Origin of the sequence: Ancylomarina salipaludis, assembly GCF_004122035.1 — a bacterium.
GTDB lineage: Bacteria > Bacteroidota > Bacteroidia > Bacteroidales > Marinifilaceae > Ancylomarina > Ancylomarina salipaludis.
On sequence record NZ_SAXA01000021.1, the window covers coordinates 1 to 49,355 of the forward strand.

The window sequence follows — 49,355 nt, forward strand, 5'->3', positions numbered from 1 at the left end:
GTATCTATAGCAATGGGGTTCCACCTCTTCCCATCCCGAACAGAGAAGTTAAGCCCATTAGCGCCGATGGTACTGCCAAGTGGTGGGAGAGTAGGTCGATGCCAACTTTTAAGCGTCTTATTCCAAAAGGAGTAAGACGCTTTTTTTAGCTAACACAAATCTCGAATTGAGTTCGGTTCTTTTTGAGAATATAAAATATAAATCAACCCTGGTGTTGATGACAATTTCAGGTATCTATAGCAATAGGGTTCCACCTCTTCCCATCCCGAACAGAGAAGTTAAGCCTATTAGCGCCGATGGTACTGCCGGAAGGTGGGAGAGTAGGTCGATGCCAATTTTTAAGCGTCTTATTCCATAATGGAGTAAGACGCTTTTTTTATGCACTTATTTCTGAGGATTGACCTTTTATCAAAAGAAAGGCACTAAATCGAATGAATGAAGTAGTGCCTGATATGATTGTGCTAAGTTTATTGGGCTTATAAACTGAAGAAATAGCTGAATACCTTCTGAATATAAACATTGTCTTTTACTCCAGCGGTTTCGCGTACCGAATGCATCGCAAACATTGGGTTTCCTATATCTACTGTGCGGATATCGATTTGTCCCGTTGAAACATTACCTAGAGTACTGCCTCCAACAAGATCCGAACGGTTTACAAACTTTTGATATGGCACCTCGGCATTCTTACAAAGTGTTTCGAAAACTGTTCCCGAATCGCCATCAGTGGTGTATTTCTGATTTGCATGAATTTTGATCACAGGTCCTTTGTTGATGAATGGACGGTTGCTTGGATCGTGTTTCTCCGAAATATTTGGATGCACAGCATGGGCCATATCCGCAGAGATCATGAAAGAATTATAAATCGCTCTTTGAAAATCTTCCATATTTTTTCCCAGCTTGTAAACGATGCGCTGTAAGAGGTGACGCAATACAGGAGATCCGGCGCCTTGTTTGGTTTCGCTACCCACTTCTTCGTTGTCGAAGATAGCCAGCAGTTTTGTTTTTTTACTGTTTGTTGATGCCAGTAAGGCTTTCAGACCTGCATAAGCCATGGCTAGATCATCTAACTTTGGAGATGAGATAAATTCCTCGTTTAATCCAAAGATACTTCCTTTTTCAACTTCGTATAAGGTCACATCAAAATCAATAATCGATTGTGCATCTATTTTTAATTCATCAGCAATTAAATTGATCAGGCAATTATCTTTTTCCATCTCATCGGTAATCATCGCAAGCAGAGGCAGCATATCTTTTTGCTTGTTTAGAGCAACCCCTTCGTTCACTTCACGATTTAGATGAATCGCCAGATTTGGGATGACCATTAGTGGACGGTCGATTTTTACAAACAGCTGTTCCGGATTTAGCGGATCGTTTGATTCTACGCAAACACGACCTGCAATTGATAAGGGACGATCCATCCAGGTACTCAGGATTGGCGCTCCATAAACTTCGGTATTCAATTTAATGTAATTGTCTTCAACGGTGATTTCCGGATTGGGTTTGATCTTAAATCCCGGTGCATCGCTGTGTGCGCAGATCAACTGAAAACCTTCCTCTTCAATTTCGCCTTCTCCAATGGTGAAGGCGAAAATAGCTGAGCCATTTTTCCCGGTAAAGTATTTGCCGCCTTTATTGATTGACCATTCTTCGCGAAGATCCAATTCCTCGAAACCTGCTTCGGTTAATTCTTCTCTAATATTATTAACGGCATGGTATGTACTCGGGCTGCGATGTATGAAATCGATCAGTTCCTGAGCTTGTTGTTTTTCCTGATTCATAATATTGGTTTATTGGTATAAGTGTTAAGGATTTCTGTTTGTTCTATTTGAAATTCAAAACTAAATCAATTATTACAAATAATAAACTGTTTTGCTTTTAATCTGACTGGGTTTATTCAGAGCTTTATTTTCGACTGTCGTTAGGCTCATTAAATGCGAATAGCGCCTTATTCTCTAGAATAAGACGCTATTAAGCTTATTGATCATATCAGTTTACCTTCGGTTTAGTCTTCCTTAAGGTCTTTATGACGCAGATCAGTACCATCCTGGTAATAAATTGAAGCTTCAGCAATATTTGTCGCATTATCAGCAATACGTTCGATGCTGTTTAAAATGCTGCCAAAATTGAGAATATTGGTCACATCCTGGAGGGCTACGTTAGGCGGCGTGCTTTTTCGAAGCATACGACTGATCAGTTTTCGTTGCATATCATCAACGACTTCATCATTTTTAATCGTCCAGATTGCTGTTTCATGGTCTTCATTTTCGAAAGAATCCAAAGCTTTTCTCACCATAATCAAACTCATGTCATACATACTATGTATCGATTCTTTTTGATTTTCGGGCAACTGCTTTGGGTTTAATTCCTTGAAGAAATGCAGAATATTATTCAGTTGATCTCCAATTCGCTCCATATCACCTAACATTCTTAAGTAGGAGATAAGCTGACGGAGTTCACTGGCCATGGGTTGTTGCAGACCGATTGTTTGAATGATATTATGGCTCATTTTTAATTCAAGCTGATCCAAACTCTTTTCATTTTTTGAAAATTGCTCAAGGGCTTTTTCCGATATTGTTTCCAACCCTTCCAGAATGACATCCTCCAATGTATCGAATTGTTGATAGAGGATCGATTTCATCTTATGGAAATCTTTATTGATGCCTTCGAATTTTTTATCTTTTTTTATCGACATGATTGATTGTTTTAATGTTGATGTTTTTTTTAAGGACTGATAAATCAACCGAATTTACCTGTCAGGTAAGCTTCGGTACGCTCATCCTTTGGTGTTGTAAACATATTTTTGGTTTTACCATATTCTACCAATTCTCCAATATACATAAACATTGAGTAATCTGAAATACGGGCAGCCTGTGCCATATTGTGTGTGACTAAAACAATGGTATATTTCTTTTTAAGTTCGACAAGCAAGTCTTCTATTTTGGCAGTGGCGATTGGGTCCAATGCTGAAGTGGGTTCATCCAATAGAATCACCTCAGGGGCATAGGCCAATGCTCTTGCAATACACAAGCGTTGTTGCTGACCACCGGATAGAAAAGTTCCTCTTTTGTGCAGGGCATCTTTGGTTTCGTCCCAAAGCCCTACTTCGCGTAATGATTTTTCAACAATCTGATCTTTTTCCGATCGCTTTAGTTTAATTCCGTTTAAGATATAGGCGGCAATTACATTGTCGTAAATACTCATGGTTGGAAACGGGTTGGGGCGTTGAAAAACCATCCCAATTTTTCGTCTTAACTCAATCGGATTAATTTTATAAATATCTTCACCATCAAGGGTGATTGAACCTTTGTGATGCGTATCAGGATAAAGTTCGTGCATTCGGTTGATAGCCCTTAATAAGGTACTTTTACCACACCCCGAAGGGCCCATGATAGCTGTGATTTTATTTTTTTGAATGCCTGCAGAAACCTTATCAATCGAATACTTATCGCCTCCGTATGAAACTGAAAGCTGATCGATGTTTAGAAGTGGCGAATCAATTTTGATGATTCGGTCGTTCTTTGTATTTAGTATTGTACTTTCCATTTTTTGACAATTGCTTTAGCTCCAAGATTTAAAAGAAAAATTATAAGTAGTAAAATTAAAGAGGCCCCCCATATCAAATCGATCAGGTTGGGATCGTTATAAAACTCCCAAACAAGTAAAGGGATGGCACTACTGGGTTGTGTGATATCCAAATTAATTGCCGAGCTACCCAAAGCGGTCAGCATAAGTGGCGCTGTTTCCCCTGCAATACGTGATATTCCGAGTATAATTCCGGTACTAATACCACTCATTCCGGTAGGTAGTAATACTTTAAATATGGTTCGGTGATAGGGTACACCCAATGACAAGGCCGCTTCCTTTAAGGTGGACGGGATCATCTTAAGAGTTTCTTCAGTCGATCGGATAATTGAAGGGAGCATCATGATTGACAGAGCAACGCTACCGGCCAGAGCTGAGAAACCTGAGGTTACGGGTTTCACAATCCAGATGTAGGCTATAACCCCCAATACAATAGATGGGATTCCTTGTAGCATATCCACAACCAATCGAACAGCATTCGCCATTTTTCCTTTGCTTGTTTCCGATAAATAAATACCACAAATTAAACCCAGAGGAATGGCGATAAGCGATGCGAGTCCCACTATAATGAGTGTTCCCACAATACCGTTTGCAATACCACCCGGAATAATTTCGTGATTGGCCTTGGCCATCATGGCTTGCATGGTGTCCGGGGCAACTTCAATGAAAAAATTTAAGCGGATTTGTTTGTATCCTTTTTTCACGAGTTGAAAAAGAATGGATAACAAAGGCAGAGCCGAAACAAAAGCCAGGGTCATCATGACAATACTAAATAGTTTATCGTTGAAGATTCGCCATTTGAGTTTTTGTTTCGATATTGAATTTGAACTATTCATGTGTTTTAAGCTGTAATTTTTTTCATAATCATCTTGCCTGCCAGGTTAAGGATACCTGTAATGATAAAGAGTAAGAGTCCCATTGCCACAAGTGAGGTATACTTTAGCCCTTCGGCTTCGCCAAACTGGTTTGCAATTAAACTGGCCATGGTGTTTCCCAGATCGAACAGATTGCTTGGAATTTGATTGGAGTTTCCAATCAGCATGGTTACGGCCATTGTTTCGCCAATAGCCCGCCCAAAGGCCAGAATGTATCCGGCAAAAATTCCTGATCCGGCATTGGGGATAATCACATTTTTCACCACTTCGAAACGGGTTGCTCCCAGGGAGTATGCCGCTTCTTTTAAATTAGCAGGCACCATATTGATTACTTCAGCACTCAGCGACGAGGCATAAGGAATAATCATGATGGCCAATACCAGCGATGATGTGAAAATACCAAAGCCTTGCGCATTTAATCCCAGTTCGACAATCCAGGGCTTGATGGTGTAAAAACCCCACAAACCATAAACAACCGATGGAATACCTGCAAGCAGGTCAATCATCGATTTTAGGATGGAAGCCATTCGACCTTCTTTAAAATATTCGCCAAGGAATAAGGCGATTGAAAAGGCAAAAGGAAACGTCATGATTAAGGCCAGTACCGATGTAAGGATTGTGCCAATAATAAAGGGAAGCGCCCCGTAACTTTCCCGTCCTTCTGTAGGATTCCAGTTCGAAGAGAAAATAAATTTGAAGCCAAATTCTTTGAAAGTAGGTATTGAACCCATAATTAAGGTGGCTACTATTCCGATAGCCATCATTAGGATTAGGATACCTCCCGATTTTAAAAAATATTGAAATAGTTTTTCACTTTTCATTTGCGATGCTGTCAATCAGTTGAAATACAGAAAGGTCTTTTGTTATCAAGACCCATAATCAACTGATGGTTGATATTCTCTAAGCCTGTTGCTTTGAGATAAGAAAAGAGTGCCTGAGCAAAGTGTTTTGTGAACCTTACAATAGAAAAACATAGATCTCTGCCCAGGCACCCCGATAAGGTTTGTGTTTTATAATCCGCGACCGTTATAGGTAATCACATCTAAAATTCTGTTGGCTTTTAATACTGCCTTTTCAGGTAGAGGTGCATAGTGCACTTTGCTTGTTTGCAATTGTGCTTCCTGTCCAATCACCCATTTCAAAAGCTGTTTGGTTTGCATTGCCTGATCTTTGCTTCGTCCGTTGTAAGCCTGTTCTTTGTATAGGATCAACCAGGTGAAACTTGAAATAGGGTAACCTTGCTCGGCTGTTGTGTTGGTTAATGTTACTCGTGTATCATCAGGAATGTCGCCAGCTGCCGAAGCACTTACTGATTCTACTGAAGGCTTAATAAAGTTACCAGCCTGATTTTGAATACTAGCCATTGGAATACCTTGAGCAAATGCATATTCTGATCCGATATACCCGATAGCTCCTTCAGTTGCACTGATTGTTCCGGCTACACCAGGATTTCCTTTTGCTGCAATACCAACAGGCCACTGAAGTGCTTTGCCTGCTCCGATTTTTTCTTTCCATTCAGAGCTTACTTTGCTCATATAATCACTAAAGATGAAAGTGGTTCCACTTCCGTCTGAACGGTATACCACTGTAATAGCCAGGTCAGGAAGATTAACGCCCGGATTAACCTGAGCAATTTTAGCATCGTTCCACTTGGTTATTTTTCCCATAAAAATACCTTCCATCAACTCAGGAGTGAATTTCAATTCGGGTTTTCCAGGGATGTTGTAAGCCGCAACTACAGCTCCCAAACATGAAGGGATATGCAAAACATCGCCAGGCATTTCAGAAAGTTTTTTATCTGATAAGAAAGCATCAGTTGCTCCAAAATCAACGATTTTATCTTTCAAGCTGCGAATACCTCCGCCTGAGCCAATTCCACCGTAAGTTACCAAAAGGCCTTTCGATTTTGTGTAGGCTTTAAAAATGGTGTTGTAAAATGGTTGTGGAAATGTGGCTCCGGCTCCTGTAATAGCCTTTGCTTTTCCTGCTTCAGCATTTTTTTTCCCTGAGTTGCCACATGATGTTATCAGGGCAAGTGAAATGATCGCTACTAGTAGTACTTGAATCTTTTTCATTCTATTATTTTTTTATATAGTTGTTCGTTTCGTATTCGATTTTGAGTTTCAGATTTTTGTTTATTAATTGTTATGACCTCAAAATCATATTGCAAGTTTACGACTGTAGCATTAAGTCAGTTTAAAACGAATATTAATAAAACATTAGAATTACACCCATCAATGTTAAGATAAGGTTTCGAAATGGGGTTTTTAGTCCCTGAAATTCATGATTATTTCACAGATTATCAGACTTATTGGTTTCTCTGTTTTATAAAGGAGAAGTGTCCGTTTTTACAAGGAGAGATGGTTTGTAAATTATTTATGAGTGCTGATAAAACCCGGACTTGCAACAAAAATTCGCCATAGGTCAGGCTTTGACTATTGGCAAGCTGCAAATGAACCGATCCTACGGGCACGAAGCCTTTGCAAGCTGCAAACGAGCCGATCCCACGGGCGCGAAGCCCTTGCAGGCTGCAAACGACACAATCCCACGGGCACGAAGTATTTGCAAGCTGCAAACGAGACGATCCCACGGGCACGAAGCTCTTGCAAGCTGCAAATGAGCCGATCCCATGGGCACGAAGCCTTTGCAAGCTACAAACGAGACGATCCCACGGGCACGAAGCCTTTGCAAGCTGCAAACGACACAATCCCACGGGCGCGAAGCTCTTGCAAGCTGCAAGTGAGCCGATCCCATGGGCACGAAGCTCTTGCAAGCTGCAAATGAAACAATCTCCTGGTGCATGTCATGCTCTGACTATAGGGAAGCTGTAAATGTCAGGGTATGACTGGGGGTGACTCATCGTATTTATTATTCCCGAGAATCAGATTCACTTCAACGCCTTTTACCCTTAAATTCCCTAAAGGGAAGTCGTTGAAACTCGGTCTTTCTTCAAGGACTGTGACAAACTGCAAATGAGACAATCCCTTTGTGCATGTCATGCTCTGACTATAGGCAAGCTGTAAATGTCAGGGTATGACTGGGGGTGACTTATTGTATTTATTATTCCCGAGAATCTGAGATACTTCAACGCCTTTTACCCTTAAATTCCCTAAAGGGAAGTCGTTGAAACTCGGTCTCTCTTTAAGGACTGTGGCAAACTGCAAATGAAACAATCTCCTGGTGCATGTCATGCTCTGACTATAGGCAAGCTGTAAATGTCAGGGTATGACTGGGGGTGAGTCATCGTATTTATTATTCCCGAGAATCAGATTCATTTCAACGCCTTTTACCCTTAAATTCCCTAAAGGGAAGCCGTTGAAATTGGGTCTCTCGTTAAGGACTGTGGTAAACTGCAAATGAGACAACACGATGACAATTTATTTCTCCTCCTTGTTTAAGGAGGAGTACCCGAGTGCGCGAGGGGGAGGCGGTTTGTGAAATCCAGCAAATCTAAATTGAAGGGAGCCAGAAAGAATTTGAGATACTTCAACGCCTTTTACCCTTAAATTCCCTAAAGGGAAGTCGTTGAAATTCAGTTTTTCTTTAGGGAGATTGGTCAAATAGCATTTTAGGCCACCGGACTTGCTTTGAGGAAATGACCATTCTGAACTTGACAAACTTGACAGGATGAATCCCGGTTTGGATTTTCTACCTTGGTGTGGTCACAATGAAAGTGATATAACATTAAGATTGATATTATATATATGTTATGGGCAATTTTAATAAGAATTATGAATCGAAATCTTGCAATAACGACGAATCGTAAGTATAATAGTTACGCTTGTTTGAAACGTTGATTTTCAGAATGCTATCTACATTAACCAAATGAATTATGAAAAACATATTATTTTTAATTTTACTATGCTTAGGACTCAATGGATTTTCTCAGGAATGTGAAGAGTTAAAGACACAATTAACAAAACTAAACAAACACAAAGAAGTATTAGAGAAAGATTTAGCTGAGACCAATTCAAAAGTTAAAGAAATTGAACTAAGAATAGAACAAATCGGTCTTCAATCCATTAATGCAAATAAGTTTGTATGCAATTCAACAACTACTACTATTTCAAGATTTAAGTCAACACCTGAATTAAATGGACAAGTTATAGAATTAATCCCTAAAAAGAAGGTTGTAAAAGTATTAGAATATGTTGGTGACAGTTATTGGAAAATCTCATATAACGATCAAATAGGATATCTTAATGATGTATTGATAAAAGAGACTAGTGAGATGGTTTTAGTAAAAAAAACATCTAAGCGACAAGTAAAACCTTTCAAAACGAAGAATACTAAATCATATTCAACAGGTGGATCAAGTTATAGAACCATCCATACGGGTCCAAGAGGAGGTAGATATTACATAAATTCCAATGGGAATAAAACATACATAAAAAGGAAGTAACAAAACAGCCCATAACATACGCTATATCCTTAGGCGGGTAGCGTGTTTTCGAAGGTTTTGTGCTTTTAATGAGCAACGGTAAGGTAACCATTTTAGAATTGTTATAGTTAAATGTACTCCTAAAATGGCTACTTTTCCTTTTTATAAAATTTAAACCATCAATCAACTAAGGTGCCTACGTTACATAGCGCCATTAGTTCAAACGAAGTGCGGTGAATTATTTGAGGATCTGGCAATAGTTCGTATCATTATTATTTTCACAAATTCCGGAGCGTTTATAGCATGGGTGATTGGGCTGTCGTTTCTTACAATACAAAAACATTATTTTAAAATGAAAAGAATACAATTATTTGGCTTTATAGCTTTAAGCCTTCTTATTTTCTCTTGTGCCCTTCCCAAGTATTCCATAGTTTATGAGTCTCCCAAGGGATTGGATTTGAGAACAGGCAAATGGTTAGTGAATTCGGTAGGTAATCGTTTGTCATTAGCAGACAAGCATTATTATGGAGATAGGATCGTGCAGGGATTTCAGAAAATGGGAGTTGACTCAATTGACCTTGTAGGTAATGTTTGGTTCGACTATATCACTCCGGATCGGTTTCAGTTTGAGATTTCGGAAGAGACTTTGCAGTTATTACAAAAGACTACAGACTACGATTTTATTCTTAATGTGAAAGCTTCAATAATTAAAGATGAAGTCAGTTCATTAATGTTGTTACCTCCGGATAAAAAGAGCTCTAGTACATCTGAGCTTATAATCGTAGTTTATGATATTAATAGCGGTCAAAAAATCTACCATCAAAGGATAGTGGGAACAATAGCTGTATCGGAAACGGATAACGATGTTAGATTTGCTAAATCGGCAGCTGGTTTATTAAATGGTGCTCTTAACCGAGGCTTGAAAGAGATTGAAGAATATGCTGCAGTAAACAAATAATTTATTGAAACCCTGTTTACCGGAGTGTGTAAAGGGGCATTGAAGCATCAAACGAAGAACGGCAAGCCACATGTTTTAGAATTAAGCTCAATTCTAAAACAGCGCACTTGCCGTCTTACACTCATGAAAGGTAAGTTTGCTGTGGCACGGGTCAGGACCGTGCCATCAGTTTTGATATTATTTTTTCACAAACTTTTGAGGTTTGATCATTCTTTCAGGTTGTAGCAATTCGTCCAACATTTCTTTGGTTAATAGGTTTTTCTCCAAAACCAAATCGTAAACGCTGCGGTTATCTGCAAGGGCTTCCTTTGCCAAAGCTGAAGAAGCTTCGTAACCCAAAGTTGGGTTCAGAGCAGTTACAATACCGATACTATTTAGTACCATCGCACGGCAAACTTCCTCGTTGGCAGTAATACCAGTGATACATTTGTCTTTTAGCACGTCCATTGCTTTTTCAAGCATTTCCATTGATTCCAAAATGGATCTTACCAATACAGGCTCCATCACATTCAGTTGTAATTGTCCGGCTTCAGCAGCAAAAGTTACGGTTAAATCGTTACCAATCACTTTGAAAGCAACCTGGTTAACCACCTCTGGAATAACAGGGTTTACTTTACCCGGCATGATTGAAGAACCTGGCTGCATTTTAGGCAGGTTGATTTCATTCAATCCACAACGTGGACCTGCAGACATCAAACGAAGGTCGTTACAAATTTTAGATAATTTGATAGCCAAACGTTTCAAAGCTGAAGAGTACATCACGTATGAACCGGTGTCAGGCGTTGCCTCAATCAGGTTACCTGCCAATACAATATCCAGGTTGGTAATTTGTTGCAAGTGTCTTACTACTTTTTCAGAGTATTCAGGCTCAGAGTTGATACCTGTTCCGATAGCAGTAGCACCCATGTTCACTTCGCGGAACAATTGTGCATTTTGATTCAAACGTGCAATTTCTTCTTCAAGGTTGACTGCATAGGCTTCGAATTCTTGTCCCAGTGTCATTGGTACCGCATCCTGTAGTTGCGTACGACCCATTTTAATAACGTGAGCAAATTCTTTACCCTTAGCACGGAAAGATTCAACCAGGTTTTTCAACACCTCAACAAGACGTGTGTTGTGATTGATTAATGCAATCTTGATAGCAGTAGGATAAGCATCGTTTGTTGATTGCGAAAGGTTGATATGGTTGTTTGGGTGACAGTGTTCGTATTCTCCTTTTTCGAATCCCATTAATTCCAACGCACGGTTGGCAATTACTTCGTTGGCATTCATATTGGTTGATGTACCCGCACCCCCCTGAATCATGTCAACAGGAAACTGGTCGTAATATTCGCCGGAAAGCACTTCTTCACCCGCTTGTACGATAACTTTAGTTAGTTCGTCAGAAAGCAATCCCAATTCGTTGTTTGCTTTTGCCGAAGCCATTTTTACCATTGCCAAAGCATCAATAAACAGGGGATAGAAGCTAAGTTTTACACCACAGATATCAAAGTTCTCAACGGCACGGAGGGTTTGAATACCATAATATGCATCAGCTGGTACCTCTTTGTAACCCAATAGATCGTGTTCTTGTCTTGTTTTCATCGAAGAAATTCCTTTAATTATTATTTAATCTATCTGATTGCTTTATCCTTTGTTATTCTGTCCCTTTTAAATTGATCCATCACAAAGTTGTGAATGGGATTGTTGAGGAGGCTTTTATTTGTAAGAATTCTTAAGCTCAGATTTGCTGTTTTATTTCGGTTCAAAAATAGATTAAGTCACAATATGCCGTACCAAAAGTGATATGCTGTTCGACTTAAAATAAAACTCATTATCGCCTGTTTAGGGGTGAAATATTTCACTACTCAATTATGAGGACTTTGTTTATGAGTCATATAAAAAAGAGGGCTGTCTGATAAAACAGAGCCCCCTCTTTGATTATTTGAAATTCCAAGCATTTAAAATGCAAGGGGCATTATCGTTAAAATGTGTTCAGATAGCAACATTTAAATAAGCCATATCGACAAATGTCTAGTACATTTTAAGTCTGTAAACCATACCAATTGAGAAACGGTTTGTGTACTGATCTTTAAGACCCATGTTTTCAGTCAGGCTACTGTCGTAATCGAAATAGCGACCTGTGTATGTGAAGAAGATTTTTAAGCCTTCAGCAATTGGGTGATATTCCAAACCAGTCATGTAACCGTATGATGTACGGAACTCGTCGTTTAGGTTGGCATCGGTGTTGCCATTGTTGGTTGCAGTTTCGTACATTCCTTTTACAAACATGTTGAATTTGTTGTTCACACGGTAATCAACTTTTGCTACCAATGAGTTGTACACAACATCCATTCCGCGAACATAGTCACCACCATTAGCGTTCATCATATCCGATACAATGCCTTTACGGTCGATATCCTCGTGAGAGTTCATCCAGTCGAACTGCAATTGTGCTTTTTTACCCAATTTTACTTGTGTACCCAAAGCGATGTAGTTGGTGAATTTATCCTTTGCATCTTCGAATAAAGAGTAAGACCAACGAGTCTGTACCTTACCGTCGAAAAGGCTACCATTCCAGTTTAAGGTATAACCCAAAGCATTTTTGCTGGCTTCTACACCGTTCAATCCTTCGTAGATATTATCCATATAGTCGTTGCGAGAATTCACAACCTGAAAACGGAATTCCTGACCTTTTACCTGATAAGCGAAATCAACACCGGTTAGGAAGTTATCCATATAGTCAATCATGTCGCTGTACTGGTAAATGTCAATTGGGTTCAAATCGAACTCGTATCCACCAAATGCAGTACACTGCTTACCACCGGTAATTGTTAAGTTTTTGGTTACGTCGATAGAGATAGATGCAATATCAGTTGCACGTGACAGGTTATCCAATCCTTCAGCAGAAGTACCACGGTTCATACGGTGACGAACACGGTAACGGATGCCTTTAACCACTTCACCACGCATCTCAAGACGCATTTGGTTTGTTTTGAAATCGATGCCTTCGTAATCGCCGCCATTGATATACAAGTTGGCTGAATTCTGAAGGTTTAAATAGAAATTGAAAGAGTCATTTTTCTGATCTAAAGAAGCAATTTTTTGCTCCAAAGCTTTTAGGTTTAATGTCTCCTGAGCCATAGCCGTTCCACCGATAGTCAAAACAGCAAGACCTGCGATTATATATTTTTTAAAACTCATTGTTGTTGTTATAAACTGGTTTCTATTGTAAGTCATTTGAGAGGTTTTCCCCTAAATTTGGGATAAGTAAGCCCTGGGGAGGTGACCTCTCGATCCTCCCCGGGATTATAAATCAATAAGTAACTTGAAGTGATTCTATTTCAGAATCGATATTCTAGTACTCGTAGAACATTCTTTGAATTTCCTTGTAATCGTTCGTTTTAGTCAAAGCCAACATCAAAAGGATTCTTGCTTTTTGTGGATTCTTGTAAAGAGAAGCAACAAAGTTGAATTTTGCGTCATCAACCTCAGCATCCAATGTAGTCGATCCTGAGAATACACGTGCGCTACGTACTACTTGTACACCATCTTTCTGTGCAGAAACCAAAGCGTCCATTACAGTTGGGTAAAGGTTACCGTTACCAACACCTGCGTGGATAAGACCTTTTGCACCATCTTTTACGAAAGCATCAACAACAACTGCATTAGCATTAGCGTATCCGTAGATGATGTCAACTTTAGGAAGTTCGTTCAAGTTGGTTACATCAAACTCAGAAGCTGTTGTGTTTTTAGCTGTAGTTGCACGACGGAAAGTAGGCTGACCATTGTGCATGTATCCCAAAGCACCGAAGTTAGGGCACTGGAAAGTTGCTACGTTAGTTGTGTTGGTTTTAGTTACATCATCAGCACCTAAAATCAGGTCGTTCATTGATACCATTACACCACGTCCTTTAGAAGCTGGGTTAACAGCTAAAGCAACCGCATTGAAAAGGTTCATTGGTCCGTCAGCACTCATAGCTGAACCCGGACGCATAGATCCTACCAATACAACTGGTTTGTCGCTTTTTACAACAAGGTTTAGGAAATAAGCAGTTTCTTCCATAGTATCTGTTCCGTGAGTAATCACGATACCATCACACTCGTCAGAAGCTAACAATTTGTTGATTTTCTTAGCTAGTTTCAACCAAACTGCATCGTTCATTTCCTGGCTACCGATTGAAGAAATCTGTACCCCTTTGATTGTTGCCAAATTCATCACTTCAGGTACAGCTGCTAATAATTTATCAACAGTTACAACACCGGCAGTGTAGTTGGTTTTGATGCTTGAATCACCTGATCCGGCAATGGTACCACCAGTTGCAATAATAGTCAGGTTTGGTAATGTTTGTGCATTAAGGGAAGTCATTGCTCCCATGGTAACAATCGCTACCAGAAGTAAAACTCGAGTAATTCTTTGTTTTAGGTTCATAATTTTAGTTTTTATTAATTTATTAGTCGTTAGTTTTATTTTGATTTTATTTAGAATAATATTGAAATCATTAAGAATCCCATTGAAACGGCTCCAATGGTAGCCACCATGCCCGGAATCATAAAACTGTGATTCAGCAGGTATTTTCCAATGCGTGTTGTTCCTGTTTGGTCAAAATTGATCGCAGCAACTACGGTTGGGTAGTTTGGAATAAAAAAGTATCCGTTTACCGATGGAAACATGGCAATAAGTGCAGGAGCTGGAAGTCCCAAAGCAATACCCAAAGGCATTAAGGCACGGATTGTAGCTGCCTGGCTATAAAGCAGAATTGACAATACAAATAAGGCAAAGGCAAACAACCATGGCATACTGGTTACCATCTCTTTAATACCACCCCCCAGGTAATCCATATTGGCGGCGAAGAAAGTATCTCCCATCCAGGCAATACCGAAGATTGCAATCACGGCTTGCATCCCTGCTGAGAAAACATTCCCTTTGGCAACATCTTCAACTTTAACCTTAGAGAAAATCAGGATGAGTGCTGCAATCGCCATCATCACCATTTCGATGGTAGCGGGCATACCCATTTTAATCATTTCGCCACCTACATTCCATACCGGACGTAAACTGGCAAATGAACCAAACATGACAATGGCGAAAGCTCCTAATACAAATAGTCCCACTGAAATTTTAGCAGAAGTTGGGACTTCTTTATTCGTGCTGTCAGATTTTACGGCCAGTTTTCCTTCTTTTAAACGTTTTTGATATTCAGGGTCGTCTTTTAAATCTTTTCCCATTTTGTTGGCTGCAAAAGCACCAAGCAATACACCAACAAAAGTGGCAGGAATACTGATCATCAAGATATCGATCAATTCAAAATTATAAGGAGTTAGCATTCCCAATAGGGCAACTGTTGCTGCTGAAATGGGGCTTGCTGTAATCGCCTGTTGAGATGCAATCACGGCTATTGACAATGGTCGCTCAGGACGCACACCGGTTTCTCGTGCCACCTCTGAAATAACAGGTAATATTGAGTAACAAACATGACCTGTACCGGCCACAAGTGTAAACAAATAAGATACGATCGGTCCGTAGAAGGTAATCCGATTTGGGTTTTTTCGAAGCAAGCCTTCAGCCAGCTTAACCAAATAGTCCAGTCCTCCGGCAGCTTGCATAGCAGCAGCGGCTGTGATTACTGATACAATCATTAGCATCACATCTATAGGAGGTGATGTGGGTTGCAAATTAAAAACAAAGGTCAAAACAGAAAGTCCAATTCCCCCCATTACACCAAGTCCAATTCCCCCTAATCGGGCTCCAACAAAAATTGCTATTAATACTGTCGCAAATTCAATCCAAAACATATGCATTTTTCTTTATCTGATTCGGTGGTAAAGATATATGGCTATCCGATATCAAATATGCGTTGTAATCTGTTGCTGGACACGCAATTGAATACAAGTAAATTACGCTTATAGAAAGGAAAAGACGTGATGGAGAGTAAGATATTTCACCCTTGTTATACTAGGCAGTTTACTTTTGGTTGATTTTATCCGGATTTTTAAATAGATTAATGATCTGTAGAACACCGATTTGACTTTATTGGCATGAGTTTGTTTTTTTATTGCAGCTGATTGCGATTTATCGGTGAGTTATTTTACTCTTTGAAATCAAAATTAAGTATCTTGTAATATGCGTATTGAGTAAAAATTAGCAGATATTTGTTGCGAAAATTTATAAATGTTGAATTGTATGGACGAAAATTTTGAGTTGGAGCAATATTTGAAGCATCCTTGCTTCTCATCCCTTTCAGGTCGGGATGTCAGTATGATTATTAATAATAGTACAATTCTTGATTTTAAGAAGAATGAAATTATTATCAAGCAGGGGAGCTTTGCCACGCATATATATTACGTCTTAAGTGGATTGGCCAAGATTAATATTGAGTCTGATGGGCGAAATAACACGATTCGGATGGCTCCGGAGTACCGATTTTTAGGTTTATCGCATGCATTTTTTGATAAGACCTATCATATTTCGGCTACTGCAATGGAAACGTCCAAAGTGCTTTTGATTGATATTGCTGTATTTAAGCAACTGATTAAAACCAATGGCAGTTTTGCAATGGGGATTATTGAAACCATGTCGAAAACCTCGCATCGTCAGGTCAAGCGAATGGTGATGTATAGTAATAAGAATGTAGAGGGAAGTTTAGCTACCTTTCTGTTGCACTATTCACACATGGAAAACTCCACTACCTTTAAATTGCCTTTCTCGAGAAAAGAAATTGCCGAAACCATTGGCTATTCCCGTGAAAGTGTTATTCATACGTTTTCAAAATTCAATAAAGAGAATATTATCAGAGTTGATGAGAAATATGTGGAATTATTGGATATTGAGCTTTTGAAGCAAATAAAGAAAAAGGGATAAGATATCCTCAGATATAAATGGTAAGAAAAGAGATCTGTGATTAGATCTCTTTTTTATTTGCTAGTTTTTACGATTAAATTTTTTTGAGAATGTATTTGTATCGCATTTGGAAAAGGGCAGAACACACAAGCAAGCCTACAGGAAAGCCAAACCAGATACCGACGGCACCAAATTCCCACACAAAGGCTGATAAATAGCTAAAGGGAATAGAAACAATGAAATAAGATATAAAGGTTATTATTACGGGAATTCGCGCATCAGCAAAACCTCTTAGAGTTCCCACAAGGATAATTTGTATGCCATCGACAAGCTGAAACACACCACAAACAATCAGCATTTGTGCAGCTAATTGTATAACTGTGCTGTCTGTTGTAAACATCAGGGGCAACAAATTACGGGCACCTACAAACAAAATGATCGAAAAAGCACAGTAGACATACATTAGGTTCATGGCCGTTTTAGTTGCTCGAATAATACCTTCCTTATTATTAGCTCCTTTATAATGACTCACACGTATGGTGGTTCCGGAACCCAATCCCTGGTATATCATGAAACCCAGGGTAGAAAGGGTTATGGCAATTTGGTGTGCAGCCATGCCAACTTCGCTAACCCATCCCATCATAATGGCACATAGTCCGAATGCGCAGGCTTCCATTACAATTTGTCCGCCCAATGGAATGCCCAGCTTCACAATTTGGATAAATTTAGTCTTGCAAAATACGCTTTGCTTGTATAGCTTAGTGAACAGTTGGTATTTCTGATTTTTATAAAAAAGGATGATAAAGGCAATTGCCATAAATATTCGGGCCAGCAGAGTACCAATGCCCGCTCCGGTAAGTCCCATCTCCGGTGCACCAAGTTTTCCATACATGAACAGGTAGTTACCTACCGTATTCACAACATTTGCCCAAAGCATAATTTTCATCGCTGTTTTGGTATCGCCAATTCCTTCGGCAAATTGTTTGTAGCCATAGAAAACCATCATGGGTAATACTGAGACCATCAGTATGGCTAAATAATCTCGTGAAGGTTGCAGAACCGATTGGGGTTGTCCCATGTAAGGCATAAATACATATAAAATTGCCAGAAGCAGGGCCAAAGCGAGCCCCATGAAGGCATTGGCCATGATACCATTTTTAATCCATGAACCAACTGATGCATGGTCCTTTTCGCCCCAGCTCCTGCCAATCAGAGGGGTTAAAGCAAATGAATAGCCCATCCCGAATATTAAAACCAGATTGAATAGGGTGTTTGTAAAGGATGCCGCAGCCAGGGGGATTGTTCCCAACTGACCAATCATGACATTATCGATTAATCCGACTGTAATTTGTCCTGCCTGTGCGATAATCACAGGAATACTTAGTGAAAGTGTTTTTTTGTATTCACCTGCGTGTTGCTCCCAAAGTCTCATCATGAGTTGAAAATTTACATCTATATCACAACAAAGTACCCCAATAACGCTGCATAAGTGCGCACGCAACTGCGGTATTTCATTATTGAAATACAGATGTTGTTAATAAAAAAATTGGTAGTAAAACGAGACCTTTTCCTCCGGCTTACATCTTTTGTTCTGTACTCTTTTCGAAACTGGCGTTTCGGATTTCAAGGTGTGAAATGTTGCAAAACAAAAACGCGACGTAAGTGAGTCGTTATATTTCTATGTTTAAGGCCGCGAAGGTAATATTTTTTGACTTTCCTCAAAATAAAAAAGAGCCTGCTTCTATAAGCAGACTCTTAAATGTATTATAACAAACCAAGTTGTTTCACTCTTTCTAAATCTTCGGGTGTGTCTATACCTATTGATTCGTGTTTGGTGATGTCTGTTTTGATGACATATTCATTTTCTAACCATCTCAATTGCTCAAGCGATTCCGCAAGCTCAAGAGAACTTTGCGGCAATTTGGTTATTTCATTAAGCGTATCTCTTCGGTAAGCATACATCCCAATATGTTTGTAGTAAGTGTGCTTATCCAGCCATTCTTTTTCGTCACAACCACGAAAGAATGGGATAGGCGAGCGGCTGAAGTAAAGAGCTCGCAGATTTTTATTCACAACCACTTTTACCTTGTTCATATCGAAGATTTCATCTGAGTTTTCGATGGGTTTGATAAGTGTTGCAATTTGTGTTGAGGCTGTTTTGAAACAATCTTTCAAAGCCAGGATTTGCTCGGGCTGAATAAATGGTTCGTCACCTTGAATATTTATAATGACCTGATAATTTTCAGAACTTTCAGCTTCAATTTTTTCAATGGCTTCTGCAATCCGATCTGTTCCGCTTTGGTGTTTTTCTGATGTCATTACAACCTCACCTCCAAAAGCCTTTACAGCTTCTTCAATGCGCTTGTCATCTGTTGCAACAACCACATCATCCAGTGCAATTTTTACTTGCTCGTAAACACGTTGTATCATGGGTTTACCATTTATATCAGCCAGTGGTTTGCCAGGGAAGCGTGTTGATGCGAATCGAGCAGGAATGATGCCTATGAATTTCATACAGGGTTTATTTTTTATTAAAAAAGTCTTGATTTTTGATTGAGTAAAGATAGTTTCCTTTTTCAGTTTTTGATGAATGGGGAATTTTAAAAATTTAAAAAAATGCCAGCTTATTATTAACATTATTTATTAAAGAATCCCGGTTTTATCCTTAGAAAAGATTTCAAAAAGTAGTAATTTTGTCAGGCAATCGGAAATAATTGCAGGTTTTAAACGTTTTTATTTGAGGATGTTTAAAACCCAGCCCGATGTTTAGGCATAATTTGATCAATATTTCGAGAATGGATGTACAAAAAATAAAATTGCGTTTTGGTATTATTGGGAATGCGTATGAGTTGACCCGAGCGATTGATATTGCTGTGCAGGTGGCACCAACTGATTTATCGGTATTAATAACCGGAGAGAGTGGAACAGGAAAGGAAGTTTTTCCTCAGATTATACATCAGTTTAGCGCTCGTAAACATGCTTCATATATAGCCGTTAACTGTGGTGCAATTCCGGAGGGAACAATTGATTCAGAACTTTTTGGTCATGAGAAGGGTGCTTTTACAGGTGCTTTGTCTGATCGTAAAGGTTACTTCGAAGTGGCTAATAATGGAACCATTTTCTTAGATGAAATTGGGGAATTGCCTTTATCAACTCAGGTGAGATTGCTACGAGTTTTGGAAACGGGAGAGTTTATGAAGGTGGGGTCTTCAAAAGTTCTAAAAACAAATGTACGGGTTGTAGCTGCAACCAATATAAATATCCCTCAGGCAGTTAAAAATGGCAAGTTTAGAGAAGATTTATTTTACAGACTAAACACAGTACCCATTGTTATGCCTGCTTTGCGTAAGCGTAGAGAGGATATTTACCTTTTATTCAGAAAATTTGCTCAGGATTTTGCAGAGAAATATCGCATGCCTGCACTAAGACTGAATGATGGGGCTCAGCAGATTCTTCAAGCTTACAGATGGCCGGGAAATATTCGCCAGCTGAAAAATATTACGGAGCAAATTTCAATCATTGAGAAGGAGCGTTTGATAACGGCTGATATTCTGCAGAATTATTTGCCGGCAAGCGACGAGCAAATGTTGCCAGCCATTTATAAGAAAGACTCCAGAGATGAGAAAAGTTTTTCTTCTGAAAGAGAGATCTTGTATCAGGTTCTGTTCGATATGAAAAAAGATATGACGGATCTTAAGAAACTGGTTTTCGATTTGATGCAGAAAGATGGTGATGCCAATGATCTAGAGCAAAAGAATGCGATGCTGATTCGTAAGCTTTATGAAGATCAGGAGGTTGATGTGGTTCAACATAAATCATACGCATCGGCTAAAGTGAATGTTTCTCATGTTGATGAGCCCGATATTCAGGATACGGAAGAGTTTGTTGAAGAGTCGCTTTCTCTTGTTGATAAGGAAATGGAATTGATTCGCAAAGCTTTGGAGAAGCATAATGGCAAGAGAAAGTATGCGGCTCAGGATTTGGGAATTTCTGAGCGAACACTTTATCGAAAAATTAAGGAATACGATATTAATTAGATGGAATGACATGCTGCTTTGAGTATCTTTACCGATGCAGATTCTTAAATAAATTAGTAACAATTTGAATTATGAATTGGATAAAATCATCATTACTTATAATAATTATAGGACTGGCTTTTACGGCGTGTAAAGTGAGTTATAGCTTTACCGGAGGGACATTATCACCAGATGTAAAAACCTTTTCAGTGCAATTTTTTCAAAACAGAGCTCCCTTGGTAAATCCAAATTTGAGCAATCAGTTTACTGAGGATCTTAAGGAGAAATTCCGAAGTCGAACCTCTCTTGATGAGATTGTTGACGGTGAAGGGCATTTGAATTTCTCGGGTGAAATTACAGGCTATCAAACCAAAGCTTTGGATGTTACAAGTAACGATATTGCATCAACCAACCGTTTAACCATTACCATTCGGGTGAAATTTACCAATGAAAAAGAGCCTGATAATGATTTTGATAAGAGTTTTTCAGCCTTCGAAGATTTTGACAGTACCAAGCAGTTAACTGATGTTGAAAATGATCTTGTAGATAAAATATTAGAGAAAATCATTGATGATATCTACAATCAATCAGTAGTAAACTGGTAATTGTTGAGTTGATTAAGATGATTTTCGTTAAGTTTAACATTGAACTTTTAGAGAGATTTAATTGTAGAAATAAGGCAGGCTTTATACTTGGCAAGTATTTGTAAAATATTGATAGAAGCATGAACAAAGCGTTGTTGCAATCCTGGTTAAAAGATCCCCAAAAAATGGATGGAGACAGTCATAAAGAGCTGAAAGCTCTTATTGATGTTTACCCTTTTTTTCAGGCGCCTTATCTCTTGCTGCTAAAAACTCTGAATCAACAAAAAAGTATCCGATTTAATCAGGAATTAAAAAAATCAGCTCTTTTTATTCCTGATCGTCGTCGCTTGTATCTTTACTTGAACGATAAGCTTGACTTACCTGGTGATGAAGTTTTGGGTGGTATGGCAACTTCAGTTGAAACAGAAGAAAAACCAGTTTCAAAGTCTGTTGAAAATGATGTTTTTATTCTGGATGATCAGGCAACTGATGATTTGATAGCAAGTACTTTGGAAAGTGATTTAGATGAGTCCAATCACAAAGATGAAGAGCTAAACGGAACTGAGGGTGATGTTATTGATTTTGTTGATTTGGAAGCTGGAAATTTGAATAATAGTGAGGATACCGAACTTGATGTTCAATCAGAAATTAGCACCAAATCACAAACGGGAAAATTACCAAAGTCTGATTATCTGCAGTTAGAATCTGAGATCTATGATATGGATTTTGGAGGTAATTTATATGTTTTAAAATCAAATGAAAAGCAGTCAGAAGAGGCATTAGCTAAGTCAGAAAACTATTCTTTCTCGGAATGGATGTTGAGATTGAGTACTTCTGAAGTAAAATCAGTACAAATAGCTGCAAAAAAACACGATAATAAGACATTAAAAAAGAAGAAGATTGCAACGGATTTTGATCTGATTTCCAACTTTATAGAAAACGAACCTCGTATACCGAAACCAGATCAAAAGATTGAAAGTCAGATTGATATTTCAAAGGATAGCTTGAAAGAGGATGTGGGTTGTATGAGTGAAACTCTGGCTCAAATTTATATTAAACAAAAGCTTTTTGATAAGGCAAGTGCTGTTTATGAGAAATTAATGTTGAAAAATCCCGAAAAAAATATTTACTTTGCGAGTCAATTGGAAAGAATAGAAAAATTAAAAAATAGATAAGTATGTTTACCTTTATTTCAGTATTGATCCTTATAGTTTGTGTACTAATGGTTTTAATTGTTTTGGTACAAAACTCAAAAGGAGGCGGTTTAGCTTCTAATTTCTCATCTTCGAACCAGATAATGGGAGTTAAGAAAACAACAGATTTTCTTGAAAAAGCAACTTGGGTGCTAGCATTAAGCCTTTTTATACTTTGTATGCTTGCAGCTGCTACTATTGATCGTGGCAACAATGGCGCTCCTAAATCAGCTATCGAGCAGCAATTGCAAGAAACTGAAACAGCTCCTGAAACTCCGGTTTTCCCAACTGAAGCACCTGCTAAAGAGGAAAAAACTGAAAAGACAGAGTAATTCAATATTACATCTACTAAAATATTTAAGTGTCAGTATGTCATTACATGCTGACACTTTTTTTATACTCCCCAATCAGCCCTTGATTTTTAAGTACAGCAAGATTATTTTTGTTATAACAAATGCGCTTATGAGTCTGTATATGAAAAGTTTATTTTTTCAGTAAATTAATCAATTGGGAATAATGCCGTATATTTATACTTCCCCGGAAGGGCGAATAAATTTGAAATTGAATTTGCGTGATAATCGATTTTAGCTGTTTGTGTCTGCATTTGATTCTTTGTGCTGCAAAAATGGCAAGACTTTTTATTTGGCATAGATTATGAAAGAAGCTGAACGTTGTTTTTGAAATCAACAAAAATGATGTTAGAATATTGAGCGAGTAATTCGGGTTGTATTTTAACACAACAGATAAAAAAATAAAAACCTAAATATTTAGAAAAATGGCAGAATTAAAAGGAAAAATTCTTGCGGGCAAAATTTTAGTAGCTCCCGTGGCAATTGAAGAAAAAACAGCTAGTGGCATTATTATTCCTGATTCAGCAAAAGAGAAACCATTACAAGGAAAAGTTGTATTGGTGGGCGCTGATAAAAAAGACGAGCCTATGGAAATTAAAGCTGGTGATATCGTTTTTTACGGTAAATATGCAGGTACGGAATTGAATATCGATAATGAAGATTATCTATTGATGTCGCAAACTGATATCTTATACATTGCTTAATCGCAATGCTTAAAACAAATTAATTTTTAATCTATTATTTATTAGAAATGTCAAAAGAAATTAAATTCAATATAGAGGCACGCGATTTACTTAAAGTAGGTGTAGATGCTTTAGCTAATGCAGTAAAAGTAACTTTAGGTCCCAAAGGTAGAAACGTGGTAATCGATCGCAAATTCGGAGCACCACAAATTACTAAAGATGGTGTTTCGGTAGCAAAAGAAATCGAATTATCAGATCCGGGTGCAAACATGGGTGCTCAAATGGTAAAAGAGGTTGCTTCTAAAACTGCGGATGATGCGGGTGATGGAACAACAACAGCTACAGTTTTGGCACAATCTATCATAAATGTTGGATTGAAAAACGTAACAGCAGGTGCCAATCCAATGGATTTGAAACGTGGTATTGATAAGGCTGTTGATGCAATTGTAGCAAACATTAAAGCTCAGTCTATCGAAGTGGGTGACAACTACGAGAAGATCAAACAAGTTGCTAAAATCTCTGCTAATAACGATGAAACCATTGGTTCTCTTATCGCAGAAGCAATGGAAAAAGTGAAGAAAGAGGGCGTTATTACTGTTGAAGAAGCTAAAGGAACTGAAACTTACGTAAAAGTTGTTGAAGGGATGCAATTCGACCGCGGTTATATTTCACCATATTTTATTACCAATGGTGATAAGATGGAAGCAGATCTTGAGAATCCTTTCGTTTTATTATGCGATAAGAAGATCTCAACCATGAAAGAATTAATGCCAGTTCTTGAGCCAGCAGCACAATCAGGTCGTCCATTGATGATTATTGCTGAAGATGTTGAGGGTGAAGCTTTGGCTACTTTGGTTGTGAACCGATTGAGAGGCTCATTGAAAGTGGCTGCTGTAAAGGCTCCGGGTTTTGGTGACAGAAGAAAAGAAATGCTTGAAGATCTTGCTATCCTTACAGGTGGTATGGTTATTTCTGAAGAGAAAGGATTGAAGCTTGAGCAGGCAACTATTGAGATGTTGGGTCAGTGTGAGAAGATCACTATTGATAAAGAAAATACAACTATTGTAAATGGTGCCGGAGCTAAAGATGCTATTGATACTCGTGTTGCTCAGATCAGAACTCTAATTGAGAACTCAACTTCTGATTACGATAGAGAGAAACTTCAGGAACGTTTAGCTAAGTTAGCTGGTGGTGTTGCTGTATTGTACGTAGGTGCTGCTTCTGAAATCGAAATGAAAGAGAAGAAAGACCGTGTGGATGATGCCTTGAGTGCAACTCGTGCAGCAGTAGAAGAAGGTATTGTTGCTGGTGGTGGTGTTGCTTACATTCGCTCTATTGCAGCTTTAGATGGTCTTAAAGGGGATAACGAAGATGAAACTGTAGGTATCGAAATCGTGAAACGTGCCATTGAGGAGCCTTTGCGTCAGATTGTAGCAAATGCTGGTGGCGAGGGTGCTGTTGTTGTTGACAAAGTAAAAGCTGGTGAGGCTGATTTTGGATACAACGCTCGAATTGGCGAATACCAACATATGATTGAAGCCGGAGTTATCGATCCTGCTAAGGTCTCTCGTGTTGCTCTTGAGAATGCTGCTTCTATTGCAGGTATGTTCTTAACAACTGAGTGTGTATTGATTGAAGAAAAAGAAGAACAAGCTCCTGCTATGCCTCCAATGGGTGGTGGTATGCCGGGTATGATGTAAATCTGAATTCATATAAATTTAAAAAAGGGCTGTTGATTTTAATATCGACAGCCCTTTTTATTTTAATTTCGAACATTTCGTGTTTGAAATGGAGGTCGTATGTAGCCGGACTTGATAAGTTTCTTAGTCAGTTTTCTTCCCATACTGTTGTACATAGTACCATGTGTGTCCCAGGATGTTCCGTTTGAGTAGATTCGACTCACCCATACAGGTTCCAAATTTTTTCGATCCACCAGGTAAGTGTTGAAAACAGCATTGGGAGATTCATTAACGCGAATTTCACCATCTTCAAGTATTCGTTCAGTTTTTTTGTAGAAGTAATTTTGCTGGTTGATTATGAGAATGGCATCAACATTTTTTTTATCGATTGTTTTCAAAAATTCCTCGTAATTAACTTCCTGATTTACCTTAAACAATTTATAAGAAGGAATGACTTTAGTTCGATTACTCGATAGCATATCCTTAATACTCTTTTGAACTAATGGATGGTTGTCAATTCTGTTAAGGTCATAGAAATAGTCCTTGATAGACGCGTAATAGGTTTCTTTATCAAACTTTTTCAAGTTCAGATCATTGAATAAACTTACCACTAAAATATGGTGATAGGCTTTCTCTGGTTTTGCCAAGTTTTGATCAGTGACATATGAACTGGCACAGCTACTCACGAGGAAAGTTAAGAGAAACAGGAAGCTTAAATTTTTCATTGAATGTGTGTTTTATTGATTTTTTCAGTTATCAATATCGTATTTATTGTATGAAAATGAAAGAGCTTTAACAAACTTTAATATAGTTAAACTATGAAAATAGTTGTACGACTAAATAATTAGTTGTATGTTTGAATTATGAAAGAATTGACAAAAGCAGAAGAACAAATTATGCAATACCTATGGAAGCTTGAAAAGGCTTTTCTAAAGGATATTGTTTCGGAATTTCCTGAACCACGTCCAGCTAATACAACGGTTGCTACCGTGATTCGGATTCTGGTTAAAAAGGGATTTATTGGGTTCGAAACCTTTGGTAAAACCAATCAATATTTTCCTTTAGTGCCTAAACGAGTTTATGCCCGGGAGTTTATGTCAGGTATGATCAAAAGTTTTTTTAATAACTCAGCAAAAGGTTTTGCTTCGTTTTTTACCAAAGAACAAGATTTGTCTTTAAGTGAATTGGAAGAAATGAAAGCTTTAATCGAAGAACAAATTCAAAACAAAAAAAGCAGATCAAATGACTGATTTCATTTTGTATTCAATTAAATCAGGTTTGTGTTTAGCCATTTTTTATGGTTTTTATCAACTTGTATTGGTAAAAGATACACATGTGAAAAGGAATCGTTTTTATTTGCTAACGGCCTTAATGTTTTCATTTATATTGCCCCTGATTAATTTTACGTTTGATCACGAGCAACTAGCTAAAGCCCATCAATTTGTTTGGGAGTTTGAAAATTCTTTTGAAGACCAGTTGCAGATTGCAGAACCTAATCTTAGAGAAGGATTTCGTTTCGATTCTCGTTTCTTGATATGTATTTTGTATGCTCTGGGCGTTGTAACAATTTTAGGTCGGGTAATTTTAAGCTTAGTTTCAATTTTTAAAATCATTCAAGCCAATGAAATAAAAAGAGAAGGTGATTTGAACTTAGTTTTTATAGAACAAACTCATTCGCCTTATTCGTTTTTTAATTATGTCTTTCTGAATCCGTCAATTCTTTCGAAGACAGAAAATAAGCAGATTCTTTTGCACGAGTCAATTCATTCAAAACAGTTGCATAGTATCGATTTGCTTGCAGTAGAATTAGTTAAAGCCTTTTTCTGGTTTAATCCTATTGTTTATTTATTAAAAAATGCCTTAGTCGAAGTGCACGAATACTGTGCCGATCAGGCTTGTGTCGTTGATGATACAAATAAAATTGATTATCAGCAGTGTTTATTTCAGTACGTTGAAAGTAAAATGAATTCAAACCTGACTAGTGCATTTAAATCATCATTAATACTAAAACGAATTAAAATGATTAAAAAATCAAATACATCTGTATGGGCTCATTTTAAGTTGATACTGATACTTCCGGTTCTCCTTATTTCAATGTTGAGTTTTGATTATTCTGAGACCAAATCTGTGAATATGGAGAACAAAACGATTCCGGCAGGTCATGATTTAAAGCTCCCTATAAAAGCTTCAGTTGGTGTCAGAATTACGTCACCTTATGGAGAAAGAATGCATCCCATTAAGAAAAAGATGTTGTTTCACAAAGGGATTGATATTTCAGCACATCAAGGCACTCCAATTTATGCCATTGCTGACGGACAGGTACACTTGCTCGAGACCAATTATGTGGAAGGTAAAGCTTATGGGCGTTATATTATTATCCAGCACGATGGCGGTTTGGCGAGTTTGTATTCTCAAATGAGTCGTTATAATGTCAAATTGGGAGAGAAAGTGAAAAAAGGCGATGTAATTGGGTATGTCGGGAGTTCGGGTATCTCGACAGGGCCTCATCTGCATTTAGAAATAAAGAAGAATGGGGAGAATGTCAATCCTGCTGACTTTATTGATTTTAGTAGCCTTAAAATGAAATAAGAGAGGGGAAAATAAGAATTTTTAACACACAATTTTATAGAAAGCAGTTGCAAAATGAAACGTTTTTGCAACTGCTTTTGTAATTTAGTATTTGATATTGAGGTGCATGAGCTTGCATACGGCTACAGTATTTAGATAATCCATTTTATTTACTTATTTTTGCAGTTCCTTAAAACCAATTCGATTAGATAATGATTTCTGAATCAGAATATGATGATATACGTCCCTATCGCGACTCTGAAGTACCAGAGGTAATAGATAGACTAATTAAAAATGATGATTTTTTAAAGTTTGCGTTGCAATTGTTTCCGGATTTATCTCGTGAAAAAATTGAAGCTAGCTTGTCACAAGTAAAAACGGTTGATGATTTTCAATCGATGTTTATTGTGCCATTGGCGGATAATATCATTAAAAACACCACAAAAGGGATTAGTATCGAAGGGCTTGATAAATTGGATAAAAATGAGAGTTATCTGTTTATTTCAGACCATAGAGATATAATTCTGGATTCTGCTCTGTTGAATATCCTACTGTATCGCAACAATTTTTCAACAACAGAAATTGCGATTGGGTCTAATCTTTTGATTCAACCCTGGATTAGTGATTTGGTAAAGCTGAACAAGAGTTTTGTTGTAAAACGTAATGCCTCAGTTCGGGATATGCTGGTGAATTCAAATCATCTATCATCCTATATTGGGCATGCACTAAATACAAAAAAATCATCTGTTTGGATAGCGCAGCGTGAGGGTAGAACAAAGGATGGTGATGATAGAACACAGCAAAGTCTGCTAAAAATGTTGCAGATGAGTGGTAATAAAACCTTCGCGGAGCATTTTAAGGCTTTAAGAATTGTGCCAGTTGCTATTTCTTATGAGTATGAGCCTTGCGATGCATTAAAATCGAGGGAACTTTTCCTAAAAGAGACTGAGGTTGGTTATAAAAAAACACCTAAGGACGATTTGTTGAGCATGCTTAAAGGAATGATCAATGAAAAGGGTAGGGTGCATTTTAGAGTTGGGAAACCCATTTCTGAAATGTTAGATGTGATAGAAGAGATGGATGATAGTCGTGATAAGTTTAAGGCTTTGGCTGAATTAATCGACTATAAAATTCATAAGAACTTTAAACTTTGGCCGGATAATTATATTGCTTTTGATATTTTAAATCACACCGATGAATATCAGGATTATTATACTGATGAGGAAAAGGATTTGTTCTTGAAACATATGGATAAAAAATTGGGGACGGTTGATGGTGATCGTGAGAGACTTAAAGAAATATTTTTTGAAATATATGCTAATCCGGTTAAAAATCAGATCGAATTAACGAAACCTGATTTTATTCAAGATAATCTATAAACAATTGTGATATTAGATATTTAACACCTGTCACAATCTAATTGTATTACCAATTTTAATAAGGATGAAACTAATTAAATTTATTTTGATCATGTCTACCTTCCTGATTATGGTAGCAAGTGTTCTTAATCTACTGCATTCATCGGGTGAATCAGGAGATAAAACAGGAATTTATATTGAACTGTTTGTTATGTTTTTATTAACGCTAACAATGGTTCTTTTAAATAATCTGGAAAAGAAAATGAAGAATCTGGAGCAAGATAAATAAGGCTCTGATATTGTTTTTATCAAGTAATCGAATTGAGATGATTAAGTTTAAGCGACATATAAAGGTTGATGGTGAGATTTTCGAAACCTGGATGGGATTGGAGATTAAGAAAAAAGGTGGAAGGCCTAATGTTAGTGTTTATTATTATACTGATGATCCTGAGCTTGAAATGAGTGCTCATCATTTAATCAAAGCCAATTTTCAAAGTAAAGATGAGGCTGTTAAGCATGGTTGTTTGTTTATGCGTGCCATGTATAAAGATATGATTAAACGTGAAAAAGGCCTTGTCAATAACGATGAGGAGGAAAATGAAGTGGACTGGTAGTCCATAAATAAAGATATTTTAGAGACCATCGAATTTATTTCGTTGGTCTTTTTTTTGCCTGATATTTTGCTGATCAGTTATAAAAAATAAAGGCTATCCCATTTTGAGATAGCCTTTGCAGATGTATTTAGAAGCTTGAGAGTTATTTTTTCTCAATTGCTTTTAGTGCTAAATTTAATTCTTCCAATTGTGATTCAGCAATTGTTGATGGTGAATCAATCATCACATCGCGACCCGAATTATTTTTAGGGAAAGCAATGACGTCACGGATAGATTCGATACCAGCAAATAGCGATGCCAAACGGTCAAATCCAAAAGCAATTCCACCATGTGGAGGCGCACCATATTTGAAAGCATTCATCAGGAATCCAAATTGCTCCTGAGCCTCTTCATCGGTGAAACCTAAATGCTTAAACATTTGAGCTTGAAGTTCGGTGTCGTGAATACGGATAGATCCACCACCAATTTCAACACCATTGATAACCAAGTCGTATGCATTTGCACGAACAGCTCCCGGTTCAGTCTCCAACAAATGAAGATCTTCTTTTTTAGGAGATGTAAATGGATGGTGCATCGCGTGGAAACGTTTATTGTCTTCATCCCACTCCAATAGAGGGAAATCAACGACCCAAAGCGGAGAGAATTTCTTATTGTCTCTTAATCCAAGTTGTGAGCCCATTTCAAGACGTAATTCAGAAAGTTGAGGCAGTGTTGTGTTACGATCGCCAACAAGAATTAGCAATAAGTCTCCAGGTTTTGCCTGACAAGCTTCAGCCCACTTTTGCAGGTGTTCGGCAGAATAAAATTTATCTACAGATGATTTGAATGAACCATCCTCGTTATATTTTACGTAAACAAGTCCTTTTGCACCGATTTGAGGTTTTTTCACAAAATCGGTCAACTGATCCAGTTGTTTACGTGTGTATGATGCACAACCTGTTGCACAGATTGCACCAATATATTCAGCTTCATCAAATACTTTGAAATCATTCCCTTTAGCAATAACGCTTAGGTCAACAAATTTCATATCGAAACGTGTGTCAGGCTTGTCGTTACCATAATAAGTCATGGCGTCAGCATAGTCTAATCTAGGAAAATCGAAGTTTAACTCAACATTTTTCAATTTTTTGAATAAATGTTTGGTTAGGCTTTCAAAAGTATTTAAGATATCGTCCTGCTCCACGAAGGCCATTTCGCAATCAATCTGTGTAAACTCAGGCTGGCGGTCAGCACGAAGGTCTTCGTCGCGGAAACATTTTACAATTTGGTAATAACGGTCGAAACCGGAAATCATCAACAGCTGTTTGAAAACCTGAGGTGATTGTGGCAGAGCGTAAAATTCACCGGGATTCATACGTGATGGCACAATAAAGTCACGAGCTCCTTCAGGAGTCGATTTAATCAATACAGGAGTTTCCGTTTCGATAAAATTCAGTTGATCAAGGAAATTGCGAATTTCGATCCCCATTTTATGGCGTAATACTAAATTCTCACGAACACAGTTTCGGCGTAAATCAAGGTAACGGTATTTCATTCTCAATTCGTCTCCGCCATCTGTATTATCTTCGATAGTAAAAGGAGGGATAATTGATTTGCTCAAGACTTCAATTTTCTCAGCAATGATTTCAATATCTCCGGTTGGGATTTTTGAGTTTTTGCTTTGACGTTCGTGAATGGTTCCGGTAATTGCAACAACAAATTCACGACCTAATTTTCTAGCCTGAGCACAAAGCTCCGGATTTGTTTCCATATCGAAAACAAACTGAGTAATACCATAACGATCACGCAGATCGACAAAGGTCATTCCTCCCAGATCACGTGCTTTTTGCACCCAACCACTAAGGGTTACTGTTTCCTTTACATTTTGAATTCTTAATTCACCACAAGTATGAGTTCTATACATCTTATTCCTATTTTATTAACTTTGCGAAAATACTAAGTTTTTGCGAATTAGAACAGATTTTTTTTGAAATAGGGCAGGCTTTTACTTTTTATCTTGTTTAGTGACACCCTAAAGAAGAGCTTGATGCTTTTATTTAAAATATCTGGCAAGACAAACGACAATAATTTTGAAATACAGACTTTATGGAAGAAATGATTAATCCGTTCTCTGATGAATATTTTATGAAACAAGCTTTGGAAGAAGCTCATAAGGCTTTTGATGAAGATGAAATACCCGTAGGAGCCATTGTTGTTTGTAATAACCGAATTATTGCAAGAGCACATAATTTAACCGAACGCTTGAATGATGTCACAGCCCATGCCGAGATGCAGGCCATTACTGCTGCAGCGAATTATTTAGGCGGAAAGTATCTGAAGGATTGTACCTTGTATGTAACGCTTGAACCTTGTAATATGTGTGCCGGCGCTTTGGCCTGGTCGCAGATTAGTCGTATCGTTTATGGTGCAGGAGATAAAAAAAGAGGTTTTTCGGCATTTTCACCTTCGCCACTTCATCCTCGAACGGAACTTATAACCGGGATTCTCGAAGAGGCCTGTGCTGATTTGGTAAAGCGCTTCTTTGTGAAGAAGAGATAAGTTGTGTTATTTTATGATCCCTAATTTTGAATCCCCAAACAAAAGCATTATTTTAGCGAGCTCAAAATCCGAAAAGAAGTAAACTGGGGTTTTATTAGGGGTAATTTAACCTTTTTACGGATTTAGGATTGCTACAATCCAACCATTTATATCATCCATCTCTCTTTGTTGAAAGTGTTTAAAATCTTTTATAGATTTGTGTATCCTCGTGCGATAGCTATTGTTCCGGGATAACACCTTTTGATTGAAACACATTTAAAATTAATATTATGAGTGCACACAACGAGGCTAAAATGGGTGATATCGCGGAAACCATCCTGTTACCCGGAGATCCATTAAGAGCAAAATATATTGCAGATAACTTCCTTGAGGATGTTGTTTGTTATAATAAGGTGAGAAATATGTTAGGTTTCACCGGAACTTATAAAGGGAAACGTATTTCTGTACAAGGAACGGGTATGGGTGTGCCTTCGATTGGAATTTATACTCATGAGTTAATCACTCAATATGGTGTTAAAAATGTGATTCGTATCGGAACTTGTGGGTCATTTAATCACGATGTGAAAGTTTTTGATGTGATTCTAGCCATGACTTCATGTACCGATTCTGCAATCAACAGAAACCTTTTCAGAGGGATGGATTATGCGCCATGTGCTGATTTTGGTTTGTTGTCTGATGCACACCAGTCTGCCAAAGAGCAAGGTGTAAATATTAAAGTTGGATCAACCCTTACGTCTGATATTTTTTATCACGACTTGGATAATAATCCGGAACCATTTAAAATTTGGGCTGACTATGGCGTATTAGCTGTAGAAATGGAAGCCACTGCTTTATATACTATTGCAGCTCGTCATAAGGCTAAAGCTTTGGCTATTTTGACAGTTAGCGATCATATTTTAACAGGAGAAGAAACAACCGCTGAAGAGCGTCAAACCTCATTGAATACAATGATTACAATTGGTTTGGAAACTGCAATCAAGCAATAATTTAGATCTAAAAAGATTGCATTTTAAGAGGAGAAGCTTTGGGGAGTTTCTCCTTTTTTTATGTGTGTGCATTTTACACTATTTTTTCAATAAGTGAATTAAAGTTTTATATTTGAGATGTTCTTAAATCTTAATCCCCATGAGAATTCTACATAGCATTTTCTTCATTTTCCTATTTGTTATTTCTTTTGCAGGAAATATCGATGAGGAAAAAATTGACAGCCTGGAAAATAAGCTGCAAAAAGTTGATGATGCGGATAAGATCGAACTCTTGTTAAAACTTTGTGAAGAGCTTGTTGAGAACGATTCTGAGAAGTGTATTGCTTATGCTCAGGAAGCTCTAAGACTATCACAAAAGCTAAACCATCCCCGATCTCAGGTTAAAGCATTGATTTTTCTAGGTAGAGAGGATTCAAATTTAGGTAACTATTTTGAAGGTTTGCAACACTTTAAAGAGGCAGTAGAAATTGCTGATAGTGAGAATTATGGAGAAGGCTTGGTTGATTCCTGGAACGAATTAGGGATTACATATTTTAGTATGGGAAATTATGATGAGGCCTTAAGTTACTACTTCCGAACATTAAAAAAAGCTGAGGAAATTCAATATCAGGAGAGGGTTATTGCAGTTCAAACCAATATTGCAATTATCTATTCTATTTATAAAGATCATACAAAAGCATTGGAGTGGTTTGATAAGCTATTAAAAATATATCAACAAGAAAATAATCCCTTGCTGGTAGCTAAGACGCTTGTTAATATGGCTATTATTCTTGATGAGTTAGGTGATCTTGATAAAGGTTTAGATTATTTGTCAAAGGCAATTCCGGTTTTTAAAGAATTTGATGAAAAGCAGATGTTGGCCTCAACTCTGAACTCTCAAGGTGATTTGTATTTAAAAAAGCAGAATTATAAGGAAGCTTATCAGGATTATAAATCCGCGCTGGAAATTTCCAAATCAATCAAATTTGAGAGAGGTGTGGTATCGGCTTCTTTTAATCTTGGAGAATATTTTTCTGCTCTTAAAAACTATAATAAGGCGCTTAATTTTTATGAAGAGGCACTGAGTGTTGCTATCAAGGCAGGATATAAAGAGAATATAAAAGATTGCTACGGAGGGATTTCGAAGGTGTATACCATGCAAAAAGATTATTCCAAAGCTTTGGAAAACATGAAGCTCTTTATGGTTTATAAGGATGAGATATACAACGATAATACACAAAAGCAGATTAATGAACTGCAGATAAAATACGAAACAGAAAAAAAAGAGGAAGAAATTGCAGGTTTGCAGTTAAGAATGAAAATTCAACGAAGAAATCAGATCATCCTTATTATTGGTTTGTTAATAATATCTTTTTTAATTCTCAGGGTTTTGCATTTGAAACAGATCAATTTGAAAAGGAAGAATCTATTGCTTGAGCAGGTTAGTTTAATGGATAAATTGGCTTTGGAAAAGATGGATTCCGAAAAAAGAGAGAAAGATCATGAGAATCTCAGACTGCAGGAAGAACTGCGCTCCAAAGAAGAAATTAACCGTTTGAAGCAGTTGAAGTATTTGGAAGAATTGAAACATAAAGAGCGGGAGTTGGCAGCAAATGCCTTGCATGTAGTAAGTAAAAACGAAACTCTTGAAAGTTTGAAGAAATCAGTTGAAACCGTTATGGCTTCTGATAAAGATGAAATGAAACGTCTGTTAAAAGGACTTATTCAGGAAATTGATAGCAACATCAATCTGGATCAGGATTGGGATGTTTTTAAAATGCATTTTGAAGAAGTTCATCAGGATTTCTTTAGACGTTTGGTCGACAGATATACTGATTTAAATACAAATGATTTAAAGTTTTGTGCCTACCTAAGGTTGAATTTAGATGCCAAGGAAATTGCCAGAATTTTAAATATCTCTGTTAATGCTATTGAAAAGAGGCGTTACAGACTAAGAAAAAAATTGGAGTTGAGCCCCTCAGATAATCTTTTCGAATTCCTAAGTAACTTATAAAAAACTGAGAATCTATAAGAAATGAATTGAATCCTATAGATCTATTTCAGACATTCTCTGTTATTTCCATCAAGCTTAAATTGCCAGTAATTTAAGTTGTTTTCAATGAGCGACCCCTTTTGTCTATATGGATTTTGAGGCTGAGACCCCTTTTGTCTAGTCTTTAAAAACGGCTTTAGTCTTTGATATTAATAGTTTTATGCACAGCATTTGGGGAGTCCCTAATTCTCCCTGAGTACGCTTAAAATTTGTTAATCCAAAACGATAGCCACAGTGAACAGAAAAGAATTTAAACTATTTTTTGAAAACTTCTATTCCAGTTTGTGTTTGTTTGCCCGAAAGTATGTGAACGATACCGATGTAGCAGCAGATATGGCTCAGGAGGCTTTTATTAAATTATGGAAGGGGAAGGAGGCATTTGATAATGAAAATGCCATGAAAGGATATCTGTATATGGTTACCCGAAACAGTTGTCTAAATCATATTAAACATTCCAAAGTTGTGTTAGATTTCGCGCTTCAAGCTATGGAAAAAGAGTTGTTTTTTAGAGACAATATTCTGGAGCAGGAAACATACTATGAAATTCATAAGGCTATTGAGATTTTACCTTCTCAAGGAAAAAGAGTCGTTCAGATGAGTATGAAGGGACTTAAAAATCCGGAGATTGCCCTTCGTTTAAATGTATCTATAAATACTGTCAAGTCCGTAAAAGCAAATGCGTACCGTTTGCTTCGTTTACAATTGAAGGACAGTGTTGTTTCTCTGATAATATTAATTGGGTTTTTTATATAAAACTCTTGTTTTAGATTTAATCACAGATTGATATCAGGGTCCATCCGGACTCTGACTTTTTTTTTCAAAAAAATAAACTGTCTCCCACCCTCTTTAATTTCTGAGTTGTTATAGTCGTATAATGTTTGGAGTGAAGGGTTCGTGTGGAGAACAAAAGTCCAACTTTAATCTTATAAATTTTCCGAGTGAATAGAATTGACCATCATATAAGAATATCTCAGTTGATTGCCAAAGAAGTAAATTTTGGTTTAGATGAATCTGAGAGACAGGAGTTGAATGCCTGGATCAATAATAGTGAAGAGAACCAAATAGCTTACGAGAGAATTCGCAATCAAGAGGAGTTTTTGAATTGGGATGAAAATTTTCATCAGGTGAATGTTGATGAAGGATGGGAAAGATTTGAGAAAGCACTGACTCCCAGTAGAGTGAAATTCGCGTTTCAGACGATTTTTCGTTATGCCGCAGTGTTATTTGTTCCTCTGTTTTTAGCCGGAGTTGCCTATTATTTATACGATGATTTAAGTAAGCAGACTTCATATCAAAATATTGCTCGAATCGACGTGAAAAAGCCAGAAGCTCAGTTGATTCTAGCAGATGGACAAAAGGTGAGCTTGTGTAATAAGGGGATTTCTGCATTGAAAGAAAAGGATGGAACTCAGATTGAAAAAGGGGAGGGACGTTTAAAATATCAGGCAGGAAATGATAAGAGAACTTTATTGTACAATACAGTTAGGATACCCAAGGGGAGCGAGTATGAGTTGGTACTTGCCGACGGGACAAAGGTGCATTTGAATGCCATGAGTTCTTTGAAATTTCCTATTCAATTTATAGGGAAAACAAGAGGTGTAGAATTGACTGGAGAGGCCTATTTTGAGGTGAGTAAGGATGCTAAACACCCTTTTGTTATAGATGTTATGGGAACTAAAGTTGAAGTTTTAGGGACTTCTTTTAACGTGAAGGCCTATAAAGAGGATGAGAATGTGGTGACCACTTTGGTAGAAGGAAGTGTAAAGGTTCGTTCTTCAGGTTTTAAGGCTAAAACGATGATGCTGGAACCTGGCCAGCAGGCAGTTGTTAGTGAAAAGTCTGGTGCTATAAAGATGCAGAATGTAGATGTGAATCTGTTTACATCCTGGAGGGAAGGCGTTTTTTTATTTAAAGATGAACGAATTGAGGATATTATGACAGAATTGTCCAGATGGTACGATTTAAAGGTGTTTTATAAGAATCAATCTATAAAAGAATATCGTTTTGGAGGTCATTTTAATCGGAATAGTGAGATCGGTTCCATTATGGAAATGTTTGAGCTGACCCGTAAAGTAGATGTTGAAATTAATGGTCAAACCATTGTAATTGGTGAAAAATAAAACAGGAAATGCTGCAACATTTCCTGTCTCTGATATTTCTGCTGTCACAGAAATTTTGAATTTAAGTGTAACCTAAATCTTTACAAAGTTATGAAAAAATGTTTGAATAATGGCTTTCGATCCCGGAAGCTGTTTAAACTATTACTAGTTATGAAAATGCTCGCAATTTTCCTGTTTGTCAGTGTGATGAGTGCTTCGGCAACTACATTGGCTCAGGATGCAAAGGTGACATTGAACATGGAAGGAGCTGAGTTGGAACAGGTGTTGTGGGAGATCCATGAACAGACTGGTTTGGTATTTCTATACAGTTCTTCTGATGTAAAAGATGTAAAAGAAATTAGTGTAAATGCAAAGGAAGAAACTGTGAAATCGGTTTTGAATCGCTGTTTAAAGGATAGTGATCTTGAATACGAGTTCAAGAGTAAGGCTGTAACCTTGCGAAAGGCATTTAAACCAGCTGATTCTAATGTTGGAACACAACAAGAGAAAAAACAAAAAGTTTCTGGTATTGTCCTTGATGATCAGGGAATTTCACTACCCGGTGTTTCTGTTTTAGAAAAAGGAACGACCAATGGTGTTTCGACTGATTTTGATGGAAAGTTTTCAATTGATATTCCAGTAAATGGGAAAGCTGTTTTGGTTTTCTCTTTTATTGGTATGAAATCTCAGGAGATTTTGGTGAAGGATCAGAAAGAATTGAAGATAACATTATTATCAGATGCAGAACAATTGTCTGAGGTTACAGTGGTTTCTGATGGTTTTCGAAAAACAGATCGTCGATTATTTACCGGTTCTGCGACTTCGATAAAATCGGAAGATGCTAAAGTGGATGGTATTGTTAATGTTGCACAAATGCTTGAAGGTAAGGCTGCTGGTGTTTCTGTTCAAACGGTATCCGGGACTTTTGGTACAGCTCCAAAGATTCGTGTTCGTGGAGCATCCTCAATTTATGGTGATTCAAAACCTTTGTGGGTAGTTGATGGCGTTGTTCTTGAGGATGTTGTTGATATTTCTCCAGATGATTTGTCTTCAGGTGATGCGACAACTTTGATTAGTTCGGCAGTTGCAGGATTAAACTCGGATGATATTGAGAAATTTGAGATTCTAAAAGATGCATCGGCTACGGCTATTTATGGTGCTCGTGCCATGAATGGGGTAATTGTTATTACAACAAAAAGAGGAAAAAAGGGTATCACAAGAGTTTCTTATTCGGGTGAATATACCATGAGAATGAAACCTTCTTATTCAAGTTATAATATTATGAATTCTCGTGAGCAGATGTCTGTTTACAGAGAACTTGAGGCTAAAGGCTGGTTAAATCACGCTGAAATATCCCGTCAGAAAGATGGTGGTATTTACAAGAAAATGTACGATTTGATTAACAGCTATGATCCTGCTACGGGTTTTGGTTTGGAGAATACGCCTGAAGCTCGTGCAAAATTTTTGCAGAAGTATGAAATGCAGAATACAGATTGGTTTGATGTGTTGTTTAAAAATACAATCACTCAAAATCATTCAGTAAGTATTTCCGGAGGTACAGATAAGTCTAACTTCTATTTTTCAACCAGTTACTATGGTGATAAAGGTTGGTCTATTGCAGATAAAGTAGATCGTTACACAATGAATGCTAACGGTAGTGTTCAAATCAACGATAAATTAAAACTGGGTTTTCTTACAGCCGGGTCTTTTAGACAGCAAAAAGCGCCAGGGTCAGTAAATAGAACTGAGGATCCTATTAATGGTGAATATAGTCGTGATTTTGATATCAATCCATTTTCCTATGCTTTGAATACCAGTAGAGCAATGCGACCATACGATGATAATGGAAATCTGGAATATTACCGCATGAATTATGCTGATTTCAATATTCTTGATGAGATGAAAAATAATTATCTTGATTTGGATGTTCTTGATCTTAAGCTTCAGTCAAATCTAGATTATTCGCCAATAAAAGGTTTGGATTTAAATGCTGTAGCTTCGGTAAGATATGTGAAGTCTACGCAGGAGCATAAGGTGCTTGAAAATTCGAATATGGCTTCTGCTTATCGTGCAGCTGATACTTACGAAATCGCTAAGAATAATAAGTTCTTATTTCAGGATTATGAGGTGCCAAATTCACTACCACAAGTTGTTTTGCCTAAGGGTGGATTTTATAACCGAAGCGATAATACGTTATTGAACTTCTATTTTAGAGGAACAGCGAATTGGAACAAAATATTTGATGAAATTCATAGTGTGAATGCTTTTGCTGGTATGGAAGTGAAATCTGCTGACAGACAAAACAGTTCTTTTGATGGTATCGGCTATCAGTATGAAAGAGGAGGCGTTCCTTTTATAAACCCTGATTTTGTAAAGCAACAACTGCAAAATGGATATTCTTATTACGGAATGGAAGAGTATCGTGATCGATATGCTGCTTTTTTTACCACAGCTAGTTATTCTTATGCAGGTAAATACACAATCAATGGAACTTTCAGATATGATGGATCTAATAAATTAGGTGCATCTACTGCAGCACGTTGGTTACCTACTTGGAATATTAGTGGACAGTGGAATGCTAAGGAAGAAGATTTTCTAAAAAATAATGAGATTATTTCTCATCTGTCTTTCAGAGGAACTTATGGTTTAACTGCGAGTATGGGGAATGCTCAAAATTCAACATTGGTATTAAAAAACAAAGTGACTGATCGCCCTTATCTTTCTGAGCAGGAGTCTCAAATGTATATCGATGCTCTGGAGAATTCGGAACTGACTTGGGAAAAGCAATACGAAACCAATGTTGGTATGGATTTGGGATTATTCAATAATCGCGTTAATATCAGTATGGATGCTTATCAACGAAAAGGTTTCGATTTGATTGGGTATGTTAAGACTTCGGGTATTGGTGGTGAATTTTGGAAATTTGCCAATTATGCAGATATGAAATCTCATGGTATTGAGTTTACCTTATCAACTAAGAATATCAAATCAGAAGATTTTAAATGGGATACAAACTTCACTTTTGCCTACAATCATAATGAGATTACAAATTTGAAATCATTCCCTAAAATGATCTCTTTGATTAGAGATACGGGAGGTCCATTGGAAGGTGGTCCTGTAAGAGGACTGTATTCTATCCAATATAAAGGTTTAAATGGTGAGGGTTTGCCAACTTTTATCAATGAAGAAGGTGAATTAACCGTTAATGATTTTGATTTCCAGTCAAATAATATTGAGCATTTAAAATACGAAGGTTCTATTGATCCAAGTATTACAGGTGGTTTGGGTAATACATTCACTTACAAGAATTGGAAACTTAATGTTTTCATGACTTATCAGTATGGTAATAAGGTGAGATTGTATCCTGAATTTAAGTCGAAATATTCTGACTTGGATGCTATGCCTAAGGAATTTTTCGATCGTTGGATGTTGGCAGGTGATGAGAATATAACTGATATTCCTACCATTTTATCTCAGCGTATGCACAATGTTAACGACAGAAAGGCTTATAATGCTTATAATATGTCAACAGCAAGGGTTGCTGATGGTTCTTTTGCCAGAATGAAAGAAATATCATTAGCCTACCAGTTACCTAAAACTTTTGCGACCAAACTTGGCGTGAGTGACCTGTCTCTGAAAGTTCAGGGATCGAATTTGTTCCTGATTTATTCAGATAAAAAATTAAATGGTCAGGATCCTGAGTTTTTAGGTTCAGGAGGTGTGGCTATGCCAGTTCCAAAGCAATACACTTGTACGTTAAAAGTTAGTTTTTAGTCATATAGACGATATCATAAAATGAAGACGTCTTAGTAGATGAGTTTGTTTACCTGATGATTAACAGTTATTAATTCAAGCTTTAAATCATTTCAAATCTCAATACTTATATCTAAACTATAATAAAATGAAAAATATAAAAAATAAAGTCTTAGTCTTAATGGGGGTAGCCTTGCTATCGTCGTGTAACGACTTTTTAGATGAAACACCGGATAACCGGACAAAATTGGATTCTCCGGAAGCTGTAAGTGAGTTGTTGGTGTCAGCATATCCTGAAGCAGGCTATATGGCATTTACAGAAGCAATGTCAGACAATGTTGCTGATAAAGGGGTCGGTGGTTATATTGCTGAATATCAACCTAACGAGGATGCTTTCTTTTGGAAAGACAGTGGTGCTGAAGATTATGATACCCCTGTTTTTTACTGGAATGCGTGTTATGGTGCAATTGCTGCTGCTAATGAAGCTTTAAATGCTATAGAAATGGCACCTGATAAAGAGAATTATTCAGCACAAAAGGGTGAAGCACTTGCAGCAAGAGCTTATTCTCATTTTATGTTGGTGAATCTTTTTGCTAAACACTATAATCCAGAAACGGCAAAAACAGATTTGGGTGTTCCTTTTGTAGAAAAATCTGAAAAAGTTGTTTTTCAAGAGTATAAGAGAGCCACGGTTCAGGAAGTTTATGACAATATCGAAAGAGATCTTAGTCTGGCTTTTGACCTGATTAAAGACGAAGCTTATTTAGTTCCTAAATATCATATGAATTTAACGGCTCTTCATGCTTTTGCTTCACGCTTCTATTTGTATAAAGGAGAATGGGACAAAGTAATCGAACATTCTGATTATGTATTAGGTGCGAATGCCGCTTCTAAATTAAGAGATTGGAATGGTAAGTATATGACCTATGAGGCTAGAGAACTATGGGCACAATACACAAAATCAGAAGAGTCCTCGAACTTAATGTTAAACAGACAATATACTAACTGGGGGCCAGGTCTTGTTGTATTCAGATATTCTCTGGCATCATCAAAGGCAACGGAATTATTTGGAGCATCTAATGCCGGAGAGGCAAACTTTGATTTAATTATTGGCGATAAAATTCTTTATGCTGCTGGTGAACTGCAGCTGGGCTTTATTCCTAAATATCAAGATCGTTTAGAATCCACAGGCGGAAATGCCGATATTGGATTCCCAAATTCAATTGTCCCTATTTTCACTGCTGAAGAAGCTTTGTTTAACAGAGCAGAAGCATATGCAATGAAGACTGATTATGCGTCTACGCTTTCTGACCTGGATGCTTATTTTTCAAAAAGAACAAAGGCTTATAACCCGGATAATAAAATCGATTTTGACAGAATAAAGCTTGCTTATGAGGCTGTTGCTGCTCCTGACTTGGCACCTTTTTATGCTGTTAATGCTGATCAAAAGTACTATATATCCTATCTTCTTGATTTGCGTCGTAGAGAATTTATCCATGAAGGTTTAAGATGGTTCGATCTTAATCGATATAATCTCGAAGTTGTTCATACTCTTGTTGATGGTTCTACGGTGATTTTACCCAAAGACGATTTGAGAAGAGCCATTCAGATTCCTGCTCAGGCAGTTGCAATCGGATTACAAGCAAACCCACGATAATTATTAAAATTATAATCATATGAAAAAGATATTATTTCTATTCTTTTCTGTTTCTATTCTTTTTAGCTCATGTGCTAAGGAAGATGATCTAGGAAAGTCATTAATAGATACTTCCACTCCTGAGTTAAACGACGTCGATCAGTGGATTAGAGAAAACTACACCTATCCTTTTAATGTTGAAGTAAAATACCGTTGGGATAATTCAGAATTGGATAATTCTAAAATATTAACCCCTCCGGCTAAAGATGATGTGATCCCTTTTCTTGATAATATGAAGAAAATCTGGATCGATCCGTATGTGAATGCTGGAGGAATTGATTTCATGAAACGTTTCATTCCTAAACAAATGATTTTGATTGGGAGTCACAACTATAACGATAATGGATCGATTGTATTAGGTCAGGCTGAAGGTGGCCGTAAAATCTCTCTTTTCGATTTAAATTATATCAATTTTGATTTTACAGGTATGAGTGATTGGGAGAAGGGTAAAGCGATGGAACCTATTTTGCGTGTTTTCAAAACCATGCATCATGAGTTTGGCCATATTTTACATCAAACAGTTGCGTATCCTATTGAGTATAAGAAAATCTGTACGGAATATACATCAAACTGGATGAATTATAGTGATTCGGATGCAAGAAAGCTCGGTTTTATTACGGGGTATTCCATGTTGAATCCTGACGAGGATTTTGTTGAGATGTTATCCGTTTTCTTAATGTCAGGCAATGCGGGATGGAATGAGATTATTGATGGAATCCATATTTACGATGAGAACTGGGATTACGATAAAGCAGCCCAAGATGTAGCTAAAGGCAAGATTCGTGAGAAAGAGAAAATTATGGCTGACTATATGCTACAGGTTTGGAATGTAAATATTTACGATCTGCAGAATGAGATCGAAGGTATTCTTACCGGAATTCAGAGTGAGGAATAGATAAAATTAAACAATTATGAAAGCTGCCACGATAATCTTAATGAATTAGACTATCGTTTGGCAACTTTTATATGACCTTAATACGAAAATTAGAATCAAATGAAAAAAATAAATTTATATATCACTTCTCTCTTATTGCTTGCACTTGGAGCTTGTAATAATGATTTTGAAAGTGAGTTTGATCTTTCACCAGATGAGAGAGCCAACGAAGCCGTTCAGGAATTTAAGAAGGCCTTAACCTCATCGGAGTACGGTTGGTTAACGCATTATTACCCTAATCCTGATAAGTTAGGTTCAGTTACCTATATGCTTAAATTTGAGGAGACAGGTACCGTAAGTATGAATTGGGATCTGTATGATTATCCGGATGAAGCGGAATATTCAGTGAAAATGATTGACCAACCCTTGTTGGTTTTCGATACCTACAGTAAATTTTCAAAGATGACAGATCCTGAAATTGGAGAGCCTGGTAAAGGATATGGCGGTGAGTTGGAGTTTGGTTTTGTTAGAAAATCGGTTGATGGAGATACCTTGTATCTTGCTGAAAGAGTTGATGAAGATCCTATGGTTCTTGTTAAAGCAACTGCTGAAACAGCTTCTCTGCTTCGAGAATATGCAAAGCATTCTGAGCATCTGGAAAGGCTAAATGAGAAAGTTGTTGTTCCTTTTTATTTCAACTTATCTGTTGAAGGTTGGGATGCTAAAGTGAATATGGTTTACAGTGGTGATAAGATGATTGCATTTCTTAGCTATGTTGATGTAGGGGTAACTATGCACGAACTAATGCCAGTCAATTTTACACACGAAGGCTTTGAATTTCATCACCCGCTGGTATTAAATGGTATCGCTGTACGTTCTTTTAAATACGATGCTTCAAAAAATCAATTTGATGTAACAGATGCTGGTGTGTCGGGAGCTTTCAAGTATGAGGATGTATGTCCTGCTCATTTGGAAGGCATGACTGATAAGTTATATGGACCTAAAACATTTGATGCTCAAGCAGAAGTGTTTAGCCCTAAATTATTTAATTTGTTTGAGGGATTATATCCTGAAGCAGGATTTAATTATGTTACAACTGACCCTTATGTCGTTTCTTGGAAACCTTGTACTTTTCAGTTAGTTTTTAAAGATTATAATGCTCTCAAAATTACTGTTGATTATGTGAAGTTAACAGAGGATGTTGTTAAGATAGATTTTACGGGCTATGAAACAGAATATTCAGGACCGTTTGTCGATTTGTCTTATATAGAAAGCTTAATGGCTACTGAGAAAGGTATGGCTATAAAAGCTTTAATTACAAGTGATAAAGGTTGGACTATTGTGCCAATTGAGCTTAAAAAATATAGTTCTTCTTATTGTTTGGTGAGTAATGAAGATCCGGAAATGTATATGACCTTTGGATTGACATACGATGAGGATTAGTTTGTGTAGACATTCTAATCAATTAGAATGTTAAGCATAAATGGTTAGTTTGTAAATGAAAGCCTTCCGTCCTTTGTATTTCTTAATACCTGGTTGGAGGGCTTTTTTTCTATAAAATAGTTTAAACCTTAAAAATAAGAATAATGTTCGATACGAGTTTTGGATTAAAAACATGGATTATACCAGGTCTGATTTGGGGAATATGCATGTATATTATGATGACCATTATTTTACCCTTGATGGATGGAGAGCTGATCACCTGGAGACAGTTGTACTCACTCCCCATTTGGTTAATAGGTGGTCTTGTGATGCAATATTTCCAGTTTAAGCATATTTATAAAAAGGGAAGAAGAGAAATTGGGGAGAAAACTGATTGAGAACCTTCTTATTGAATAGGGTTGAAGTAAGATTAAAAATGGAATTATAAAAAAGAATAATATGTTTTACACTCTTAATAGTAAGTCAGGAATGAAACTTGCAACTTTTTCAAGTTTAAGCAAACAAGCCGTATTGGCAATTCTTTTTTTTGTTGGCGTCGTTGGCTGTCAAAAGGAAGAAGATACAAGTGCTCCACTCAGTATCGTCTCTACTAATATTGCAGATGGTGCCACTGAGGTGGATGTCTTTTCAGAGATTACCGTTCTCTTTAGTGAGGAGATGGATGTGTCAACCGTAAATGAAAATAGTTTTGTAGTAAAAAAAGGTCAATATCCAATTTATGGTAAAGTAAGTTGTACAGGTAAAACGGCAGTCTTTAAGCCTTCGCAAAAATTAGATGATAATACAGTGTACAATTGTACTTTAAGTATTGAGGCCAAAGCTAAAAACGGGGCATCGATGGGACAGGATTACCATTGGAGTTTTACTTCAGGTCTTGAGCCGGATGCTGTAGCCCCAAAAATTAGTAAGAGTATTCCTGCTGATATGGAGATTTCAGTTTTTAGAAATACTGCCATTGAGGTGTATTTTGATGAGGAGATTGATCCGGAAACGCTTAACAGCAATTCGTTTATTGTGAAAACAGGAGAGACTGTTGTTGGTGGAAGCATAACTTATGAAGCTAAACTTGTAAAGTTTGTTCCCAATGCGGAATGGTTGCCTGAGGCTGTGCATACTTGCACATTGACCAGTGAGGTTAAAGACCTTGCCGGAAATCAATTGGGAAGTGATTTTAAATGGCAGTTTACAACAATCCCCGAAGTGTTAAGTTTTAGTGGTCTTATTCAACCCATTTTTAAGGATCAGGATTGTTGGACCTGTCATAATGAGACTCGTAATCCCGATTTGCGTGAGTCAATGGCATACAATTCGTTGCTTAATGGGGGGTATGTGAATCCAGATTCACCTGAGGATAGTCGTATTATTAAACAATTGAATGGTAATCATGCTGGCTTTATCACACAAAAAGAAGAGGATTTGATTCTAGAGTGGATTAAGCGCGGTGCTCAAAATAATTAATAAAGAGGCGATGAAAATATACAGTAAGGTAAATTTTAAAAATAGAGCGGAACGAAAAGCGTTTATTTATGGGTTACTGATTTTTATCATCATAAGCCAAGTTGTCGCTTTGATCATTTGGTTTTTATTTGATAGAAATAATTTTGTTGAATTACTATTCGCTCTTATCGTAGCTTTTTTAGTTGGGTATAGAGGATTAAAGAAAAAATCATAATGACATATTCTTAGAAAGTAGAATGATGCCATATCAAAAAGAGAATTAAGTGAGAAATGCTAACAGTCAGTAGTTGATTGGACGGTTTTTAGTTAGTCGGAGAGGGCGTCCTGTTAAGTCGTTATCCCATTACAGCAGGGCGCTCTTAAATCTGATTTTCGGATTTTTATATTATTTCTCAACTCATAAAGTTGTAGATCCTTCAAAATCATTAATAGTCATTTTCGGTTGTTTCACCTTAATTTGCAAAAGGAAAATAGCTGCGAAGTGGCTATTTTTTTATTTGATGATGGTTGGAGGATATCCTTAAATTCTAAAATTTCAACCTGAATCAGAAACCAGTGAACTCTGCATTCTGGCTTATGTGAGTGTACAATTCCTTCTGAATCCTCGATTCTAAATAAGCTTCCTGATAAATAAAAAAAGTTATTTCGTTAAGTGTCAATAGAATAATTTCATATTTTTAGTAGAAGCCATTATGTGCTTGCATAGGATCTTTATTAAAAATGATGGAGGTTGTTTATGAAATTGAAATCTGTTCTTTATTTTTTATTAAGCTTGACTATTCTGCCTGTTTATAGTAGAGACTCCCGGAAAATAAATACAGATTTTAAGGTTGGTGTTATTGAACAATTAGGCAAGCAAATTCCGGATGATATTTATCTGACTGACAGAAACGGCGATTGGTTGAGTTTAACAAGCCAAATTGATAAACCCACTGCTATTGTTTTGGTTTACTTTAAATGCCCTGGCATATGCAGTCCGTTGTTGAATGGCTTGGCCGGATTGATTGAAAGCAGTGACTTGGAACTGTCAAAGGACTATCAGGTTCTGACCATCGGTTTCGATCCAAGAGAGACAAGGGAACTGGCACAAAATAAGAAAGTCAACTATCAGAAGTTAATTCATAATAAAAATACGGAAGAAGGCTGGCGGTTTTACACCTCGGATAGTTTGAATATAGATAAACTGACTCAAGCCTTAGGTTTTTTGTATCGTAAAACGGGGAAGGAGTTTACACACGCTGCGACAGTTATTATCGTAAGTCCGGAGGCAAAAATTACGCGCTATTTAAATGGGACATATTTTCTTCCCTACGAGTTTGAGTTGGCCATAAAAGAGTCTTCAAATGGGCAAACGGGGCCAACTATAAAGAAGGTGTTGGATTATTGTTATTCTTACGATCCCATTGGGAGAACCTACGTTTTCAATATCACTGTTGTGACGGCAAGTGTTACCCTTTTTATGGCTTTATTAATTTTTCTTTTACTGGTGTTTTATAAGCCTACAAAAAAGTTTCTATAGCGTAAAACTGATTTTAATTCTTAGCTTAATATGATGAATTTAAACTTGAAAATAAACAGCTTATTTGAACTAGGTAAAATAAAAATTGCCATTCCTATTGCCATTTCCTGTTTTACGGGGTATTTGTTGTATTCTCCAAAAATTTCATTTGATATGGCTGCTGTTGTTTTGGGTATTTTATTGATCGTAGCCGGGGCTTCTGCCATAAATCATATACAGGAATATAAAAAAGATGCCTTGATGAACCGAACCAGGTTTCGTCCTATACCATCAGGAAAAATTTCGCCCGCAGAAGCTTTTATATGGAGTGCGCTGTTTTTTTTGTTTGGTTTTGTTCTTCTGATTTGGGGTGGGAATATAATGAGTTCTGTTATTGCAATTTTCTCAATACTGTGGTACAATCTGGTTTATACACCCTTAAAGCAAGTTTCTGCTTTTGCCGTTGTTCCCGGAGCCTTGAGTGGAGCGTTCCCTCCACTGATAGGTTATGTGGCTGCCGGAGGTGATCTGTTTGCTCCTCCTGTTTTAGCCTTAGCGTTCTTCTTTTTTATTGGTCAAATTCCTCACTTTTGGCTTTTGTTATTGCTTTATGGCGACGATTACAAAAGAGGAGGGTTTAAGGTGCTGACTGATGTTTTTAGTATCAGGCAAATTCATTCCATAACTCTGGTTTGGATGCTTTCTACCGTTATGGTTGCCTTGTTGCTTCCCTTATTCGATGTTTTAAGATCGCAATTGTCTGTTTGGATTTTATTGATACTGTCTGTTTGGATAATTTTTTACAGCTTTCCTATTCTGAAAAAGTACGATAGATTAACAGTCAGAAAATTGTTTCTGCAACTGAATCTGTATTTTTTATTCATCATGATCATGATCAGTATCGATAAGCTATATTTATAATTGTTTATATCCAGAAAGAGATACGAGTGAAATTTTAGACAGCTTATGATGACCTCCAGACTGGGGATGTGAGGCAACTTCTTGATGAAATAGCGGAGGGGAATGCAGAAATAGACAAAGGGAATGTGGAAAACCTTTGGGGGAATACTGAAACCGGTCAGGGAAATCTGGCAATAGACCAAGGGAATGCTAAAAATTACCAGGGGAATACTGAAATAGATCAAGGGAATGTGAAAAACCTTCGGGGGAATCTTTAAATGACTTAAAATTGTCTTCTCCTGAAATAGCTTGACAGATTATTAGTATTTTTTGGATAGTAGTGTCATCTTTTTATCCATCTACGGTTATCCAAAGTTATAAAAATCTTATTCCTATTCTTTATCTAAGAAAAGATTC

The 49,355-nt window shown here is 37.2% G+C and carries 43 protein-coding genes and 2 rRNA genes; 31 read left to right on the forward strand and 14 right to left on the reverse strand.

Annotated elements, in window-relative coordinates:
• Both rrf (EO244_RS15765) and rrf (EO244_RS15770) read left to right on the forward strand, forming a co-directional pair.
• Positions 1-107 (forward strand): 5S ribosomal RNA (gene rrf, locus EO244_RS15765); the annotation flags it as partial.
• A gap of 119 nt (positions 108-226) precedes the next feature.
• Positions 227-337, forward strand: a 5S ribosomal RNA gene (gene rrf, locus EO244_RS15770).
• 139 nt (positions 338-476) lie between these two features.
• Here the strand turns inward: rrf (EO244_RS15770) and EO244_RS15775 are convergent.
• The 6 genes from EO244_RS15775 to pstS all read right to left on the reverse strand — a co-directional run bounded on the left by EO244_RS15775 (position 477) and on the right by pstS (position 6,532).
• Positions 477-1,778, reverse strand: coding sequence for a M18 family aminopeptidase (locus tag EO244_RS15775; protein ID WP_129255652.1), 1,302 nt, complete (start codon positions 1,776-1,778; stop codon positions 477-479).
• Positions 1,779-2,002: 224 nt separating this feature from the next.
• Positions 2,003-2,692, reverse strand: a complete 690-nt coding sequence (phoU, locus tag EO244_RS15780; RefSeq protein ID WP_129255653.1) for a phosphate signaling complex protein PhoU — start codon at positions 2,690-2,692, stop codon at positions 2,003-2,005.
• A 44-nt stretch (positions 2,693-2,736) separates the two neighbouring features.
• Entirely contained in the window at positions 2,737-3,543 is an 807-nt protein-coding gene (pstB, locus tag EO244_RS15785) for a phosphate ABC transporter ATP-binding protein PstB (RefSeq protein ID WP_129255654.1), read from the reverse strand.
• Positions 3,525-4,418, reverse strand: coding sequence for a phosphate ABC transporter permease PstA (gene pstA, locus EO244_RS15790; RefSeq protein WP_129255655.1), 894 nt, complete (start codon positions 4,416-4,418; stop codon positions 3,525-3,527). The genes pstB and pstA overlap by 19 nt, the downstream gene beginning before the upstream one ends.
• A gap of 5 nt (positions 4,419-4,423) precedes the next feature.
• Positions 4,424-5,278 (reverse strand): phosphate ABC transporter permease subunit PstC, encoded by an 855-nt coding sequence (gene pstC, locus EO244_RS15795; RefSeq protein WP_129255656.1) that lies wholly within the window; start codon positions 5,276-5,278, stop codon positions 4,424-4,426.
• A 189-nt stretch (positions 5,279-5,467) separates the two neighbouring features.
• Complete coding sequence (pstS, locus tag EO244_RS15800) at positions 5,468-6,532, reverse strand: phosphate ABC transporter substrate-binding protein PstS (RefSeq protein ID WP_129255657.1); 1,065 nt, start codon at positions 6,530-6,532, stop codon at positions 5,468-5,470.
• A gap of 1,757 nt (positions 6,533-8,289) precedes the next feature.
• Here pstS and EO244_RS15805 point away from each other — a divergent pair.
• Complete coding sequence (locus tag EO244_RS15805) at positions 8,290-8,859, forward strand: SH3 domain-containing protein (RefSeq protein WP_129255658.1); 570 nt, start codon at positions 8,290-8,292, stop codon at positions 8,857-8,859.
• A gap of 331 nt (positions 8,860-9,190) precedes the next feature.
• A complete protein-coding gene (locus tag EO244_RS15810) occupies positions 9,191-9,796 on the forward strand; it encodes a hypothetical protein (RefSeq protein WP_129255659.1) in 606 nt (201 codons plus the stop codon).
• A gap of 177 nt (positions 9,797-9,973) precedes the next feature.
• Here the strand turns inward: EO244_RS15810 and aspA are convergent, their stop codons facing one another.
• From aspA to EO244_RS15830, 4 genes are all read right to left on the reverse strand, one after another.
• Positions 9,974-11,380, reverse strand: coding sequence for an aspartate ammonia-lyase (gene aspA / locus EO244_RS15815; RefSeq protein ID WP_129255660.1), 1,407 nt, complete (start codon positions 11,378-11,380; stop codon positions 9,974-9,976).
• Between the two features lie 429 nt (positions 11,381-11,809).
• Positions 11,810-12,979, reverse strand: a complete 1,170-nt coding sequence (locus EO244_RS15820; protein WP_164977519.1) for a porin — start codon at positions 12,977-12,979, stop codon at positions 11,810-11,812.
• 154 nt (positions 12,980-13,133) lie between these two features.
• The gene (ansB, locus tag EO244_RS15825; protein ID WP_129255662.1) at positions 13,134-14,207 is read right to left on the reverse strand and encodes an L-asparaginase 2; all 1,074 of its coding nucleotides are present in this window, start codon (positions 14,205-14,207) and stop codon (positions 13,134-13,136) included.
• A 50-nt stretch (positions 14,208-14,257) separates the two neighbouring features.
• On the reverse strand, positions 14,258-15,571 hold the full coding sequence (locus tag EO244_RS15830; protein ID WP_129255663.1) for an anaerobic C4-dicarboxylate transporter family protein: 1,314 nt from the start codon (positions 15,569-15,571) through the stop codon (positions 14,258-14,260).
• A gap of 388 nt (positions 15,572-15,959) precedes the next feature.
• Here EO244_RS15830 and EO244_RS15835 point away from each other — a divergent pair, with 388 nt between their 5' ends.
• Positions 15,960-16,637, forward strand: coding sequence for a Crp/Fnr family transcriptional regulator (locus EO244_RS15835; RefSeq protein WP_164977520.1), 678 nt, complete (start codon positions 15,960-15,962; stop codon positions 16,635-16,637).
• A 73-nt stretch (positions 16,638-16,710) separates the two neighbouring features.
• On the opposite strand, the gene EO244_RS15840 is transcribed toward EO244_RS15835, so the two are convergent.
• Together EO244_RS15840 and kdsB are read right to left on the reverse strand one after the other, a co-directional pair.
• Complete coding sequence (locus EO244_RS15840) at positions 16,711-18,051, reverse strand: MATE family efflux transporter (RefSeq protein ID WP_129255665.1); 1,341 nt, start codon at positions 18,049-18,051, stop codon at positions 16,711-16,713.
• A gap of 329 nt (positions 18,052-18,380) precedes the next feature.
• Positions 18,381-19,130: a 3-deoxy-manno-octulosonate cytidylyltransferase gene (gene kdsB / locus EO244_RS15845; protein ID WP_129255666.1), complete on the reverse strand. Its 750-nt coding sequence runs from the start codon at positions 19,128-19,130 to the stop codon at positions 18,381-18,383.
• A gap of 248 nt (positions 19,131-19,378) precedes the next feature.
• Between kdsB and EO244_RS15850 the strand changes: the two genes are divergently transcribed.
• From EO244_RS15850 to groL, 6 genes are all read left to right on the forward strand, one after another.
• Positions 19,379-20,653, forward strand: a complete 1,275-nt coding sequence (locus tag EO244_RS15850; RefSeq protein ID WP_129255667.1) for a sigma-54 interaction domain-containing protein — start codon at positions 19,379-19,381, stop codon at positions 20,651-20,653.
• Positions 20,654-20,724: 71 nt separating this feature from the next.
• On the forward strand, positions 20,725-21,237 hold the full coding sequence (locus tag EO244_RS15855; protein ID WP_129255668.1) for an LptE family protein: 513 nt from the start codon (positions 20,725-20,727) through the stop codon (positions 21,235-21,237).
• A 119-nt stretch (positions 21,238-21,356) separates the two neighbouring features.
• A complete protein-coding gene (locus tag EO244_RS15860) occupies positions 21,357-22,391 on the forward strand; it encodes a hypothetical protein (RefSeq protein WP_129255669.1) in 1,035 nt (344 codons plus the stop codon).
• A gap of 2 nt (positions 22,392-22,393) precedes the next feature.
• Complete coding sequence (gene secG / locus EO244_RS15865; RefSeq protein WP_129255670.1) at positions 22,394-22,741, forward strand: preprotein translocase subunit SecG; 348 nt, start codon at positions 22,394-22,396, stop codon at positions 22,739-22,741.
• Between the two features lie 443 nt (positions 22,742-23,184).
• Positions 23,185-23,463 (forward strand): co-chaperone GroES, encoded by a 279-nt coding sequence (locus EO244_RS15870; protein ID WP_129255671.1) that lies wholly within the window; start codon positions 23,185-23,187, stop codon positions 23,461-23,463.
• A gap of 47 nt (positions 23,464-23,510) precedes the next feature.
• A complete protein-coding gene (gene groL, locus EO244_RS15875) occupies positions 23,511-25,142 on the forward strand; it encodes a chaperonin GroEL (RefSeq protein WP_129255672.1) in 1,632 nt (543 codons plus the stop codon).
• 62 nt (positions 25,143-25,204) lie between these two features.
• On the opposite strand, the gene EO244_RS15880 is transcribed toward groL, so the two are convergent.
• Positions 25,205-25,846, reverse strand: a complete 642-nt coding sequence (locus EO244_RS15880; protein WP_129255673.1) for a hypothetical protein — start codon at positions 25,844-25,846, stop codon at positions 25,205-25,207.
• Between the two features lie 138 nt (positions 25,847-25,984).
• Between EO244_RS15880 and EO244_RS15885 the strand changes: the two genes are divergently transcribed.
• From EO244_RS15885 to EO244_RS15905, 5 genes are all read left to right on the forward strand, one after another.
• Entirely contained in the window at positions 25,985-26,371 is a 387-nt protein-coding gene (locus EO244_RS15885) for a BlaI/MecI/CopY family transcriptional regulator (protein WP_129255674.1), read from the forward strand.
• Complete coding sequence (locus EO244_RS15890) at positions 26,364-27,710, forward strand: M23/M56 family metallopeptidase (protein WP_129255675.1); 1,347 nt, start codon at positions 26,364-26,366, stop codon at positions 27,708-27,710. Before EO244_RS15885 ends, EO244_RS15890 begins: the two co-directional genes overlap by 8 nt.
• 191 nt (positions 27,711-27,901) lie before the next feature.
• Positions 27,902-29,068 carry a 1-acyl-sn-glycerol-3-phosphate acyltransferase gene (locus EO244_RS15895; RefSeq protein WP_129255676.1) on the forward strand — a complete coding sequence of 389 codons (1,167 nt, stop codon included), beginning with the start codon at positions 27,902-27,904 and terminating at the stop codon, positions 29,066-29,068.
• A gap of 64 nt (positions 29,069-29,132) precedes the next feature.
• Entirely contained in the window at positions 29,133-29,336 is a 204-nt protein-coding gene (locus EO244_RS15900; RefSeq protein WP_129255677.1) for a hypothetical protein, read from the forward strand.
• 37 nt (positions 29,337-29,373) lie between these two features.
• Entirely contained in the window at positions 29,374-29,661 is a 288-nt protein-coding gene (locus tag EO244_RS15905; protein ID WP_129255678.1) for a hypothetical protein, read from the forward strand.
• Between the two features lie 142 nt (positions 29,662-29,803).
• On the opposite strand, the gene aspS is transcribed toward EO244_RS15905, so the two are convergent.
• Positions 29,804-31,564, reverse strand: coding sequence for an aspartate--tRNA ligase (aspS, locus tag EO244_RS15910; protein WP_129255679.1), 1,761 nt, complete (start codon positions 31,562-31,564; stop codon positions 29,804-29,806).
• Positions 31,565-31,746: 182 nt separating this feature from the next.
• Here aspS and EO244_RS15915 point away from each other — a divergent pair, with 182 nt between their 5' ends.
• The 15 genes from EO244_RS15915 to EO244_RS15985 all read left to right on the forward strand — a co-directional run bounded on the left by EO244_RS15915 (position 31,747) and on the right by EO244_RS15985 (position 49,216).
• On the forward strand, positions 31,747-32,199 hold the full coding sequence (locus tag EO244_RS15915; RefSeq protein ID WP_241687996.1) for a nucleoside deaminase: 453 nt from the start codon (positions 31,747-31,749) through the stop codon (positions 32,197-32,199).
• Between the two features lie 269 nt (positions 32,200-32,468).
• Positions 32,469-33,185 (forward strand): purine-nucleoside phosphorylase, encoded by a 717-nt coding sequence (deoD, locus tag EO244_RS15920; RefSeq protein WP_129255680.1) that lies wholly within the window; start codon positions 32,469-32,471, stop codon positions 33,183-33,185.
• Positions 33,186-33,324: 139 nt separating this feature from the next.
• On the forward strand, positions 33,325-35,178 hold the full coding sequence (locus tag EO244_RS15925) for a tetratricopeptide repeat protein (RefSeq protein ID WP_129255681.1): 1,854 nt from the start codon (positions 33,325-33,327) through the stop codon (positions 35,176-35,178).
• Between the two features lie 273 nt (positions 35,179-35,451).
• Complete coding sequence (locus EO244_RS15930) at positions 35,452-35,970, forward strand: sigma-70 family RNA polymerase sigma factor (protein ID WP_164977521.1); 519 nt, start codon at positions 35,452-35,454, stop codon at positions 35,968-35,970.
• A 185-nt stretch (positions 35,971-36,155) separates the two neighbouring features.
• Positions 36,156-37,337 carry a FecR family protein gene (locus EO244_RS15935; RefSeq protein ID WP_129255683.1) on the forward strand — a complete coding sequence of 394 codons (1,182 nt, stop codon included), beginning with the start codon at positions 36,156-36,158 and terminating at the stop codon, positions 37,335-37,337.
• Positions 37,338-37,487: 150 nt separating this feature from the next.
• Positions 37,488-41,090 (forward strand): SusC/RagA family TonB-linked outer membrane protein, encoded by a 3,603-nt coding sequence (locus EO244_RS15940; protein ID WP_206734590.1) that lies wholly within the window; start codon positions 37,488-37,490, stop codon positions 41,088-41,090.
• Between the two features lie 127 nt (positions 41,091-41,217).
• Entirely contained in the window at positions 41,218-42,726 is a 1,509-nt protein-coding gene (locus tag EO244_RS15945; RefSeq protein ID WP_129255685.1) for a RagB/SusD family nutrient uptake outer membrane protein, read from the forward strand.
• A 19-nt stretch (positions 42,727-42,745) separates the two neighbouring features.
• Complete coding sequence (locus tag EO244_RS15950) at positions 42,746-43,660, forward strand: zinc-binding metallopeptidase (protein ID WP_129255686.1); 915 nt, start codon at positions 42,746-42,748, stop codon at positions 43,658-43,660.
• Positions 43,661-43,759: 99 nt separating this feature from the next.
• Positions 43,760-45,082 (forward strand): DUF4302 domain-containing protein, encoded by a 1,323-nt coding sequence (locus EO244_RS15955; protein WP_129255687.1) that lies wholly within the window; start codon positions 43,760-43,762, stop codon positions 45,080-45,082.
• Positions 45,083-45,225: 143 nt separating this feature from the next.
• Positions 45,226-45,459 carry a hypothetical protein gene (locus tag EO244_RS15960; protein WP_129255688.1) on the forward strand — a complete coding sequence of 78 codons (234 nt, stop codon included), beginning with the start codon at positions 45,226-45,228 and terminating at the stop codon, positions 45,457-45,459.
• 61 nt (positions 45,460-45,520) lie between these two features.
• Positions 45,521-46,540 (forward strand): Ig-like domain-containing protein, encoded by a 1,020-nt coding sequence (locus EO244_RS15965; protein WP_129255689.1) that lies wholly within the window; start codon positions 45,521-45,523, stop codon positions 46,538-46,540.
• Positions 46,541-46,550: 10 nt separating this feature from the next.
• The gene (locus tag EO244_RS15970; RefSeq protein ID WP_129255690.1) at positions 46,551-46,754 is read left to right on the forward strand and encodes a hypothetical protein; all 204 of its coding nucleotides are present in this window, start codon (positions 46,551-46,553) and stop codon (positions 46,752-46,754) included.
• A 522-nt stretch (positions 46,755-47,276) separates the two neighbouring features.
• Positions 47,277-48,059 (forward strand): SCO family protein, encoded by a 783-nt coding sequence (locus EO244_RS15975; protein ID WP_129255691.1) that lies wholly within the window; start codon positions 47,277-47,279, stop codon positions 48,057-48,059.
• Between the two features lie 30 nt (positions 48,060-48,089).
• Entirely contained in the window at positions 48,090-48,959 is an 870-nt protein-coding gene (locus EO244_RS15980) for a protoheme IX farnesyltransferase (RefSeq protein ID WP_129255692.1), read from the forward strand.
• A gap of 68 nt (positions 48,960-49,027) precedes the next feature.
• Positions 49,028-49,216 (forward strand): hypothetical protein, encoded by a 189-nt coding sequence (locus EO244_RS15985; RefSeq protein WP_129255693.1) that lies wholly within the window; start codon positions 49,028-49,030, stop codon positions 49,214-49,216.
• Positions 49,217-49,355: the final 139 nt, after the last annotated feature.

Bases quoted from the DNA above. Each gene is read 5' to 3' on its own strand.
- EO244_RS15775 (WP_129255652.1), bottom strand. From the start codon at position 1,778: ATGAATCAGGAAAAACAACAAGCTCAGGAACTGATCGATTTCATACAT.
- phoU (WP_129255653.1), bottom strand. From the start codon at position 2,692: ATGTCGATAAAAAAAGATAAAAAATTCGAAGGCATCAATAAAGATTTC.
- pstB (WP_129255654.1), bottom strand. From the start codon at position 3,543: ATGGAAAGTACAATACTAAATACAAAGAACGACCGAATCATCAAAATT.
- pstA (WP_129255655.1), bottom strand. From the start codon at position 4,418: ATGAATAGTTCAAATTCAATATCGAAACAAAAACTCAAATGGCGAATC.
- pstC (WP_129255656.1), bottom strand. From the start codon at position 5,278: ATGAAAAGTGAAAAACTATTTCAATATTTTTTAAAATCGGGAGGTATC.
- pstS (WP_129255657.1), bottom strand. From the start codon at position 6,532: ATGAAAAAGATTCAAGTACTACTAGTAGCGATCATTTCACTTGCCCTG.
- EO244_RS15805 (WP_129255658.1), top strand. From the start codon at position 8,290: ATGAAAAACATATTATTTTTAATTTTACTATGCTTAGGACTCAATGGA.
- EO244_RS15810 (WP_129255659.1), top strand. From the start codon at position 9,191: ATGAAAAGAATACAATTATTTGGCTTTATAGCTTTAAGCCTTCTTATT.
- aspA (WP_129255660.1), bottom strand. From the start codon at position 11,380: ATGAAAACAAGACAAGAACACGATCTATTGGGTTACAAAGAGGTACCA.
- EO244_RS15820 (WP_164977519.1), bottom strand. From the start codon at position 12,979: ATGAGTTTTAAAAAATATATAATCGCAGGTCTTGCTGTTTTGACTATC.
- ansB (WP_129255662.1), bottom strand. From the start codon at position 14,207: ATGAACCTAAAACAAAGAATTACTCGAGTTTTACTTCTGGTAGCGATT.
- EO244_RS15830 (WP_129255663.1), bottom strand. From the start codon at position 15,571: ATGTTTTGGATTGAATTTGCGACAGTATTAATAGCAATTTTTGTTGGA.
- EO244_RS15835 (WP_164977520.1), top strand. From the start codon at position 15,960: ATGGACGAAAATTTTGAGTTGGAGCAATATTTGAAGCATCCTTGCTTC.
- EO244_RS15840 (WP_129255665.1), bottom strand. From the start codon at position 18,051: ATGATGAGACTTTGGGAGCAACACGCAGGTGAATACAAAAAAACACTT.
- kdsB (WP_129255666.1), bottom strand. From the start codon at position 19,130: ATGAAATTCATAGGCATCATTCCTGCTCGATTCGCATCAACACGCTTC.
- EO244_RS15850 (WP_129255667.1), top strand. From the start codon at position 19,379: ATGTTTAGGCATAATTTGATCAATATTTCGAGAATGGATGTACAAAAA.
- EO244_RS15855 (WP_129255668.1), top strand. From the start codon at position 20,725: ATGAATTGGATAAAATCATCATTACTTATAATAATTATAGGACTGGCT.
- EO244_RS15860 (WP_129255669.1), top strand. From the start codon at position 21,357: ATGAACAAAGCGTTGTTGCAATCCTGGTTAAAAGATCCCCAAAAAATG.
- secG (WP_129255670.1), top strand. From the start codon at position 22,394: ATGTTTACCTTTATTTCAGTATTGATCCTTATAGTTTGTGTACTAATG.
- EO244_RS15870 (WP_129255671.1), top strand. From the start codon at position 23,185: ATGGCAGAATTAAAAGGAAAAATTCTTGCGGGCAAAATTTTAGTAGCT.
- groL (WP_129255672.1), top strand. From the start codon at position 23,511: ATGTCAAAAGAAATTAAATTCAATATAGAGGCACGCGATTTACTTAAA.
- EO244_RS15880 (WP_129255673.1), bottom strand. From the start codon at position 25,846: ATGAAAAATTTAAGCTTCCTGTTTCTCTTAACTTTCCTCGTGAGTAGC.
- EO244_RS15885 (WP_129255674.1), top strand. From the start codon at position 25,985: ATGAAAGAATTGACAAAAGCAGAAGAACAAATTATGCAATACCTATGG.
- EO244_RS15890 (WP_129255675.1), top strand. From the start codon at position 26,364: ATGACTGATTTCATTTTGTATTCAATTAAATCAGGTTTGTGTTTAGCC.
- EO244_RS15895 (WP_129255676.1), top strand. From the start codon at position 27,902: ATGATTTCTGAATCAGAATATGATGATATACGTCCCTATCGCGACTCT.
- EO244_RS15900 (WP_129255677.1), top strand. From the start codon at position 29,133: ATGAAACTAATTAAATTTATTTTGATCATGTCTACCTTCCTGATTATG.
- EO244_RS15905 (WP_129255678.1), top strand. From the start codon at position 29,374: ATGATTAAGTTTAAGCGACATATAAAGGTTGATGGTGAGATTTTCGAA.
- aspS (WP_129255679.1), bottom strand. From the start codon at position 31,564: ATGTATAGAACTCATACTTGTGGTGAATTAAGAATTCAAAATGTAAAG.
- EO244_RS15915 (WP_241687996.1), top strand. From the start codon at position 31,747: ATGGAAGAAATGATTAATCCGTTCTCTGATGAATATTTTATGAAACAA.
- deoD (WP_129255680.1), top strand. From the start codon at position 32,469: ATGAGTGCACACAACGAGGCTAAAATGGGTGATATCGCGGAAACCATC.
- EO244_RS15925 (WP_129255681.1), top strand. From the start codon at position 33,325: ATGAGAATTCTACATAGCATTTTCTTCATTTTCCTATTTGTTATTTCT.
- EO244_RS15940 (WP_206734590.1), top strand. From the start codon at position 37,488: ATGAAAATGCTCGCAATTTTCCTGTTTGTCAGTGTGATGAGTGCTTCG.
- EO244_RS15945 (WP_129255685.1), top strand. From the start codon at position 41,218: ATGAAAAATATAAAAAATAAAGTCTTAGTCTTAATGGGGGTAGCCTTG.
- EO244_RS15950 (WP_129255686.1), top strand. From the start codon at position 42,746: ATGAAAAAGATATTATTTCTATTCTTTTCTGTTTCTATTCTTTTTAGC.
- EO244_RS15955 (WP_129255687.1), top strand. From the start codon at position 43,760: ATGAAAAAAATAAATTTATATATCACTTCTCTCTTATTGCTTGCACTT.
- EO244_RS15960 (WP_129255688.1), top strand. From the start codon at position 45,226: ATGTTCGATACGAGTTTTGGATTAAAAACATGGATTATACCAGGTCTG.
- EO244_RS15965 (WP_129255689.1), top strand. From the start codon at position 45,521: ATGTTTTACACTCTTAATAGTAAGTCAGGAATGAAACTTGCAACTTTT.
- EO244_RS15970 (WP_129255690.1), top strand. From the start codon at position 46,551: ATGAAAATATACAGTAAGGTAAATTTTAAAAATAGAGCGGAACGAAAA.
- EO244_RS15975 (WP_129255691.1), top strand. From the start codon at position 47,277: ATGAAATTGAAATCTGTTCTTTATTTTTTATTAAGCTTGACTATTCTG.
- EO244_RS15980 (WP_129255692.1), top strand. From the start codon at position 48,090: ATGATGAATTTAAACTTGAAAATAAACAGCTTATTTGAACTAGGTAAA.